The organism is Companilactobacillus metriopterae, from assembly GCF_004117915.1.
GTDB lineage: Bacteria > Bacillota > Bacilli > Lactobacillales > Lactobacillaceae > Companilactobacillus > Companilactobacillus metriopterae.
On the sequence record NZ_RSTD01000001.1, the window covers coordinates 862,118 to 919,788 of the forward strand.

The following is a 57,671-nucleotide window of genomic DNA, read 5'->3' on the forward strand; positions in this document are numbered from 1 at the left end:
GATCTATATGCAAATATGGTTTCAGATATTATTGCCATAATTGTTTGGATCGGAACACTTTCATTAAGAATTAGACGACTTCACGATACTGATAGATCAGGATGGTGGGTACTACTCAATCTAGTTCCTGTAATTGGAGTTATTTGGTTCATTATTCTAATGCTACTTCCTTCAAAGGATAGTCGCTGGAATTAATAATATTTTATAAATAAGCCACCCTAGGCTTATTTATTTTTACCCAAATTATTACATAAATGTAAGTATTATTGTATTAAACAATATGATAATTTATTTTTAATACTAAATTTAGGAGTGGTTTAATGAATAATATATTGAAGAAGGGTTTATCAACATTTGATATAAAAGTATTGGGTATTACACTAATGTTTATAGACCATATACATCAAATGTTTGCACCTATGGGAGCTCCTGGATGGTTAGATTGGTTTGGTAGACCAGTAGCCACCATATTCTTCTTTGTAAGTGTTATAGGTTTTTCACATACACATGATAAAAAGAAATATATGCTTCGATTATATATATCAATGTTTCTTATGGGATTATTTACATATTTTATTGGAAAATTAGTTGAATTTCCTCAAGTTGTTTTAATTAATAATATATTTAGAGATCTATTCATTGGAACAGTTATGATGTATGCAATAGACGTTATTGTTTCCGGAAAAAACACAAAAAACATTTTAAAAATTATAGCTGGTATTATACTTTTTTTACTGCCAACAATCCTTTCACTTCTTATTCCTTTAATTTTCAGTCCTTCACTATCATCAAATCACATATTATTTTTACTTATTACTTCTGCCTTACCTGCTATTCTGTTAGCAGAAAATACTATAACGGTATTTTTAATACCTGCACTTTATTTGGCAAGAGATAATAGAATAGTACAATGTGCTTTAATAATTATTGTTTCTTCTATTTTCATGATAGTTGGAGACTCACAATGGATTATGATTTTTTCAATAATTCCTATTCTTCTTTATAATGGTAAAAAAGGACGTGGAATGAAATATTTTTTCTACATTTTCTACCCGGCACATATTGCCATTTTATATTTAATATCTGCGTATATTTACAATCATTAATAATATTTAATCTAAATAAGTCTAATTTATGGCTTATTTATTTTTACCTAAATTAGGAGGTTGGACCATGGCAAGTATATATAAACGTGGCAAAACATGGACTTATGAAGTTTCATATTATGAAAATGGAAAGAAACACAAGACCACTAAGGGTGGTTTTAAACGTCAGACAGATGCTAAAAATGCTGCTATTGAAATAGAATCCAAGAAAAATAAAATCGGTCTATCTACTGATGATAATATAAGCTTCTCTGACTACTTTCTGGACTGGGTAAAAACTTATAAGCTGGGAAAAGTAAGTATTGGTGTAGAGAAAAGATATTTAAAGCTAGCTAGTGATATTAAAAAGTTCTTTGGTAATAAACCTATTAAAGAAATTAAACGCCAAGACTACCAAAAATTCATAGATAGTGTTGGAAAAAATCATGTAAGACATACAGTAATAAGGACTAATGGTTCTATTAGGAAAGCAGTTATTGATGCAATAGATGATGGAATTATATACAAAAATTTTACAAATCGTGTTGTGTTAACTGTTTCGACAGAAAAGCAAAACGAGCACAATTATTTGGATGAAGAAGATATTATTAAATTAAAAAATTATTGTGTTGAAAATCAGTCAATGATGTATATAACTTTATCCGAAATCTTATTTGCTCTATTAACTTGCTGTAGATATGGAGAAGTAGGTGGACTCACATGGGATTGTATTGATTTCAAAAATAAGACAGTTGATATAAACAAGACTTATGACTATATAAACAGAACTGGTTTCAAACCAACAAAAACAAAATCTTCTGTAAAACAGATAAGTATAAATGATGATTTAATTCATATGTTTAAAAAGATTAAAATTCAGCAAAATGAGCACTTTTTAAAAAATGGGTTTAAGAATACAGAGAAACTAGTATTTCTAAGTAATAGGAATCAAGTGCCTACAAGTAATGGTGTTAATAAAACTCTTTCTAAAGTTTTAAAAGAATTGGAAATCGATAATCAAATTACTTTTCATGGTTTAAGACATACGCACGCTTCATATTTAATTTCAAAAGATGTAAGTATAGATTATATCTCTGAACGTCTAGGTCATGCTGATACTTCTATAACTTCCAAAATTTATATTCATCTATTAAAAGATAAAAGAGAAGAAGAGAATAATAAGACAATTCAACTTCTAAATAACATATAAATTTGTGGGACATTTTTAAAATGTGGGACAAATTTTCTATATGTTTGCCCTAACTTCGGAAAACAAAAAAAACCCTAATCCCTTGATATTTAAAGGATTAAGGCTTTTTATATTTATTTGTGCTTTAGGTTTGCTAAAGCTTTTAATGTCACGAGTGAGATTCGAACTCACGACCTACGGTTTAGAAGACCGTTGCTCTATCCAACTGAGCCACCGTGACATGACATTACTCGATATATTATAGAGAATGTACCCTAGTCATGTCAACGGTTTTCTGCAGTTTATTTCATAAATTATTTTGTAAAGAAAATCTCATTACATGCATTACAAATTGCAATTTTCACATGTTCAAATGTTAATCCACCTTGTATATACATTGTGTACGGTGGACGCATTGGTCCGTCAACGGAAAGTTCAATACTAGCGCCAGATACAAAGGTTCCTGCCGCCATTACAACTTCGTCTTCGTAACCTGCCATAGCGCTTGCCACTGGTACTACATTAGAATCAATTGGTGAAAATTTTTGGATATTTTTAGCGAATGTCAACATTTTATCTGGATCATTAAAAATAATAGTTTGGATTAAATCTGTTCTATCATCATTCCACTTAGGAGCAACATTCAATCCCAATTTTTCGAAGATAGCTGCCTCAAAGATTGCCCCCTTAATAGCATTACCTGTAACTCTAGGAGCCATAAAGAAACCTTGGAACATTTCTGCTAGTCGATCGATTGTTGCTCCCTCAGAAGCGCCTATACCGGGTGCTGTTAGGCGGTAACTGGCCAATTCAACCAATTCTGACTTACCTACGATATAGCCACCCACTTTAGCAAGACCGCCACCAGCATTCTTTATTAATGAACCTGCCATAATATCTACTCCAACTTCATTAGGTTCTATTGTTTCTGAAAATTCACCGTAACAATTATCTGCAAAAATTATGACATCTTTGTCAATTTCTCGTATTTTTTCGACAATTTCAGATATTTCAGAAACTGTGAGTGACTTACGATCTGAATATCCTTTTGATCTTTGAATAGCCACTACTTTAGGATTTTGTTCAGCAATTTTACTCTGCATTGTTTCAAAATCAACATGATCGCCGTTCATTTCAACATAATCAAATTTAATATCATAATCTATTAATGAACCTTTTTTATTACCTGCGATACCAACAACTTCTTGCATAGTATCATAAGGTTTACCTGTCACATATAATAGACCATCATTGGGGCGCAACATTCCGAAAAGTGCTGTAGCCAATGTGTGTGTTCCGGATACAAATTGTGGACGCACCAGTGCTGCTTCTGTTTTAAAAACTTCTGCATAGACTTCTTCTAACTGATCTCTACCTCGGTCGTCATCGCCATACCCGGTTGTTCCCAACAAACTACTTTCATCTACACTAGCATTTCTAAAGGCAGTTAGAACCTTATTTTGATTGTCTAATACTCGCTCATCTATTTCTAAAAGTTTCTCAGAAATTTGTTTGTCAGTTTCCTCGATGAGATTATTTAATTCCTTTGGAAAGTTCTCATTCCATTTAGCCATGATTTCCTCCTAAAAATTCTCTAATTTTCTCTTCTATTTCTTCTTTAAAGTCGGGATTTCCCCTTACATTAAACCAAATTATTTCTTCCATCTGATTTCTAAAATATGTAAATTGTCTCTTAGCAAATCTTCGTGAATTCTTCTTTACTTCTTCTACACAATTTTCTAAACTATTAGTTTTATCAAAGTATGGGAAAAACTCTTTATAGCCTATTCCATTTTTTGCTTGCGGAATAGATTCTTTGTTTTTATAAACATACTCTGCCTCTGATAATAAGCCCAAATCCATCATTTTATCTACTCGAGAATTTATACTTTCGTATAATTCTTGGCGATCATCAGTAAGTCCTATTATCAAAAATTCATAGTCATTCTTGTGTTCTTCTTGATCTAAAATAGATTTACCAGTAATTCTTTTTACTTCAATTGCTCTGATAATTCTTCTAGGATTTTGGATATCTAATTGATCATAAGCTTCAGGATCTTCTTCTCTTAAGATGTCTTTTAAAGCAGATATTCCCTTCTCTTCTAAAATCAAATTAAGTTGATTACGTTGCTCCTTAGATGATTTGGATTCTCCTCCAAAATTCATTCCTTCAACTAGTGAATTCAGATAAAATCCTGTCCCTCCGACAAGAATAGGTAGTATATTTCTAGAATACAACTCATCAATACATTGGCTAGCTTGATCCTGAAATTGTTTTACTGAATATTCCTCAGTGACGTCCAAAATATCCACTAAATGGTGAGGGACTTTAGCTAATTCTTCTTTAGAATCTTTGGCTGTTCCTATATCTAATTTTCTGTAAACCTGCATAGAATCACCTGAAATAATTTCAGCATTAAATTTTTCTGCTAATTCTAATCCTAATGCACTTTTACCAACCGCTGTAGGTCCTACTATTGCAACTACCTTTTTCAAAAATATACTCCTAACATATATTATTCTAGAATTTTTTTATTAAATGCGTCATAATGTAGTTAAAGAATTGGAGGATGATAACATTATGGCTAAGAAACAAAAACGTATGCGATTTACTAAGGGATTCATTGTAGGTGCTGTTACTACTGCTTCTGCAGTATATGGTGCAGTGCACGCATTCAAGAAAACAGTTATTGAACCAGAAAACAAAGAAATCGAACGTGTAGAAGAAAATCGCCGTCGTGCTAATAGAAAAAGTCTACAAGCACACCAAGGTTAATTATAACAAAAAAAGACTGAAGCTATTAATTAGCTTCAGTCTTTTTTATTTGATTTTGTCTTACCTTCCCAATTTGAGAAGCGATCTTCTAGCCATTTTACATCTGTAAAACCTTGTTTTTGCAACTTTATTGCTGCTCGAACACAGACATTTTTTCTTTCATCGTACAGATATACTGGAAGATCTGGACGTAGCTCTCCACTTACATATTTAAATTGAGAATATGGCAAGTTTCTAGCTCCTAATATGTGTTTGGTGTCAAATTGGCCTTTCTCTCTTAAATCGACAATTTGAGCTTTTCTCATGGTTGATTCAAAATTCTCTTGGCTGATTGAACCATTCATTCTTCTACCGATAATGGCATAGTATGACCATGATCCTACAAAATAAAGAATAATTGCTATCACAATAACATATAAAACAATATTTAAAATTTGCATAATAAACCCCTGTATATTAATTACTTATTATTGATAAGTGAAGCAGCACCAATAACACCAGCACCATTTCCAAGACTAGCAAGACGAACTTCTGTCGAGTTCTTAACAGTAGCAAATTCATTTTTCAACATTGATTTTTCTACTTTTTCTAGCAAGAAGTCTCCGGCAGCTGAAACTCCACCACCAATGATTACATACTTGGGATTCAGCGCATTTGATAAGTTTGCTAGTGCAAATCCTAATGAATCACAGACATGATTAGCAACTAAAAGTGCCAAATCATCATCTTTTTTAGCAAGATCAAAAACATCTTTAGCTGAAATATCTTGTCCATCATCAAGCATTGCCTTTAGTTCTGAAGGGCCAGCATATTCTGCAGCCATTTCACGAGCTACTTGAACGATACCAGTAGCTGAAGCAATAGTTTCCAAACAACCACGTTTACCACATGTACACATGAAACCATTAGGTTCTACTGTAATGTGTCCAATTTCACCACCAGCACCTGCTGTACCATGAATTAATTTTCCATTGGCAATAATTCCACCACCAACACCAGTTCCTAGGGTAACAAAAATAACATCATCAGCATTGTTTCCGGCACCCATCCATTTTTCACCAAGTGCAGCAACATTAGCATCATTTTCAACTACTACAGGAATTCCTGTACCTTCTGATATATCACGAACTGGGAAAACAGGTTTAGTTGCCCAATTTAAGTTGTATGCTCCAACAACACTGCCCTCTTCAAAATTAATTGTTCCAGGTGAACCCATACCAATTCCTTCAAACTGATCTGCAGTCATATCATACATTTTTAAATGATGGTTAATTGAATCAATGATACTTGGAATGATCATTTGACCTTCATTCAAAACGTTTGTTTCAATACTCCATTTTTGTTGGATTTCACCATCTTTAGTAAGAATAGCAAATTTAATAGTTGTTCCACCTAGATCAACACCAATTAATTTTTTATCTGCCATTTGTTTCACCTTTTTCCTTTTCTTCTTCTTTTCTATGTTCGCTTTTTAAAATTAACTGAGCGTTTATAAAAACTTCCTTCTCTATCATATTGTTATCATAGAGATTTCTTAATTCTAAGGACATAAGCTCAATGTCCCACTCTCTTTTACCTAAATGTACATAAGTTCCGTATCGTTTTAAAAGTTGTTGTACATCATATAGTGTTCTAAATTCCTGTATTGCCATAAGCACCCATTCCTTTTGAATACATATAGTATGATACGGCAACTAATGCTATAACTGCAAGAATTCTGACGTAAATATTTGTTTTTCTAGCTCCAGTAATTCCAACTACAAAAGTAATCAAAAATCCACCGATAGCTCCACCAATATGTCCCCAAATATCAATACCAGCAGCAAATAGATCAAAAGCCAAGTTTAAGATGATCAATCCTAAAAAGCTCTTACCCATTTCTCTAATGTAATTATTGCTGCTGTACATAATACCTAAAGCAATAAATGATGCGAATAATCCAAAAATTGACGTACTGGCACCTGCAGAAAGTGCATAGGATGAACCAAATGCATAACTAGCTAAATTTCCAACAACACCACTTATTAAAAATACGATTATAAATCTTATTTTTCCTAATATTGGTTCCAAATACTGACCAACAATATATAAAGAAAAACAATTCATAAATAAATGCATAAACCCTATATGCAAAAACATAGGTGTAATAAGTCTCCACCACTGTCCACTAGTAACGAGATTATTTGTTTTAGCACCCATAGTCAGTAAAACTTGTGGATTTGTTGATCCGCCTATTAGTGTTTCAATGACAAAAACAGCAACTAATAAAATGATCAAACCATATGTGGCTGGTAAACTTTGATTTCTATAAGAAAACATCGTATTATTTCTCCTTTGATACAGATATAATCTCATCGATTGGCTGATCTAATGAATAAACAGGCCAAGGAGTATTTATATAAAATTGACGTGACAATGCTAGTGAAATTGTTTTAGTAGGATATTTTGAAAGATAGCGATCGAAGTACCCTGCTCCAAATCCTAATCTTGCATGTTCATTATCAGAAAAGGCCAGCCCAGGAACAATAATCAAATCTGGTGGATTCAATACATTTTCACCGGCAGCAATTGGTTCTTTTACTCCAAATGAACTAGTTTCAAGAATAGTAGACTTTGTATATTTGACAAAATCCATTGAGTAATCTTGATATGTCTTAGGAATATATACTTCCTTACCCATATTCCAACAAGTCTCAACAATTGGAAGAGTTGGCAATTCACCTGACATACTTAGAGTAATTCCTATAGTCTCACTCTTTATAAATGTAGGATTATCAAATAATTTTGAATAAATTTGATTGATTTCTTTTTGAGATTCATTTGAACTCAAAAAATCATCTAGTAGATCCATCTGTTTTTTTCGAAAACTTACCTTATCCAAAAGCGTTTCCTCCTGTAAAAAAAAACAACAGGTTAATTATCCTGTTGTTTATTTTGTTTCACGATGTAATGTAACAACTCTTTCGCGTGGGCAATATTTTTGTAATTCCAAACGGTCTGGGTTGTTTCTTTTACTTTTATTTGTAAGATATGTACGTTCTTTACATGAAGTACATTCCATTGTGATATTTACTCTCATCTTGGAAACTTCCTTTCAACAAATTTAACAAAATTCAACCTATAAAATATACCACTTTTTACATGATATTAAAAGTATTAATTTAGTTTTACTTAGCCATTGTAGCAAAATAATCTTCATAAATTTGATGAGCTACAATTTGTGGATAACTTCCTTTTTCATCAGTTAGATTAGGAAATACAATTGCAAGTGCAATGTTTGCATCATTCGATGGTCCGTATGTTACTAAACTAGTTGTAACAGTTGCCGGTGGATTAGGATCATTAGGTTTCTTTGGATCAAAGTAGAAGGATTGAGCTGTACCTGTTTTAGCTGAAACAGATTCTGATAAATCAGCTAATCTGGTAGCTGTTGTCCAATATTTTGTTCCGTGAACAGCATTGTACATACCTTTTTTAACAACAGCCAATTCTTCATTTGTAAATCCGACTTTGTTCAATACTTTAGGTGAAGTAACTGATTCCAGTTGTCCTTTTTTACCATCATTTTGAGTTTGTTGGATAGATTGAACAATATATGGTTGCATTCGATAACCACCATTCGCAATTGTTGAAATGTATTGTGCCATTTCAATCAATGTATATGCATCATAGTTACCAAATGATAAATCAAGCGCAGAACCAGTCTTCAATGAACCGTTTGAATTCATTGTTGCACCTTCAATACCTTCTGTTTCTCCAGATATATCAATTCCTGTCTTAACTCCTAGACCGAATTGGTTGAAGTAACCTCTAAGTTTATTAAAGATATCGGAATCCATTGATATATATGAATTGGGAACGTATTTAGCATTAGCTTCTTTCATTGCAAGTGCCATCATATATTCATTTGATGATACTTCTAGAGCACTTGCAGCATCCAATGAACTATATGTTCCAATAGGATAAACAGATTTCTTAACTGGTGTACCGGGTAAGTAGATAGGATTATCAGCCAGTGTGTTATTAGTTGGCGTGATAACTCCATCCATCATAGCACCTAGCACAGTAGCACCCTTAACAGCTGATCCCATTACAAAGGTTCTATTGATAACTCCAAGTGCATCTTCTGTAGTTTTACCAGTAGTAGGATCATTTCTAATTCCTGCCATTGCCAGAACTTGTCCTGTTTTAGGATTCATAGCTACTGCATAAGCACCATCTGAATACGATGTTTTTCCTGCAGCTTTAGCAGACGCATATGTTGAAGAAAGTGCAGCTTGAACTTTAGTTTGAAAATCAGAATCAATTGTTAAATTAAGATTTCCACCCTTTTGTCCTTTGTAAACAACTTTACTTTTCTTAACTTGATTGTCTGATCCAATCTGAACTTCTTTTTCACTCTTTGTACCGGAAAGAATTGATTCATAGCTCTTTTCTAGATAACTAGTACCAACTCTATCATTTCTAGAATATCCATTTGCAAGCATAGTATTTAGTTCATCATCAGGAATACCTTGCTTCTCTGTAGACACTCCACCAATAATACTTTTAATTGAAGTACCTTCAGGATATGAGCGGGTCCAGTTGCTTCCTACATCTATACCAGGTAGTTCTGTTAAGTTTTCACTAACTCTGGCAATTTCAGAACTAGAAAGTTTTTTATCTTTCAAGTAGACAGTTGAATATGTGTAAGCAGCATTCATCTTTTTAAAGGTTGTTGCTTTAGACAATTGTTTTGAAGTCAAATTAATTCCTTGACTCTCAACATATTCAACCTCATTTTTATACAACTCAGCTGTTTTCAAATTATTACCGCTAGAATCTTGTTTTTTAGATTTTGGCAGTGCTTTGATCACTGACTCTGATTTACCTGGAGCCGCTAAAATATAATCTGCCTTATCACGGCTAGACAATTTTTCTTTGGGAATATTAACATAATTAGATAGACGATTGGCTACTTCATAAATGTCAGTACTCTTGACCCCAGAACTCTTAGTATAGGTAATAGCACTTTGAGTAGTATTACCTACTAGTAAGCGACCTTTTGAGTCATAAATCATACCACGAGGGACATCCCCCTTCATAGAAGTCTTGTCAGTACGTTCTACTTCGGCTTGAAATTTATTTCCGTATATAATTTGTAAATAAGCTAGTTGTCCTACTAATAAGGCAAATAATATAAATACAATTAATAATAATAAGTTCAGTCTAAAAGGAATAGCAGATCCTGATTTTTTATCTGCTCGACCTCTTATGACGTCTAGTATTCTTTTCATTAATCTTCCTTAATCTTCATTGGACTCAAAAATATACACTGGTCCATCTGTTTTTGAATCATAATCTACTTTTAAATCATAACGAGCAAAAAACCACTCGTCTGCGGCGGTAATATAATATGTAATTCCATTAACTTCAGTACTAGCAACGGGGTTCACAGGTTTTTCAATCTTAAAGGCAATTGAAAAGCCATCATGAACCATTGTTTTTCCATAAACTTTTCCATAAAAATGGACACCTGATCCCGGTTCAAGTTCTACTTCATCTTCGAACCATTTCTCTGCTTCTTTAGTTAATTCAATCTTCATATCTTCATACCTCAACTTTATAAAAAGTAATTTAGTAGATATTAATTAGGCAATTTCAACAGATTTAATTGTCAGTTCATAACTACCTGCAGGAGTATCAACTAAAACAGAATCTCCAACTTTCTTACCGATAAGTGCTTTAGCAATTGGTGAATCATTAGAAATTTTACCCTCATCTGGGTTAGACTCTGCCGAACCAACAATAAAGAATACTTCTGGTTCGTCGTCATCTTCTTGAACAGTTACCTTTTTACCAATAGAAACTTCATCCTCGTCAACTTGATCTGTATCAACAATTTGAGCATATTGAAGCATCACTTGAATTTGAGAGATTCTTGATTCCAGAACACTTTGTTCATCTTTTGCTGATGAGTATTCAGAATTTTCTGATAGATCTCCAAAACTTCTTGCAATTTTAATTCTATCAATTACTTCCGGTCGTTTAACCTGTTTTAAATTTTCTAGCTCTTCTTCAAGAAGACGTTTACCCTCTTCTGTCATTGGATAGCTTTGTTCAGCCATGATATTACCTCTTTGAATTTATAATTATTAATTTAAAATTTCAAAATGTCACCCAACCATATGGCAGGATGACATTATTTTTTATTGACCTGTTTTTGCGTATCTTGATTCATGTTCATCAAGAGTATTTGAGTATGTAACTTTTCCTGTCTTCAAGTCAGCGAAGAAGTATAGATAATTTGCACTTCTATCTGATGGGTTCAATGTTGCTTCAACAGATTGCAAACTTGGAGAGTTAAATGGTCCAGGTCCATAACCTGTATTCTTGTACAAGTTATATGGAGATTTAACTGAAGTATCTTTATTTGTAAGACTTTCTTTATGTGTATTCAAAGCATACATAACAGAGATATCTGATTGAATAGGCATATTAATATCTAAACGGTTAAAGAATACACCGGCAATCTTCTTACGATCAGCGTCTGTTACACCTTCTCGTTCAACAAGAGAAGCCAATGTTAGAGTTTGTTGAACAGTTAACCCCTTTTGTTTCATAGTTGAATAGTAAGGTTTTAGTTCCTGATCTTCTTTTTCAACCATTTGGTTAACAAGTTCTTTCAATGTCATACCTGAGTATACTCCGTATGTAGCTGGGAACAAGTATCCTTCCAAATGATATCTAACGTCTTTGGATTGCATTGATGAATTTAACAACTCAGGATATTTCTTCTGTAGCTCCTTAAGATAACTCTCATCCTTCATTAACTTCAAGAAATCTTTCTTCTTAAATGAAGTACTCTTTTGGATTTGAGTTCCGATGTCATCAATTGTTACACCTTCACGAACTAATACAGAGTTGGATGCATCACCTGATGGTTGTGCTGTTCCACCTTTTTGCAGTTGCTTAACTACGTCACTTAGTGACATTGATTGTTTAAACGTGTAGTATCCTGCTTGGAAATCAGTGTAATTTTGAGTCTTAATATAGATGTTAAAAACTGATGAACTCTTGATAACCTTATCTTTTTCAAGTGTCTTTGAGATATCTTTACTTGAAGATCCAACTGGTATCTTAACGACAATGCTTTCTTTGCTATCTGCATTGTATGGCTTCAAAGAACCATTAACATAGTTAAAACCAATTAGTATCACGATTACGGCTAATATTGCAATAACTCCCATAACCCAATAGGCAATGTGGTTAGCTACTGAACTCTCTTTAGCACGAGTCTCAATCTTTTTTTCAGATTCTTGCTGTAAGCTATTTCTCTTATTATCTTGGCTCAAAATGCAGCCTCCCATAGTAATTTAAATAAAATTATACCATTACTCTTTACAAATTAGCGTATTTCTACTGCAAATTTTGTAACTAAACTATCTTTAATTTGGTCAAATGACTGCTCTACTTCTTCATCTGTTAGTGTATCAGACCTATTTAGAAATACTAAATGATATCCTAATGATTTATATCCACGTTCAATATTATCGCCTTGATAGACATCAAATATTTCTACATCTTCAAGATACTTACCACCATTGTTGAAAATATCTTTAATAATGTCTCCACTTAAAATATCCTTCTTAACTAATAATGCTAAATCTCTAGAAATACTTGGGTACTTAGGTGCAGGTTGTGATTGAATAACTTTTGATCCAAATGCGAATAATTGATCCACATTCAATTCAAAAACATAGGTATCGTTAACATTCATCTCATCTTGATATTGAGGATGTAACTTACCTACAAATCCTATCATTTTACCATTTGCTGTTATCTTAGCAGTTTGACCTGGGTGTAAGTTTTCAATATCTGATGTTGCCTCAAATTCAATGTTAGCATCCAGATTAGCGTAAGAAATCATTTCTTCAACAATTCCTTTAACATAATAAAAATCGACTTTTTGTTCTTTTTGATTCCAAGACTTATCGACAATATTTCCACTAATAGCACCTGAAATATATTCTATTTCATTTGGACGATCTGAATGACCCTTTTCAAATATACGTTCTTGATCAAATAATCTTACATTGAATTCTTTACGTGCTTGATTATACGCCACATTTTTTACTAGAGATGGTATCAAACTAGTTCTTAAGTACTCATGATCTTCAGTCATTGGATGTAATAGATGAACTAATTTAGTTTCATTTACATTAAAATCTTCAACTTCTTTCTTGCTTAATAATGAGAAGTTAACTGCCTCATCCATACCTTGTGAAAGTAGTGAATATCTTAATCGATTACTAAACTCACGCTTGTCAGTATATCCACCCTTAGTTTGTTTACCTGTTGGTAAAGTTCCAACTAAGTTCTCATAACCATAGATACGAATTACTTCTTCAACTAAATCAGCTTCAATGGACATATCATTGCGTCTAGCAGGAACTGTAACTTTAAGATTTTCACCATCTACAATTGTTGCAAATCCTAATCGGTCAAAAATATTAATAATCTCATCAGTTGTAAGTTCAATCCCTATTAGGCTGTTAATTCGAGTAACAGTAGCAGAAATTGTTGTTGGTGAGTAATTGTATTCTTTTCCAACAATATGTTGTGAGTAATCAGAAGGATTCAATATATCTTCAGATAATTCAACAATTCTATCAAGTGCCAATCCATTTAAACTGGTATCAATACCTTTTTCAAATCGGTTTGATGAATTATTTCTCAAATCATGTCTCTGTGCTTCTTTACGAACAGTAGCTCCATCGAAAACTGCACTTTCAAATAAAACATTTTTTGTATCTTCTGTAACTTTGGCAAAATCTGTATCCAGAACCCCAGCAATTGAAAGTACATCTTCACCAGACATAACCACGATATCTTCTGAACTTAATTTTACTTCTGTACCATCAGACATAATAACTTCTTGGGTTTCAGCGTTTTGCAACTTCAATCCTGCAATTTTATCGTAATCATATGCCTGTATTGGTTGGCCATATTCAATCATTACATAATTTGCAATATCTAAAACTGCATTAGTAGGTTGAATATCCTGATTCCAAAGTCTTCTTTGCATCCAAAGCGGGCTCTTGCCAACTTTTACATCTTCTAAAACTACTGCTTGATATCCGTTGACTTTGTCACTTTGAACATCAATATCTAAATCTATGTTCTTAGGACTTCCCGACAATTTAGGATCTACAAAATTAGGCTTTTCATCATAGGTAGCTCCTATTTCCCAAGCTGCACCTCTCATACCTAATGTATCTCCACGATTTGGTGTGATATCTAAATCAACCATCTCATCGCTTAATCCTAGTAAATCAAGAACAGATTCTCCTGGCTTTTGTGCTTCATCAAATACATAAATTCCATTATGAAATTCTTCGGGTACATTTTTTACTTTCACACCCAATTCGTCTAATCCACAAATCATGCCATTAGATTCTTCACCACGAAGTTTACCTTTTTTTATCTTTACTCCATCTGGAAGAGTTGCACCATCAAGAGCTACGATAACATATTGATCCAAGGCCACATTGGGCGCACCACAAACAATTTGAATTTCTTTTTCACCAACATCAACTTGGCAAATATGCATGTGATCAGAATCAGGATGATCTTCTATTTTTGTTATATGACCAACCACAAGATTTGATAAATCTTTTCCAATATATACTGGCATAGATTCAATACCAGTTAATGAAATTTTATTAGCAATATCTGCTGTAGATTGGTTCAACTGAATATATTCATTCAACCAATTTCTAGAAATTTTCATCGAATAGCTCCTTTAAATTGTTCTAAGAATCTAACGTCATTTGTGTAGAAGTCTCGTATATCAGTAATTCCATATTTAAGCATTGCAAATCTCTCAGGTCCTAATCCAAATGCAAATCCACTATAAATATTTGTATCAATTCCTGACATTTCTAATACCTTAGGATGACTTAGCCCAGCACCCAATACTTCAATCCAGCCAGTATATTTACAAATACGGCAACCTTCTCCACCACAGTTGAAACAAGAAACATCAACTTCTACTGATGGTTCAGTAAATGGGAAATAACTTGGTCTGAAGCGTATTTCTCTTTCTTTACCGAATACATGCTGACATAGTGCTTCTAAAGTTCCTTTTAAATCAGCCATACTGATATTTTTATCAACTACTAATCCTTCAAGTTGATGAAATTGATGTGAATGTGTAGCATCGTCATCATCACGACGGTAAACCACACCTGGTGAAATAACTTTCAAAGGTCCCTTTGAAAAATCATGGTTTTCCAAATCTCGACCTTCTTGAGCAGAAGTTTGAGTTCTCATCAATAGTTTATCTGATAGATAAAAAGTATCTTGCATATCACGTGCAGGATGATCTTGAGGGATGTTCAAACGTTCGAAATTGTAATAATCTTCTTCTACTTCAAATCCTGAATCAACTTTATAACCTAGACTTATGAAAAATTCTTCAATATCAGAAATTGTTTGAGTAAGAATATGTTCCGTTCCAACTTTTTGTGGCTGAGATGGTAGGGTAACATCTATTGTTTCTTTTTCCAATTTTTGTTTAATCAGCGCATCATTGAGTTCTTTTGAACGTAGCTCAATAGCTGACTGTATTTCATCACGAACTGCATTTGCTAATGTACCAATCTTTGGTCGTTCTTCAGCTGATAAGTCTTTCATACCTCTAAGAGCCTCAGTAATAGGACCTTTTTTACCTAGCAAATTAACACGAACTTCATTCAGATCTTTTGAGTGATTTTGCTCACGAATGCTCTTGATACCTTCATCTCTGAGCATTTTTAATCTTTCTTCTAATGTTGTCATATTTTTCCTCCAAATAAAAAAGTCCTCATCCCATAAAAAGGGACGAAGACCGCGTTACCACCCTAGTTCACATACAAAATATGTGCACTCAGCAGTTTTATAACGTAAACCAATCGTGATACTCCGAAAGTGAATTCATCAATATAGCTATAAGATCTTCTCAGCAAACGATCCTTCTCTAAAATAACTATTTGAACATGATTACTATTTTTTCGTCACAGTATCTCTATATCTTGTTTAAATTATACAAGATTTATAGGTTTTAACAAGTATTAAATACCTTTTAATCCGTACATTAAAATACCTGCAGCAATTGCTACGTTTAATGATTCAGCTTTTCCAAGTATTGGAATATAAACATTGTCATCGGTTTGATCTAAAAGATCTTGACTCATTCCATTAGCTTCATTACCCATTATCAAAGCAAAATTATCACTTTTTTGTATTTCATTGTAAGGTACTGCTTCACTATTTACTTCTGAACCATATACATGTAATCCTGAATCTTTTGCTAAATCAATTGCCTCATCAAGATTCATTTTATAAATTGGAAGATGAAATTGACTACCTTGCATAGCACGTTGAACTTTAGATTGGAAAAAGTCGGCAGAATTAGGACTGGAAATAACTCCTGCAAATCCTGCTGCATCTGCAGTTCTTACAATTGTTCCCACATTACCTGGATCTTGAACATTATCTAAAAATACCCATTGTCCAGACAAGGAACTGATTTCTTCTGGTTGATTAATTTTAATTACTGCAAAGATTCCTTGATTATTCTTAGTTTCTGAAATGGCAGTTGCAACTTCTGTTGAAATTTCAGTAGCAATTTCATGATATTTTTTTACAAGGCGATCTCCCACGTTTGGCGTTGTTACGTATAAACTTACAAATTCTTCATTGTTTAAATCAGCTTCACGAACTAAATGAAATCCTTCAACAACATAAGTACCTGTTTTTTTTATATTTTTAGTAGCTGAAAGTTTGATTACATTTTTTATTTCATCATTCTTTTTAGATTCTATATATTTCATATTTTCCATCCCTTTTGTTCTATAATACTCATAGTATCATAATGAGGAGGAACAATTATGAAACATCTACATATTCATGTTGTAGGTCGAGTACAAGGAGTTGGTTTTCGATACGCTACCCAATTACTAGCTCAAAATTTAGGCATCCATGGTACTGTTCAAAATCAAACAGATGGCTCTGTAGTTATTGAGGCAGAGGGAAGCACTGAAAATTTAAACGAATTTTTAGAAGAAGTTCGTAAGTCCCCTACTCCATATGGGAAAGTCACAAAAATTGATTATAATTTTGAAGATAATGTTATAGGTTTCAATAAATTTCGCGTAATCTAGTTGAAACCACATTATAGTTATCGTAATATATCCCTTATATCGTATAAAAGGACGGAAAAAATTGAAAAATAAATATATAAAATATCTTTCTGTTTTTGCCATCATAGCTATGTTTTCATTAGTAGCTACTGGCTGTGTGCAAACAGGATCAAATCTACACGCACCAACAAGCGGTCCTTATGGATTTATATTTACTTGGATTGGTTCACCATTCCAAAAACTAATTACATGGACTGCTAACACTATTGGAGGCTCAAACGGATACGCTTGGGGAATTGTTATCATTTCATTCGTTGTTCGTTTAGTATTACTTCCTCTATCTCTAAATCAACAATCTAAATCAACTATTCAACAAGAAAAAATGCGTGCCATTCAACCACAGCTAAAATTACTTCAAGAAAAACAAAAAGAAGTTAAAGATCCAGCTGTTCAACAAAGACTTAGTGCGATGATGATGGATATTTATAAGCAAAATAATATCAGCTTAACTGGTGGCATTGGCTGCTTACCTCTTCTAATTCAAATGCCTGTTCTTATCGGTATTTATCAAGCTGTTCAATATTCTCCTGAAATTGGTAAAGCTACATTCTTATCTATCCCACTTGGTAAACCAAGTATAGTTATTGCTATTATTGCTACTATTTTCTATATTATTCAATCATGGTTATCACTTAGAGTTGTGCCTGAAGAACAAAAAGGTCAAATGCAAGCAGTAATGTTCATGAATCCATTAATTACATTCTTCATCTCAATGGTATCTTCCGCTGCACTTGCTCTTTACTTCTTGGTTGGTGGTATTGTTATACTTATCCAACAAGTAATTACCAACTACGTAATCGTTCCTCGTATTAGAAAAAACGAAGATGATCGATTAAAAGATAATCCTGTTAAGGTAGTCGTTTCAGAAAAAATATTAAATGATATAATTTCTGGCAACAATACAACCACAGATTCTGAAGATAATTCCGAAGAAAGTTCAACTCCTAAAGACGAAGATGATCTTCACTCAGAATTACGTAAGAGAAATGAAAATAAACAACAAAATAGAGACAAATAAAAAAGCCACTATTAAGTGGCTTTTTTATTTGTCTGTTTCTACAATTTTTAGAGGTAATTCTAACTTGAAAACTGTCCCCGATCCTTCAACACTTTCCACGGTTAAAGTACCCTTATAGACTTCAACTAACCGTTTAGCAATGGATAACCCTAAGCCATTACCACCTTGTTGACGTGATCTAGCTTTATCAACTCGATAAAAACGGTTAAAGATCTGTTTCAAATCTTTCTTGGGAATACCCTGTCCAAAATCCTGAATAGCAACTTCAAGTTCATTTGAATTAGTTGATGTAGAAAAATTGATTTCCTTTCGGTCTTTAGAATACTTAAAGGCATTATCTAACAAGATAATTACAATTTGTTCTAAGTGGTTTCGGTAAATTTTGACAAAGCTACCATCACGCACATCATTATCAAAATTTATATGAAAATCTGGATGTAATAAAACAAAATCATTATATATCTGATCAAATAGAGGCTTTGCCTCAGTTACTTGATTCAAATAGTCTTCATCAATCTGTTCTATTCTTGTCAAATCAAGCATTTCTTGAATCAGTGACTCCATACGTTTCAACTCTTGAAGAGAGGAATTAATAGAGTCCTCTAAAATCTTAGGATCATCTTTCCCCCATCTTTGAAGCATACTCAAATGTCCATTCAAAACTGCTACTGGTGTCCGCAATTCATGCGAAACATTACCAACAAATTCTTTTTGCTGGTTTGTATAATTCTGCATTCTATCTAACATTTTATTGATGTTGACAGTTAAATCATAAATTTCATCTTTATCTCTTTTTAGTTTAATACGAGCATCTGAATCAGGCTTTTTATTTATTCTATCAACAGTATCGTTTATAGAGTAAATACTTCTTAAAACTGTGCTAACAGAAACATAGCTAACTACTATACCCGCTATTAAGACTACTACACCTATGATTATTATCTTGAAAATGAAATTATAAGTTACATGCTCTGATGCTACACTACGTAATGTATCTATAGATACGTAGGAAACTACCACATATGCAAATAAGATTATAAATGAAATAAATACAGTCCACTTTATTTTAATTGATAATCTCATTGTCTCATTTCATACCCTTTTCCGCGAACAGTAGCAATATAACTTGGAGAACCATTTCTATCGATCTTGTTACGTAAGTATTTGATATAAACATCTACAACGTTAGTTTCTGTACTACTACCAGATCCCCAGACATGTTCTAGTAAGTCATCACGACTAAGAACACTTCCGACATTCTCCATTAATGTAGTTAATAAATCGTACTCACGTTTAGTAAGGTCTATTACTTCACCATTTCTTTTCAATGTTTGAGTTGTCTTATCAACAACCAGATTCTTAAATTTCAAAATTTGGTCATTATTTCTTGTAATATCGATATCCAAGTCAATTCTTCTTAGAAGAGAACGGATACGTGCTAGTAACTCCTCAATAGCAAATGGCTTTACAATATAATCATCTGCACCATGATCAAGGCCTGATACACGGTCAATAACTGAATCACGTGCTGTCATCATAATGATAGGAGTATTCTTTTCTTGACGAATACGACGACAGACTTCCATTCCGTTTAATTCTGGTAACATAAGATCCAACAAAATTAGATCCCAGTCATCATTTAAGGCAGCTTCTAATCCTAATCTACCATCATGTTCAACTTGTATTTCATAACCTTCATGTTCAAGTTCTAATTGAACAAATTTGGCCATATTCTCTTCATCTTCGATTATAAGTATCTTAGACATTATTAAGCTCCAATCTAATAAATAATTCTGTCATACTTCTTAAAATGTTAATTTTTACGTATTATTATGAGTTTAACATATTAAAATTATTAAAAAAAGACGATAGAAAATTAAATGACAACAAATAAAAAAGACTGAGATTACATTCTCAGTCTTTTTTTATTATTGTTCTTTATACCATGAATAGTGGAATATTCCTGGTTTGTCAGTTCTTTCATATGTGTGAGCACCAAAGTAATCTCTTTGAGCTTGGATAAGATTTGCAGGTAGTACTTCACTTCTATATTGATCAAAGTATGAAATAGCAGCCATAAATCCTGAAACAGGAATACCTGCTTGAACTGCATAACTAACAACATCACGTACAGCAGATTGATATTCTTCAACGATATTCTTGAAATAATCATCAAGTAATAGGTTGTTCAAATTTTCATCTTTGTTGTAGGCATCAGTAATCTTTTGTAAGAATTGTGCACGAATAATGCAACCTTCTCTCCAGATTTGTGCGATTGAACCGTATTGTAAGTTCCAATCGTATTTTTCTGATGCAGATTTCATTTGTGCAAATCCTTGTGCATAACTCATGATTTTACTAAAGTACAAAGCTTTTCTAATTTTTTCAACTAGTTCTGTTTTATCAACATCTGGAACGTTAATTGCTGGTTTTAATTCTTTACTTGCAACAACACGTTCATCTTTATAAGTTGAAACATAACGTGAATAAACTGCTTCTGTGATAAGAGATTGAGGAACACCGAGTTCTAGTGCGCTTTGTGAACTCCACTTACCAGTTCCCTTATTTCCAGCTTTATCAAGGATCTTATTGACAATATAGTCATCTGAACCTTCGTCATCTTTACGAGTAAGAATTTCAGAAGTGATTTCGATTAAGTAACTTGAAAGTTCACCTTCATTCCATTCTTTAAATATTGATGCAATTTTATCCATATCATTATCAAATAGGTGTGTTAATAGATTGTAACTTTCAGAAATTAGTTCCATATCACCGTATTCAATACCGTTGTGAACCATCTTAACAAAGTGTCCAGCGCCATTAGGTCCGATATAAGTTACACAAGGTTTTCCATCTTCTGCTTTTGCAGACATTTGTTCTAGAATTGGTGCAACAAGGTCATATGCCTCTTTTTGACCACCTGGCATCATTGATGGTCCTTGTAATGCACCTAGTTCACCACCAGATACACCCATACCAATGAAATTAATACCTGATTGATCTAATCGAGCATTACGTTCCATAGTGTCTTCAAAATATGTATTACCACCATCGATTAAGACATCACCCTTATCAAGTAAAGGTAATAGTTCATTAATAACAGCATCTGTACCAGCACCGGCTTTAACCATCATCATAATACGACGAGGTTTTTCTAGTGAATTAACAAAATCCTCAATTGTATAACTTGGAGTTAGTTGTTTGTCAGGGTGCTCAGCAACTACTTCCTCTGTTTTTGAAGCTGTTCTATTGTAAATAGCAACATTGTATCCACGGCTTTCAATATTAAGGGCAAGATTCTTACCCATAACTGCCATACCAATTACACCAATTTGTGGTTTTGTCATTGTAGTACCTCCATTTATTTATGAAACTCATTATACTATTTTAATTAAAAAAAGGAGTAATAATTACTCCTTTTCATCGTTATTTTTAAATAAATCTTTTAATTTAGCTAGTTCAGGATTGATGACTTTTTCTTCAGTTTTACGTTTTTCGTACTCTTCTTCCGAAATAACTTCCCATGTATCTCCTGCTGGCATGATATCGTTACTTATCTCTTCTTCTGTCAAAACAGTTTGAGGGAGGTTGAGTAAAATGTTATCAATAATCGATGTGTAAATATCAATTGTAGGGTTTTCTTCATCAATTGGCATTACAACTGTGGAATCATCTATATCTTCGGTATCGATACCATCGATGTTATATACCTCGTGCACTCTAATATCAACGGGAACTTCTACTGGTTGCGAACTTCTAATTGATGGCATAACTAAATTGGCTTTAATTTTCAGATCAGTAACTACCAGACCGTTATCATTAAATAAATTTCCACTAACAGAAACTAAATCTAAATCTAAGATATCATCTGTTCTATCTAAAATATCTTTCTTTATATCAATATTTTCTTCAATAAGAAGCGGTTTATCTTTATATTTTCGTACATCTTGTACTTCAAAATTTAACACTATTTATCTCCTTTCATGTATGGTATTTTGCCATATATTTGAGGTCTATCATTAATTAATTCTATAATTCTGTCCACCTTTATATCAAGTGACATTATAGTTTGTTCTTTTTTCCCGATTTTAGAAATCAACGGTATCTCAACATCTTCACGTATCGAATTGAGATAATTTTTACCTGTTTCGTTCATTCCCAAAATATGGATATATGGATTATTATAAACATTCTCTATTTCTTCTGGATATACGTTGAGCAACATATAAATTGCCAGACGACGGATTCTCGCATAAGTATATCTTTTGGATTTTACATTTTCTAAAAATTCACTCCAAGAATTAGAATTCTGAATTTCTTTAACAAACTTATTATCAAGACCTTCCGATACTTGATAAACTTGTTTGTTTTCTTCTGCGGTATTAGTCACAATTCTGGATTTGAGATATAAAAAATACTTATCCCATGAAGAAAGTGGATCATTTAATTGTTCACTAGATAGAATGGGTATTAATTCAGTCGAATCCTTACCAGTAATTAGATTATTACGGATTTTTGTAGCACTGTATTTATTATCATTACGATGGATAGTTTTAACTTCAATGTTAAAATTATTTTTCAAAATCTCCATCACGTAATTAATACCCAATAATTGATTAGGTTGATTCAAACTATTTATTCCATTTGAACTTAGATAACTATCCAAATTACTACCATAGGTCTCACTATAATTTGCTTCAAACTCACCATCTAGCTCTAAAATTTTTTTTGCCTGTTCTACAAAATCTAGTTCATTTTCTGTTCCGAAAACTAGATGATTTATTTTCAAGTAATTTAGTAAGCTAATTGAACCATCAGCAAATAAATCTGCAGGTTGAACTGCACAAGCAAATGGCAATTCAACTACCAAGTCCACACCCATTTCAACGGCCAACTCAGCTTTTTGCCACTTATCAATAATGGAAAAATCTCCACGCTGAACATAATTACCTGAGACGATGGCAATTAAAACATCAGGATCATATTTTCTTTTCACTTCATCTATAAATTTTTTATGTCCATTGTGAAATGGATTAAACTCTGCAACAAATCCATAAATTTTCAATACTTAAACCTCTACTTATGAGCAACAAAAAACCATCTTGTAGAATTTTCTAAATCATTTGATTTACCAAAATCAGATGAAATTGATATATTTTTAAATCCAACATCTTTTAAAATTTGTAAAAATACTTCATAAGGATATGTACGTTCCTTATGAACTTCAGTGTTTACTGAGTATCCACCAATCTCTTCATTCCAGTTAAAAAAAGTTAACTCATGTTCTATGCTATGCTCAAAGTCACCTTCAAAGCTACTCCACATAAATGCAGAATCCTCTGTTTTGTGATTGAACATATAGTCAAGAAAAACTTCATCCATTTGATAAAGAGAATGTGCATCAAACATATACACACCATTTTCATTCAAGTGTTCAAAAGACTGTTTAAATGCCATATATAGCTCATCTTCATCTTTTAAATAGCATATTGAATCATCAAAACAAGTAATAATATCGTATTTGCCAAAGTTATATAAATCCAACATATTGCCTTGTTCAAATTTGATATTTTTATTTGCTTTTTTAGCCTTATCTTCAGCAATTTCTAGCATTGATGTTGAAAGATCAGTTCCTTCCACATCAAATTCATTATCCAATATAATAGATAGATCTCCAGTGCCACAAGCAACATCTAAAAGAGTTTTTTGTTCTGGACTGGTATTGGAGCTGACAAACTCTGCCCATCTTTCATATAGTGAATCATCCATCAATTCGCTATATACAGATGCAAATGAATCATAAATCATTATTCGACAACCAAATCAGAAATATCTACATTAGGTGCCTCTGACCAAAGTTTTTCAATATTGAAGAACTCACGTTGCTCTGTATTAAATACGTGAATAACAACGTCATGCAGGTCAATAAGAATCCATTCTGAATCTCTCTTGCCTTCAACATGTCCTACTTCAACACCATTTTTACCAATTTGGTCTAATATTTCTTCAACTATAGAGTTAACTTGTCTTTGACTTCCTGCATCCATAATTACAAAATAATCAGCCATAATACTGATTTCGCTAATATTTAATACTTCAATATCATTAGCATGTTTACTATCTGCAGCTCTAACTGCCAATTCCATTATTTCTTTTGATTCCATTTTAAGCTCCCTTTTTTATCCAATAATTGTATGTTTCAAACGTTTGCGGATGAATTACTTGTTTACGATCAACTAAGTGATTAATCGTATTAGTTAATTCTGCAATCATCCCTGCATATAGAGATATATCAGCCTGCTCTCTTGCTTCTTCAACACCAGGGAAATCTCTTCCTGGCTCTATATAATCAGCAATGAACACACATTTATCGATATCGTTCATACGCATTGATCCTACTGTATGTCTTCGGATTGCATTCAAAACGTCTTCGTCTTGAATTTTTAACTCATCTTTTATGATCTCTGCCCCAACTTCTCCGTGCCAGATTGCATTACCATAATTTAACAAATCAGGATCTAAATTTTTTTCTTTAATTACATTAATAAATTCTTGGTCAGATCTTTCTTTAGCAAAGTCATGTAGTAACCCTGCTAAGCCTACCCTAGCAGGGTCTACATCATATTTTTCTGCTAAAGCAATCGCCTGTTTCTCTACACGTAAACAGTGATTAAATCTAAAATCACTCAATGTGTTTTTCATTAATTCTATAACTTGATCACGATCAAAACCTGCGACAATTTTGTCATAATTATAATTACTCAATGAACAAACCTCGATCCTTGATATAATTTTCTACCTCTTTGGGAACTAGGTATTTAATCGATTGATTTTTAGAAGCTCGTTCTCTTATCATGCTGGAACTAATTTCCAATTCTGGAGTATTAACCCACATTATCGGATATTTTGACTTCAGCTCATAGCCTTTACGACAAACTCCAACAAACTGAACTAGTTGAACTAGCTCATCAATTTTATACCAGTTAGGTAAATTTTCTACCATATCTCCACCGATTATAAAGTAATACTTGGTATCAGGATTGTACTGCTTCAATTGTTTAATCGTATCAATGGTATAACTAACCCCACCTCGATCAATATCAGTCAAATTCAAATCAAAATGTATGTTGTCTTTGATAGCTAACTTAATCATTTCAACCCGGTCACTGCTACTAATTGGTAATTCTTTTTCAACACCTTTATGAGGAGGTATTTCATCTGGCAAAAACATAATTTTATCTAAACACAACTGATCATAAACTTGCTCAGCAATAACTAGGTGTCCTAAATGTATTGGATTAAAAGTTCCACCCAAAATACCTACATGTTTGATACCTTCGCTTTTTATTTCTTTAATTTGAGGTTTAGTTAAAATTTTATTATCCAAATTCATAATTAGTTATTACATTTTCTCCAATTCAATTGAATAGTTTCTATTTTTTACTTTTGAAGATTTTTTATATAAAACTACTTTAGAACCAATTGTTTGAACATGTGCAATCTGATCGTCTTCTTTTTGAAGTGCCTCAACTAGTTCATCTGAATCAACCATAGTATTTTGAAGTAAGGATACCTTAATAAGTTCATTTTTCTCCAAAATTTGTTTTATTTGATCAATTAAGTTTTGGCTAATACCATCTTTACCTATTTGAACTTGTGGCTTCATTGTTTGTGCTTTACTTCTTAAGTAACTATTTTTCTTACCCTTAATTATCATTAAATTTCTCCTTAAATAATTGCTTCTCTCATCGATACATTGACTCCATCAGGAACTGATACTCTTACATGACAATTAGCAGGAATTGTTACCCAACCTAATCCATAAATAACAATATCTGATTTTACTTTTGAGGTAAATTCTTCAATTTTTAATTTTGGAAATTCTGTTATTTCACTTGGTGGTGACAAAATTTCACCTAAATGTTTTTCATAGAAAGCATCTGCATTAACTGTTTTTGTACGATGTAATAAAAGATTCTTATTGACGTAAAATGTGACATTTGACTTTTCATCCAAGAAATCAAATCTAGCTAAACCAGCTACAAATATTGTTTGTCCATCTCTTAGTTGAAATGTTGAAGGATTCAATGGTTTTCTAGGATTAACAATTTTTAAATCATTGTCATTTAAATAGTGTGCTAGTTGGTAATGATGAATAATACCTGGTGTATCTACTAAACTACTACCATCATCCAATGGAATATCTATTCTATCTAAAGTTGTTCCAGGAAATCTGGATGTTGTTATTAAATTTTTAATATCAGAATTGGCGCTGATAATTCTATTGATAAGTGTAGATTTACCTGTATTGGTTGTTCCAACAACATAAACATCTCTACCTTTGCGGTACTTATCAATCATTTTCATTAATTCATCAACGTTAAGTCCCTTTTCTGCAGAAACTAAAATTTGATCAACTGATTTAATTCCATTTTCTTTACTCATTTTTTGAAGCCAGTTGAGTAATTTGTTTTTATTTGTAGATTTAGGTAATAGGTCTACTTTATTACCTACAACTATAATATCCTTGTCACCTACAAAACGATGTAATCCAGGAATCACACTACCTTCATAATCAAAAATATCAATAACGTTGACTATCAATCCATCTTCTTCAGATATTGAATCTAATAGTCTTAAAAAATCGTCATCGCTAATATTAACATCTGTAATTTCGTTATAATTTCTAAGTCTAAAGCATCTCTTGCATAGGAGCTCTTCTGCATCATCATCCAAGTATTTCTTTAATGTTGACGGTTGAACGTAACCAGGTAGCTCTGGGTTATCAGTTTGTATCTCTGCACCGCAACCGATACAGAAAATTGTTTCATCAATGTTTGTCATGTAGTGAATCCTTCCAGTTTAATTTCTTATCCAATATTCTATGCATTTTTAAAATAGGTCTTTCCATCTGGCGATTAATTCTTGTTTTGAATTCATCAGTATCAACTAATGGTTTTACTAAAATTGTCTTCAACCCAGCGATATTTCCTACAAAAACATCGGTCATAACCTGATCACCCACAAATAATATACTATCTTTAGACAAATTATGACTTTGGATATACTTATTTATTTCAAATGGTAAAGGTTTCTTTGCTCGTGCAACTATTTCAATATCTAATCCAGAAACAGCTTTTTCGACTCTTTCGTAGCTATTGTTTGAAACAACAAGTACTTTGATACCATTTCTATCCATCTCTAATAGCCATTTACGCAAAGTTAGAGTATATTCATCGCTATTCCAGGGAATCAATGTATTATCAAGATCTGTCATAATTGTCGTAATATTCAATTCTTTTAAATCTTTGATAGTCAAATCAGTTATGCTATTTAACATTGAAAAAGGCTTAAACATATAATTGTTTTCTCCATCTATGATTGGTCTACTTATTATAATATCAATAGTAATATTTTAACATTTGAATAACTTAATTACCTGTTTAGAATCTAATTTGTCTGGTTATTTTGAAGTAAATAAAAAACTCTGCCCTAAGGACAGAGTTTTTTATTAAGCTAGCGCTTTTTTAGCTGTATCTACAAGACTTGTAAATGCAGCAGGATCTTCAATTGCTAGTTGAGCTAACATCTTACGGTTAATGTCAACATTTGCAAGTTTTAGACCATGCATCAATTTGCTGTAGCTGATATCATTCATTCTTGCTGCAGCGTTGATTCTTGCAATCCATAATTTACGGAAATCACGCTTTCTTTGACGACGATCACGGAATGCATAACGGTATGAAACCATGATTTGTGTATGTGCAGCTTTGAAAGTGATATGTTTTGATCCACGATATCCTTTAGCTAGTTTTAAAACCTTCTTACGACGTTTGCGAGTTACTGTTCCACCTTTAACACGTGGCATAATGACTCCTCCTTTGAGTTATAAAAAATTAAATGTTAATTATTAGTATGTTGCAAGCATTTGCTTGATACGTTTCATATCACTTGAGCTAACCATTGCTGACTTAGCTAATTGACGACGTTGCTTCTTAGTCTTACCGTGGAAACGGTGACTTGTATAAGCGTGACTTCTTTTCCAACCGCCGTTAGCAGTCTTTTTAAATCTCTTTGCTGAAGCACGGTGTGTTTTTTGTTTAGGCATTTTCTAACCCCTCCACTAATTTTTCTTATTATCTTTTGCACTAATTGGATCTAGCATCAAGAACATACTACGACCGTCCATTTTTGGCTTAGTTGTTACAGTCGCAACATCTTTAGTTTCCTCAGCTAAACGATCAAGTACTCTTTTACCAATTTCTTTATGGGTTATAGCTCTACCCTTAAATCTGATTGATACTTTAACTTTGTCGCCTTTATCTAAGAATTTACGTGCATTCTTTAGCTTAGTATTAAAGTCGTTATCTTCAATTGTTGGGCTAAGACGCACTTCTTTGACAGTAAAGGTCTTTTGTTTTTTACGAGCTTCACGATCTTTCTTTTGAAGTTCAAATTTGTACTTTCCATAATCCATAACTTTTGCTACGGGTGGTTTAGCACCTGGAGACATAAGAACTAGATCCATGCTAGAATCATCAGCAAGTTTTTGTGCTTCTGCTAATGTCTTAACGCCTAGTTGTTCTCCACTATCTGAAATCAATCGAACTTCATTTGCTCGAATTTGATCATTAATTAATAGATCTTTTGCTATAGTAAGTCACCTCCGAAATTTCATCCCACAAAAAAAGTGGGCGCCTAAGCACCCACTCAACAAATTAGTATGTAAACATACATAACTGTAATAGACCTAGAGGCATATGCATAGGTGAGAAGCGGGCGCTTCTGCTTAATCTCAACAGTTACTAACTATACGGTATTAATACCCTATTGTCAATATTTTTAATGTTTTATTTTTAGCCATTTTGGCGACTGTAATTTGCTACATCTGCCACAACAGAATCAACGAATATATCTGCATTTTCAGAAACTGATTCTTCTTGTCCATATTTTCTTAAAGAAACTGTAGCATCTGCTGCTTCATCATCACCAATAACAACTGTATATGGTACTTTCATTGTTTGTGAATCACGAATCTTATAACCCATTTTTTCATCACGATCATCTATTTCAACACGGATATTTTTATCACGAAGCTTCTTCATAATATCTTCAGCATATTCCATGTGTAGTTTGTTGTTGACCGGAATAATTCTCACTTGCTGTGGAGCCAGCCATGTTGGGAATGCACCCTTGTACATTTCAATTAAGTAAGCAATAAATCTTTCCATTGTAGAAACAATACCACGGTGAATCATAACTGGTCTATGATCTTCACCATCAGAACCAACGTATGTTAATTCAAATCTCTCTGGTTGTAAGAAATCTAATTGAATTGTTGATAGTGTTTCTTCGTTACCTAAAGCTGTTTTTGTTTGAACATCTAGCTTAGGACCATAAAATGCTGCTTCTCCCTCGGCTTCATAATAACTTAAGCCAAGATCATCCATAGCTGACTTCAACATTGATTGTGATCGTGTCCACATATCGTCATCATCGTAATATTTATCAGTATTTTCAGGATCACGATAACTCAATCTAAATGAGTAATCAGTGATATTAAAGTCATTGTAAACTTCCATCATTAACTGCAATGTACGTTTAAATTCGTCCTCAATTTGATCTAGAGCAACAAAAGTATGTCCATCGTTAAGAGTCATTTCACGAACACGTTGTAGTCCTGTAAGTGCTCCAGATTTTTCATATCTGTGCATCATACCTAATTCAGCAATTCTAACTGGTAATTCACGATATGAACGTGTGTGGTGATTGTAGACTTGGATATGTGAAGGACAATTCATAGGACGTAATTCTAGCATTTCTCCATCACCCATGTCCATTGGTGGGAACATGTCTTCACGATAATGTTCCCAGTGACCTGATGTCTTATAGGCATTTAGGTTCATAAGAATTGGAGTATATACATGTTCATATCCCCAAGCAACTTCTTTATCTATGATATATCTTTCAATCTGACGTCTGATTGTTGCTCCATTTGGCATCCAATATGGTAATCCTGCACCCACTTCTGGATCAACGAAGAATAAGTCTAAATCGCGTCCAAGTGTTCTGTGGTCACGTTCTTTTATTTCTTGGCGACGTTTCAAATCTTCATCAAGTGAATCTTGACTGAAAAATGTTGTTCCATAAATTCTTTGAAGCATAGGATTACTTGACTTACCTTGCCAATAAGCTCCAGCAACAGAAAGAAGTTTTACATGCTTCAAATCTTTTAAGCTTGGCAAAATTGCACTATAACCAAAGTCTACAAAATCTCCCATTTTATAAACAGGAATTTGAACAGCATCGATTGCTTGAACTAATGATGTCTTGTAATCATCACCTTTGAACATTGTTTCAAGTTCTGATTTGTCCATCATTAAACGTTCAATCTTATCATTTTGTTTGATGATTTTTGACATCATTTTTTCAATGTCTTCCAATTCATCAACAGTGATCTGTCCTGATTTGCTATCTGTATCGACATAGAAACCATCATCTGATGATTGTTTTTCACCAAAACTTAAATCTGATTTGAATTCTTTAGCTGCTTTGCTAAATACAAAACTAGCTGAATTACGTAAAACTTCTAGAGCATCAGCCTCATCTTTAGCAGTAATAATTTCAATTGAACCATCTTGATTAATTGGTAGATTAACATCAATGATATGGTCATTTAATTTACCAGCAATGGCACTTTTACCTAAAGAAGTACTGATTGACTTAGCAACATCTAAAGTTGATACCCCTGCATCAAATTCTTTAACTGCTCCATCTGGAAATTTAAGATTGATTTTTGACATATTTGTTCTCCTTTATTTTTGAAAGACAAAAAAATGCGTCCCAGAATTATATACACATAAAAAATATGCACATAATTCTGGGACGCATCTGCGCGGTTCCACCCAAATTGAATAGACTATAGTCTATCCCTCTCTTGTTTAGATCTATAATTCTAAATGGAAACCGAAAGTGGTGTCTTTGGTAATGGGTAAGCTTCCAGTTTACGTACCCTCCCTGTATAGAACCAAAGCGTTGTCTTTCTACTAAGTAAATTTAATCACAAACTAATTAAATAAGCAAGGGGTTACCATGTCTTATTCCTACGGTTATTACCTGAAACAATAACCTCTCTTGAGAGATATCGAACTCTCTCCATTAATCTTTTGGCTTTAACTATATCGTAATTGCCATTTTTGCTATTGGCAAAGTGTTCTTCAAGTTCATTCATAGAGAAATTAGATGAAAAGAATACTGGCAAATTTTCTTGCATTCGATATTGCAAAATAACTCCCAAAACTTCGTCTCTAAACCATTCCGACATATTAGCAGCGCCAATATCATCAAGCATAAGTAATTGTGACTTCTTCAAGCGTTCAACTAATTTAGAAACTCTATTATCATTGATTGCTCCTTTTGCTTGAGACTGTAAACTTAAAAAATTAACTAAAGTTGATTTAACTCCACTTTTATATAATTCATTAGCAATAGCACCCAAAAGATAAGTCTTTCCGACACCATAATCACCCGCAAGATAAAGACCCGGCATATATTGTCCGCCACTCTGATAATTTTCAATGAATTGTAATGCTTTATCCAAAGCATCTTGTCTACCTTCTCCAGTGTAATCATCAAGACTGGCATCCTTAATATCGTCTGGCATATCCAGTAATCTAACACTTGATGAATAATCTTTAGAATTTTCTTCAGCAATTCTCTTGGCGTTTGGAGAATATGCTACTTCCACATTGTGATTATTAACAATCAGACTGGGAACAAATTGATCTGATAATTCACTAGAATTATGCTTTTGATTGTAGAATTCATAAATGCTACTTGCACTTTTAGCAATACTTTCATTACTTAATTCAGATTCATGTTCATTTAAAAAAGCGCGTACATCTGGGTCATTAAGTGCATCAGACATCAACTTTTTAAACTGCTCATTTCTATTAGCTGTATCCATAAGTTTCTTGATTGTGTCGCCAATTTTTTCCATTAGTTGTTTTCCTTATGCCTAATTCTATTTAAACGTTCCTGAATATCTTGATTTGATTGTTCGACAGGTCTTGCTTTTACTTGGGACCAATCTGTTCCTTTTTCAACTCTACCATTATTGGATTTTTGATTCTGATAGCGTCTTTTGGGATTTCTAGGTTTGCTTCTTGACTCTTGTATCCTCTTCAATGCATCTTCTGGAGTTTTGATGTTATTTTGTTGCCAATCATTAGCAATTGTTTCCATTAATGGCAAGCTTAACGTTGTATTCTGTTGTAAAGAATAATGCGTTAATATGTTGATGACACTGGGACTTAAACTTGTATTCATTGCAAGATTTCTTAGTGCTCTAGACTCAACTGTACCGGTGAATCCACCTGTTTGTTGCTTTTCTGAAGCTAAAAATTCTGCTGGTGCTAATTCTTTTGCCTGTTTAATGAGTAATTGATCATCACGATTAAAGTTACTATTTAACTGCGAAGTAGTCTCAGTTACTTCATTTGTTTGAATATTAACACGCTGTTCAAATCTTTGCTGAACCATATTTTTCAACTCGCTAGGATCAATCTTATTAGTAATGATATCCATGGTTCTACCTAACAAGTCAATTATAACAATTTCATCTAAATCATAAAATGTAGCTAAGTTCTCAATCAAATCCTTATTGAGGTTAATATCTTCTTTTTCAATTCGATATAACTGTGAAGCTCGATCGATTATCAAGTCAAAATCTAAATTCTTCTGACTATTCAGTTCAATGGATTTAGTTGGAGTTGATTGCATACTATTTTGAGCAATACTTACATCATTAGGTGTATCTATTAAATCTTCCGAATTCAATCTGAATACATCTAAAAATTTACTTGTCTGATCTTTTGCATCATTTAATATATCTCGGTTAACAGAATATTTTTTCACTAAGTTATTGAACAAACTCTGACCAATTTTTTCATATAAGAAGATGCTCAATAAATCATCCCTGAAAAAATCACTTGGGTTTAAAGGTAAGTATAAATCATATATGTAGTACTCACCCAATTCATCATATTTGCGGTAGTTTTTAATTAATCCTGTTGCTTCGAGTTTAATTCGCGCATTTTGAAAAGACTTTAAGTCGATATCAAGCAAACTCAATAATTCAGCGTGGTTAGATCTTTCTGTAACTATTCTTTTATCTGTAGTTTTTTGAAATAGTAAAAGATAAATAGCCAGAGCTTCTGCTCCGACTAAAGGAAGATATAAGTCAGTAAAGACTCTTTGATTGTAATCACTCAACTCTCCATTTTTTAAACACCAGTAGCCTGTCATAGGTGTCAATTTAGAAGAATTATTATTTGGTTCTATATCCACAAACTAACCCTCTTTACTTTTTTCATTTTTTATCATTTCTTGTACTTCTTGCATAAATCCATTCATATCTTTAAATTCGCGATAAACACTTGCAAAGCGAATATAGGCTACATCGTCTAATTGAGATAACAATTTCATAATAATCTCGCCTATATCTTGAGAAGCAATCTCTCTCTTCCCTGTCTTACTTAGCTCATTCTCGACCTGATCTACTAATTCATTTAGTTGATCGATACTTACTGGTCTTTTTTCAGATGAGCGAACGAGACCCTTTAATATTTTGTCACGATCAAATGCTTCTCGATCACCATTTTTCTTAACTACTAAAATTGGTGTTATTTCTATTCTTTCATAAGTAGTAATTCTATTACCGCATGATTCGCACAATCTTCTTCTACGAATTGACATGCCGTCCTCACAAGGTCTAGAATCCAAAACTTTCAAAGATGTACCATGACATTTAGGACAATTCATTATTTACATGACCTCTTAATTTTTTTATTAAATTATTAGTTTCTTTTGTTAGATCATCTATAGTTCCAGTATTTTCAATAACATAGTCTGCTAATGTCACTTTTTCTTCAATTGGCATCTGACTAGATATTTTTTGTAGTGCTAGTTTTTCTGATATCTTATCTCTACCCATTAGTCTTTTTGTCTGTAATTCTTTCGGCATACTGAGACAAATTGTCCCATCTAAATATTGTTGATAGTTAAATTCAAACAATAATGGAATTTCAAAGACATATATTTTATCATCTTTTTTCTTTTTGACATTATTAATGATATTTAAAATATCAGTTCTAATTAGTGGACCATTAATTTTGTTCAACTTATCTAGTTCAGTTTTATCTTTAAAAACTATCGAACCTAATTTTTTTCTATTCAGTGATTGATCTTCATTTAAAATCTCAGTTCCAAAAGTTTCAACAATTTGTTTTAATCCTAATGTTCCTGGTTTAACAACATCTCGTGCTACTTGATCGGCACTGTATACTTCTATATTATTTTCTTGCAAAATTTTAGCGACGGTACTTTTTCCGGTTGCAATGCCACCGGTCAAACCATAAATTAAACTCATAGTTACCTCGCAGACTTAATTTTTTACACATATCTCTCGTGTAATTATAAATCATATTAGATTTGCAAACAATATTCTTAAATAATACAAAAAACCTAACTCAATATGAGCTAGGTTTATTTTATATTCGTTTAAATTTTTCGACGGCTTCTTCGATTGTTATACCGTTCGCAAATACATTTTTATTGTACTTATCTACAACAGTAAACAATTGAGAATCCGTGTTTAGTTGAACACGATAATTCATTTGTTTACCTCCAATTGAAATAATTCGGTAGCGAATATCCAGTACAATACTCTGATTGCCAAACTAATGCAAGCTTTTATTTTTGGCAATTAGGACAAAAGTGAGTTCCACGGCCGTTTACTTTGATTTTTTCAATGTCTGTACCGCATCTAGGACATGGAGTTCCCTCTTTACCATATACTTGCAATAGATCTTGCATATTTCCTTTATGACCTGTTGAATCAACATATGATCTTATAGTTGATCCTCCAGATTTAATAGCAACTTCCATTTCTTCATTGGAAGTGTCCATAATCTTTTGAACGTCAGACTCTGATAATTCATTTGCTTTAGCCAATGGATTGATTTTTGATTTCCATAAAACCTCATCAACATAAATATTTCCTAACCCACTTATTACAGATTGATCCAAAAGAACTGTTTTTATATCTTTTCTATGTTTTATTACCCTAGGATACAAAATAGATAATTTAAAATCGTCACTTAGTGGTTCAGGTCCTAATTTTTTGATAGATGGATTATCTGAAAGATCTGATGTTTTCCAAAGCTGCATGCGTCCGAACTTACGGACATCATTATAAATTAACATCTCACCAGAATCTAAATAAAAAATAGCATGAGAATGCTTGTCAATTGCTGACTGATCTTTAGAAACTTTATATTTGCCTTCCATTCTCAAATGACTAATAATAGTCAAACCAGTGTCCAGATTTAATTCCAGAAATTTAGCTCGTCTATTGACTGAAATAAATGTGGCACCAGTGACTGTATCAACAAAATCTGCAGTATCTCCAGTTATCAAGTTTGGATATCTTATATCTACTTTTTCTATTTTTTTACCAACAATCTGTTGTTGTAATCCACGTCGAACAGTTTCGACTTCAGGCATTTCAGGCATAGTAAACTCCTTTTATTTAGATTCGTACCAGTTATTTCCATGTGCAGTACCTACCTTCAAAGGAACATCAAGTTTCACCGCTGAATCCATAACTTTAGGTACTAGTTTTTCTAATATTTCAATTTCTGATTTTGGCGCTTCAAAGATCATTTCATCATGTACTTGAAGAAGAAGATTGGCTTGTAACCCTTCATCTTTAATCATCTTTTGCATGTTAATCATTGCAACTTTGATAATATCTGCAGCACTACCTTGTATAGGCGTATTCATAGCAGTTCTTCTTGCAAAGTTACGAATATTAAAATTCTTAGAATGAATATCTGGTAAATAACGACGGCGATGCATAATAGTTTCCACATAACCGTTCTCTTCTGCAAATTTAACTATATCATCCATATACTTTTTAACACCTGGATATTGCTCAAAGTAATTATCAATGAATTCTGCTGCCTTATTACGGCTGATACCGATATTTTGTGACAATCCGTAATCACTGATTCCATAGACAATACCAAAGTTTGTAGCTTTAGCTTGTCTTCTCATATCACTTGTTACTTCTGAATCATCGTTTAAACCAAAAATTCGCATCGCTGTATGTGCGTGAATATCATAATCCTCATTAAATGCTTCTTGCATATTTTCGTCACCAGAAATATGTGCAAGCACACGTAGTTCAACTTGAGAATAATCTGCAGAGAAAATTTGCCAATCTTCTTTTTGAGGAACAAATGCTTTTCTTATTTGTCGACCTTCATCAATTCGGATAGGAATATTTTGTAAATTAGGTTCATTGGATGACAATCTTCCTGTCTGCGTCAACGTTTGTTGATAAATAGTATGAATCTTGTTATCTGCTTGAATGAATTTTTGCAGTCCAATAACATATGTTGATTGGATTTTTGAAATTTGGCGATATTGTAAAATCAAATCTACAACAGGAGATTCATTTCTTAGTTTTTCTAAGACATCCACTGCTGTTGAATAACCTGTTTTTGTTTTCTTAACAACAGGAAGTTTCAAATCTTCAAATAAAACGACACCTAGTTGTTTAGGTGAATTGATATTGAAAGTCTGACCTGCTTCATGATAAATCTGTTGTTCAATATCTGATAAACGAAGTGCAAATGTGTTTTCCATTTCTTTTAATTTGCTGGTCTGAACAGTAATTCCTTCAATTTCCATCTCAGCCAAAACAATTGAAAGTGGTAACTCTATCTCATCATAAAGAGCATCTTGATCGTTTTTAGCCAACTCTGCCATAGTTTTATCATGAAGTTCATTTACTACAAAAGCTTTTTCAGATAAATAGTGTAGCAAATCATTCGCATCTTCTGGAAGTGATTTTTTGACACCTTTACCATAAAATTCTTCTACTGTCTGAATATTATATCCATAATTATTGGCAACAATACCAAGATCAGACTTACTATCATTAGTATCAAGAAGATATGATACTAGCAGCAAGTCAAATGTTACACCTGATATTTTACTTCCATAGCGGTTAAGTAGTGCAATTGTTTTTTTATAGTCAAAAACATACTTCTCTTTTGAGTCATCAGATAACCATGACAAAAATTTTTGATCATCTAATATACCTACATTATCAGTTGCAAAATATCTGTCTCCATCTGATAAAGCAATTCCAATAATTGGTTCAATATGGTAGTTCTCTCCAAAACTTTCTACAATAATTGTAATAGGCTTTTTACTCTCAATAATAAAATCAACAGCAGAAGAGTCTAATTCTTCAGACTTAACGTCGACTTTAGAACCAACTATGTCCTCACTGGCTTCACTCAGATCCATACGATTCAAGAAAGATTGGAAGTTAACTTTTTTATAAAAGGAAACTAACTGCTCAGTATCTTCACCTTTATATTTTGTATCGCTCAAAGAAATATCTACAGGAGCATCTCTTCTTATAGTAGCTAGATCTTTACTCATAAATGCATTTTCACGGTCATTTATAAGATTTTCCTTCATCTTGCTCTTCTTTAATTCATCAATATGATCATATAAATTTTCTATAGTTCCATACTCATTTAACAATTTTTCTGCAGTTACAGGACCAATCTTTGTTACACCAGGGTAGTTATCAGAGTTATCACCCATCAACCCCTTTTTATCAATAATTTGGTCAACTCTTACACCCCATTTTTCTTCTGCAAACTCCGGTGTGTATGATTCTATTTTGGTAACTCCACTAACATTAACTTTTACTGTAGTTTTATCTGTCGTTAATTGAGTTAAGTCTCGATCACCTGTGAGAATTGTAACAGTCATTCCATCAGCTTCTGCTTCTTTTGCCAAAGTTCCGATTATGTCATCAGCTTCAAAATTAGGCAACTCATAATGCTTTATTCCTTTGGCATCAAGTAACTCATTAATCAATGGTAATTGTTCCATTAATTCAGATGGTGTACTAGATCTTGTACCTTTATAATCATCAAACTTTTCTGTTCTAAAGGTTGTCTTGCCTGCATCAAAGGCAACCAAAACATGTGTTGGTTTTTCGTTTTTCAGAATCAAATCCAACATATTTGTGAATGCATACAATGCATTAGTGTGTATTCCTTCGGGTGTAGTAAATTTATCAAGATCATTTAAAGCATAAAATGCTCTAAACGCCTCACTATTTCCATCAATAAGTAATAATTTATCAGCCATAATATCTCCTCTGGAATCTGTTTACATTATTAATATTTTAACAGTCTTTTCACAACAAAAAAAGCCAAGTGAACATGCACCTGACTCTTAATTATTATTGTTGATTTGGATTTAAAGTACTTAAAATTTGTTCATATGCTAATTCATATTTTTGAACATCTCCAGCACCCATAAATATCATAACTGCATTATGAAAATCCAATAATGGCGACATGTCTTCTAATGTGAGAACACGACCACCCTTACTAATCTTGTCTCCAAGGTCTTTACTTGTAATGTCACCTTGTTTTTCACGAATTGATCCAAAGATATCTGTTAAGAAAACCTCATCAGCTAGATCCAAAGCTTCAGCAAAATCATCCATCAACGCAAGAGTCCTTGTATATGTGTGAGGTTGGAAAATTGCTACAACTTCGCGATCTGGATATTTTTGTCTAGCAGCATCAATAGTAGCTTTAATTTCTTGTGGATGATGTGCATAATCATCGATAATGACCATGTCTGCCACATTTTTTTCACTAAAACGTCTTTTGACACCACCAAATGTTTGAAGTTCTTTGTTAATTAGGTCATGATCCAATTTTTCCATGTGACCAATACCGATAACTGCCAGAGAATTAAGTATATTGTGTTCTCCAAATAATGGAACTTCAAAATTACCAATATTCTCATTATCAATATAAACATCAAAAGATGAACCCTTAACAGTTCTCTTGATATTTTTTGCTTGAATATAATCACTGTCATCTAGGCCATATGAATATATTGGAACATCAGCTGAAATTTTACCAGCATGTTTGTCCTCACCCCAGATGAAAATACCCTTTTTGACTTTGCGTGCTTCAGATTCAAAAGCATCTATTACATCATCAATTCCAGAATAATAATCTGGATGATCATAATCAATGTTTGTAATTACTAAATAATCTGGAGAATATGCAAGGAAGTGACGGCGATATTCATCGGCTTCGAAAACAAAGAATTTTGCATCTTTATCACCTTTACCTGTCCCATCACCGATAAGATATGAAGTTTTAGCAATACCACTTAATGTATGTGCTAACAAACCAGTTGTACTAGTCTTACCGTGAGAACCAGCAACTCCGATAGATGTATAGTCACTCATAACTTGTGCTAGAAGTTCAGGATATTTGATAACTTCTACTTTTTGATCAAGAGCAGATTTAATTTCAACATTGTCATCTTTAAAGGCATTACCAGCGACAACTGTCATACCTGGTTTAATATTATCCGCATCAAATGGTAGAATTTTGATTCCTACTTTTTCAAGTTCTCTTTGAGTAAATGTATATTTATCAATATCTGATCCTTGAACTTCATAACCAAAATCCTTCATGATAAGTGCTAAAGCACTCATACCAGTTCCTTTTATCCCAACAAAATGATAAATTTTATTTTCCATAATTACTCCTAATTAAACATCTTTTCTGCTTTTTCAAAATCAAAGGCGTCGCCAGCTGATCCTTCTTCAAGTACTAAAATACCTTTTTTCTTAGGAGCATTAGGAATTCCCAGTTCACCTGCTGAACAAATCATTCCAAAACTATCTACTCCACGAAGTTGCCCTGGCCAAATTTCAAAACCGGTTGGCATAACTGCACCTGGAAGTGCTACAACAACCAATTGACCTTGTTCAATATTTGATGCACCACAAACGATTTGAACAGGAGAATCAAGTCCAACATTTGTTTTAGTAATATGCAAGTGATCAGAATCAGGATGTTCTGTCATTTCTTCTACATATCCTACGACAAATTTGGGAGAAACATCTGCTTCAAGAGTATCATTGAATGAAGCTTTTTTAAGTTCTTCATTTAAAATGTCAACTTGAGATTCATTAAGGAAAACTTGTCCATTTTCGTTTATTCCTAATTTGTCATGAATGTTAAAAAAATTAAAACCAATAGCTTTGTCATTCTCATCAGATATACGAACAACATTACCGTTTTGTGTTGTCTTTTGTTTTACATTAGTATCATCAGCGCATTCTACTATTAAAACATCGCCTAATTCTTCTTTATTATAAAAACTTAGTAACAAAATGAATTCCTCGCTTATTCATAAGGATAAAAAATCATAATTCTAATATAACATTTAGTTAATAAAAAAAGCAGTTACTTTAATATTTAGTAACTACTTTTTTATTATAATGAGCTTGCTTCGACAGTAGAACTTATAAAGTTTTCAACTTCTTCTTTTGTCTTACGATCCTTATTGACAAGTCTACCAATTTCTTTAGCATCTTCTACTACAATAAAACTTGGTATGCCCATAATTCCTAATTCAATAGCCATATCCATGTTTTCATCTCTATCAATGCTTATAAAGGTGAAATCAGAAAAATCTTGTTCAATTTCTGGCATTTTTGGTTCAATAAATTTACAATCTGGACACCAATCTGCATGGAAAAATAAAACATATTTCCCTTGTTTTGTGGCTTCTTTCCAGTCTTTTGTATTAAAATCTTCAAGCGTTTTCATAGATTTAACCACCTTTCGAGATATTTAAGATACTTCTTTTCTAAAATTTAGTCAAACAATCTACATTCCTTGCTACTTTAATCATACAATATTCATATAAAAGTGTTAACATATGGTTATCAAAATTGTTAAGGAGTGTTATTTATGAGTAAAAAAGGTATTGGATCATTAATTTTAGCAAGTACTGCACTAGTTGCTGGTGCAGCTGCAACTGTAGCAATTAAGCATCATGTGGACAGTAACCGTATTATTGAAAAAGTAAAAAACGTTCTTGGCGATGATCAAAAAGTTATCGGTACTTGGGTAGAACCACTTTATCAACGTGTAAATGTTGACGGAGAATCTACATGGGGTATCGTTGGTGGTGTTACAACACTTGACGAAGATGATGTTTCTCAATATCATTTCATTGCTGACGCAATGAGCGGTGAACTACTAAACATCAAGAAAATATAATATTAGTTTTTAAAATGGGCTTTCAGATAATTAATTCTGAAGCCTTTTTTTGAGAACTTTTCTTCATATTCTGTCTCAATGTTTGCAGCATTTTTCTCTTCGTCATTGTGAAGATCAAGAGAAATGTCATCAAAGACCATTCCATAATTATTCATACTTAACAATGAGTACTCAAATAATCCTTGATTGTCAGTTTTAAACTGTAGTATTCCATCTTTTTTCAAAACAGTTTCATATTGTGATAAGAAGCTCTTGTAAGTTAGACGTCTTTTCTCATGACGCGTTTTAGGCCATGGATCAGAGAAATTTAAGTAAACTCCACTAACCTCATCTTCAGCAAACATCTCATCTAAATTAGCTCCATTAGCTAATAAGAGTTGTAAATTCGGAATTTTATTTTCAACTTGTTTCTTTAGAAGAAGCGCAATTGCACCTTCTTGAACCTCAATTGCAATGTAATTATTTTGAGGATTTCTTTTTGCAAGCTCTGTTATAAATCTACCTTTACCCGAACCTACTTCAATAAATAAAGGTTGTTCTTTATCAAATTTAGATTGCCATTTCCCCGCCATTTTTTCTGGATGAACCGAAATCAAATCCAAATTATCATTAATCATGTCCTTAGCCCAAGGCTTGTTTCTTAAGCGCATTTAATTACTCCATTACGTTATATTTTTTTTAATTGTCTTGGCATGTAGAAATAGTTAACAAAAATTAACACTACTAAACCTGCTAGTGATATTACAATGCTGTTCATTGTAAATGAAAATTGTACAAAAATCGCTATAGCACTAATCAACCACTGAATTGATAAAATAATAGTTGATAATTTAATAAAATCTCGTATTTTTTGATCTTTTGAAATTGGATAAAGTCTTTGAAGCATATTTTGCATAATTTCTTTGAAATAAGGTTTTAACTGGAATCCTAACAAATAGATAAATAGTATTTCGACTATTAATGAAATATAAAAATTATCGATAAATGCTAATAGAATACCTTGAATGATAGTCAATCTTATGAATAATCCAATATACTCGTTATTACGGACAAATCCTCTGACGAATATATAGAAGTATGTATTACTTTGTTTTAATTTCATTGATGAATACAAGAAATCCAACCATTTGCGGCGTTTAATTTTACTGCTTACACCTGGAACATCTGTAAATAAATTGTAGAATCTTTTTAGTTTGAAGATTCTTTGATTTTCTAAACTAATTGCTTTTTGCCACTGTAGTCTCTTACTTGTGATATTAGGTCTGGTAATCATTACAGAAATAACTAGTAATACAATGCTTACTACTAAGTATATTAGCGAACTAGAATATGTAGCAATGACAATTGATGCAAGTAATATTAATTCAAACAGGAGTTTTGTAGTGTTTTCTTCATTGTATAAGTTAAATAATTCTACATTAAGTAAGCTCATCTTACTTATTACAGCTGATACGGCAAATATCACGATACCTGTGACATTGATATCTGCCATTCTAAATGCAAATGGTGATAGTAAAAATGATATCAACGCTATTGCTAAAATCGGTAAAAATATACTATATGAAAGAGCCCTCTTGAAATATTCATAGAAGTCATTTTCTTTTGCTAGTAAGAAAGTACTATCTGGATCTTCTAACAAAGTAGCAATTCGACCTGCTTGAAATGACAAAAAAGTAATTATAATAAATACTGGCTTACCCCACCATTGTTGGTTGGTAAATGATCCTAAGAAATTGGAATACCCAAATCCTACGGCTCCCATTAAAACAATAAATGCCAACATGAAGTTATCATTGAAAACTAATCTTAAGTACTTAAACTGTTCCTGCTGATGTCTTCTTAATCTTTCTGAATAAAGTTTTCTCATTTATTTGCCCTCTTTGGACATCTTGATGTAAATATCATCTAGATTGGCATCTTTCATATCAAACATTTCTTTCAATTGATCAAGAGTTCCATCCGCGCGAACTTGTCCATTATTAATAAGAACAAATTTATCAGCGTGATCTTGGACAGTTGCTAAAACGTGAGTAGACATTAGCACAGAACAACCTATTTTTTTCTTTTCATCAATTACATTCAGCAAATCGTTCACAGATAGTGGATCCAATCCTGTGAATGGTTCATCAATAATAAACAATCTGGCATCAGTCATGAAAGCAGAAACAATCATAACTTTTTGTTTCATACCTTTTGAAAAGTTTTGTGGGAACCAATCTAGTTTATTTGATAATCTGAATGTTTCTAACAATTTGTTAGCATTTTCCCATGTTTTATCATGGTCAAGATCGTATGCCATTATAGTTAGGTCAATATGTTCCTTTAATGTTAACTCTGGATAGAGAATTGGCAATTCTGGTACATATGCAATTTTTTTGCGGTACTCTTCTACATTGTCTTCAAGAGAAATACCATCAATCAAAATTTGACCGCTTTTTTGTTTCAATAATCCAATAATATGTTTTATAGTTGTTGACTTACCTGCACCATTCAGTCCGATCATTCCAACAACTTGACCGTCTTCAACAGTAAATGTTTCCTTATTTAATACATTAACGTGACCATAGCCACCTGTAAGATCTTTAATTTCTAAAGTCATGGATAAAACCACCTATATCTGTTTTTGTTAATATAACAATGATATCATGAAATAAACAATATACTTATTTGAGAGGAAAAATTCAATATGGATAACTGTATTTTTTGTAAAATTATAAATAATGAGATTCCAAGTTATACTATCTATGAAGATGATGACGTGAAGGTTTTTCTTGATATTTCTCAAGTAACTCCAGGTCATACACTTATGGTACCAAAGAAGCATGTGGAGAATATTTTTGAATATGATTCAGAACTTTCTGAGAAAGTTCTTACTAAGATTCCAATGATTGCCAAAGCAATTAAAAAATCTGATAAAAATATTGAAGGTATGAACATTGCAATGAATAACGGTGAAGTTGCTTATCAAACTGTTATGCACTCACATATTCATTTCGTCCCTAAATTTACTCTTCATGATGATTTTGCTATTAGTTTCAAAGACAACACTGAAAAATATACATCTGATCAACTAGAACAGATCTTAAACAACATTAAAGAAAATCTATAGGAGAATAAAGATGAAATTACGTACAACTATTACTTTAATTTCAGCAGCAAGTGCTGGTATATATTTTTTTTCTAAAGGTAGAAAATTTAGTTCCACCGGAAGTACAAATGTTTTTAGCAATGCCAATGATTTTGTATCCGATCTAAAATCTCTAAAAAATAACATCAAAGTAGTACCTGAAGTAGTTACCGGTATCAAAAATGATGTAAGCAACTATATTGAAGAAATCTCTCCAATCGTAGATGATATTAATCTAACAATAGAAGATCTTAAAGAAAATCTGCCTAGCTAGATTGATATAATTCTATATTATCTTAGTCTTTCAGTAGATAAAATGTGATTTTTTTTTGAATTTTTATCTAATTTGATGCAAAATATGATTTTTTTGTGGTACTCTTTTCATGTTATAGACTTTAATTAAGGATGTGTAAAAATGAACAAACGTATTACAAAATGGGCTGTTGCCCTTGCTGGTTTGTTGATGATGGTTACAGTTGCTGGTTGTGCTGGTAACAAAACTGTCGCTACAATGAACGGCGGAAGAATTTCAGAAAATGATTACTACAAGGAAATGAAGGATTCTACAAGTGGTAAGCAAACCCTTCAAACAATGATCATTTCTAAAGCTCTTGAAAATCAATATGGTGACAAAGTTTCAAAAGATGATGTTAACAAGAAATTTAACTCATACAAGAAGCAATACGGTTCACAATTCAAGACATTGCTAGAACAAAATGGACTTACAGAAAGTAAGTTCAAGGACAATGTTCGTACTAACCTTCTAACAGAAGAAGCTCTTAAAGCTAACAAGAAGATTTCAGACAAGAAACTTAACTCTGAATGGAAGAAATATCAACCAAAAATCACTGTTTCTCAAATCGTAGTTGCTGATGAAAATACAGCTAAAGAAGTAATTACAAAACTTGATAATGGTGAAAAATTCTCAGCACTTGCTAAAGAATATTCAACAGATACATCTACAAAAGATAAAGGTGGTAAGTTAGCTGCCTTTGATAACACTTCAACACAAGTTGACTCATCAATCGTTACTGCAGCTTACAAACTTAAAAAAGTTGGCGACTACTCATCAACACCTGTTACAACAACAACTGGTAGTTATGTAGTTCTTCAATTAAACAACAAACCTGCTAAGGGTAAACTTGCAGATCACAAATCTGAACTTAAAGAACGTATCTACACTGGATGGATGCAAGACTCAACTGTAATGCAATCAGTTATTGGTAAAGTTCTTAAAAAAGCTGATGTGCATATAAAGGATGATGATCTTAAGAATATCCTAGCCGGATATACTGGTAATGGTTCATCTTCAAATAGTAATTCTTCTACATCAAACACAACAAAATAAAAAATCGCCGAATGGCGGTTTTTTTATTTACTTTAAATTAATGTATAAAAAGACACACACCTTAATTATAGGAGTGTGTCTTTTCGTTTAGGAATTTGTATTTCTTTTATAGAACGTACGATTATCTAAACCAAATATTCGTTCAGAGAAACTACCCTCTTCTGTTCTGTCTAAAGCCTTAGTAATCATATTAATTGAAGCATCTATCATATCGATTTCATGTAATAATTCTGCTTCTAACAACTGTGGTCTTTCAGGTGACCCATATTCTAGCAACCCATGATGAGATATAACCATATGTCTCAACAAGATCATATCTTCTGATTCTAAAGATATATCCAACTCATTAGCTGCAGAAACAATTTCTTCATCAACTATTGTGATATGTCCTAACATCTTACCTTCAAAAGTATACTCAACATCCACACTGCCACCGAGTTCAATCACTTTTCCTAAATCATGCACGCAAGCTCCAGCTAAAAGTAATGCTCGATCAACTTGAGGATATTGATCACATATTTTCTCTGCTAATTTTGCCATTGAAAGTGTGTGATAGGCTAAACCACCACGAAAATCATGATGGTTAATTTTGGCAGCTGGACTAATATAGAATTGATCATGATATTTTTTATATAGATATCTTACTATTCTATTCCAATGTCCATTGGTAATTTGGAGAAATAGCCCCTCCATTTGATCTTCCATATCTTCTGCTGAGATAGGAGCTGTCTGTATAAATTGTGACATATCAATAGAATTGGGATCTAAAACTTTAAGACTACTAATATTAACTTGAGGATTACCCTGATAGTTATCTCTCTTACCTACAAGATGAGTAACTGTTCCAATTTTAAAATTGGTAGCATCCCCTTCACTGGCATCCCAGTATTTACCTGGAATTTGACCAGATTTATCTTCAAAAACTAGAGACAAATAGTTCTTACCATTTTTGGCAACTCGTAAATCTGAACGCTTGATAATTACATCAAGATCCATCTCTTCACCATTTTTATAATCATTTATCTTATTCATAATCTATTTCCTTTATAGCTTAATAATATTGTCATATTCACCATCAATAGGTTGATTGGCAGTAACATAAATCACTTGATTATCTTTTGAAATTTCCTTAATAAGACTGGAAATAACTTCTTTACGGCCTAAATCAAAATCTACAAAAGCATCATCAATTAATATTGGTAATTTTACTATATCAGATATTTCTAAAATAAATGCTAATCGTAGTGAAAGATACAATTGTATTGTTGTCGCTCTTGATAATTCGTGTGCGTTAAAAATTGTTTTGTCTTTTCTAGTTACTTTAATATTTTTATTGTCTAACTTTATATCTGTGTAATTACCATTAGTTAGTATATTAAAATATTGTCTAGATTTTCCTAACATTTTAGGGAAGCGATTCTCACTAGCTTCGTTGAGAGTTCCATGAATCCATTCGCTTGCTAAAATCATCGATAACCATTCATCATAATTAGAAATAATATCTTCTTCGATTTGCTTTAACTGATTTTCAACAAGCTGGTACTCACGATCATCAAAGATATTATCAATCTGATTTTTGAGACCACCTATTTCTTGATTTAACATATTAACGCTACTAGATAATTCTTCATAATCATCTTTTAAACTATTGTATTTCTGACTGAGTTCTTCAATACTAGAATATTTTTGCAATTTTTCTAAGTCTGAACCTATAAATTCTGACAATGATTTATATCTGGCAATATCTTTAGTTAATTCTAATTGCTTTTGATGTTTTAAAGTAAATTCATCGCTATCTTTGCAGTCATAATCATTTAAAATTGCAGTTAATTTATTGTTTAAATCAGTTAACTTTTGTTCTAATTCAATCCTGTTGCTCTCTGAATTTTTCTTAATTAATTCTGCTCGATCTATTAGTGGAATAATTTCGTCTAAATAGCTTCCTATTTGATTCGCAATACTTTGGTTAGAATCATAGTTAGGAACTGTCCTACCTACTAAATTACGCCATTCAGATAGATTTGTTTCTATAACCTTGTATTGCGCAATTAGTTCACTGTTTTTAGCGTTCAATTGGCTTAATTGATTAAGATATCCTTGCATAGAAATTATTTCTTGATTGGATAGTCCTGTATAAGACTGGTCTACATGTGAACTATTTGTTTGTTGTTTCTTATAAAAATCATATCCAAAATATCCTGCAGATACTAAAAATGCAAGTCCAAATATAATACGTAACATAGACCCTGTGAATATTGTTAGCAAAAGAGCAATTGCTGCAACAGCTAAAATGATCCATTGATTATTTTGGTTATCTGTTTTTAACAAATCATCCATTTCAGATTTACTTAATGGTTTCATGGATTCAATTAGCTTAGGATTACTGTCTAAAATACTTTGTTTTTGCTTTTTGTTATCTTCTAGCTGATTGCTAATATTTTGTAAATTGTATTCTTGCTGTCTAATAGAGTCCAAATTTTCAGACAGTAAATCAATATTTTCTTTCTGAGAGTTGTAGTAACTAATTTTTTCATTATCTACATCAGACAATTTAAGAGATTCATTTTGATTTAAATTATCTAGCGATTTTTGTTCTTGTGTTATCTGTATGAAATTTTCCCAAGTATCATCAGGAATAATTTTTATATTATCTTGGTTTTGAATTTTTAAATTAGAATACTCTTCAAATTGTGGCCATTTTTTTACTAGCTGTTCTTCTTGATTGAGATTTTTTTCTAAATTTTCTAGTTCTTTTTTTTGTTGATTATAATTAGCTTGTTGTTTAACTAAATCATTATTTAATCTTTGATATTCTGACTGTTGATTTTCAAATTGAGACTTTTGTTGTTGCAACTCTTCTCTTTGAACTAATAGATTGGCTAATACTTGTTTTTTACCTCGAGGTTTGTAAATTTCTCCAGCATCATCTTCTAGGTTTTTAGATGTTTCTAACCACTCTTTACTACCAACTGTTCCTATCGACATTATCTCTATTTCCAGCTGTTCTTCTGACAAATTGTACAATTTGATTATATTATTATCATCAAATACATATGAGCTTTCAAAATCTGATTTATCGAATCCACCAGTAATATGATCAATCATTGATTCTGGTTGTTCCTGATCATTCTTAAATATAGTTAGATCTCCATCAGCTTTTCCTGCAACTCTTTTTACAGTCCAAACATTATTATCATCATCTAAAAACTGTAATTCCCCACCATATTCACTACTATTTTTTGGCAAATATTGTTCATATTTGCTTAAACCACGTGAACTAGCAAATCCAAAAAGAACACTTTTTATAAAATTTAGAAAAGTTGTTTTACCTGATTCATTGGGTCCAAAAATAACTTGATAATCATGATTGATATCAAATTCTTTGTCTGACCACTTTCCAAACCCATAGATTTTTACTTTATCTAATCTCAATTCTATTCTCCAGCCGATTTCTTATTTATTATGTTCTGAGTTTTTTCCTTAATTTCATCAAGAAAATCACTTTCATTAATATGATCTCTGATAAGATCAACATTAAATAATTTGTTATCCAAATCTTTAATATCATTAAGATCAAATACATTCTCTGAACTTATATTCCAATACTTTTCATCAATAGTGCTTAATGCAATTCCCGGATTATAGTTCAAATAAATTTTGTAAAGTAAGCTATCAGAATTATTTTTAAATTGATCCTGTAGCTCACCACGATCAATCATTCTAATTACGTCCTCATCAAGGTTTTCTGCATGATTTATATTCAATGTAACTAAAGTGTTGTCATCTACAAGAAGTGCGCTTATATCATCTATTATTGCTTTCAGAGACTCATCCTTAGAAATAGCTATATTTTTTACCTCAAATATATATTCAGATGATTCCTTGAAATCAATATTTACTTGATTGGAATTTATATCAACAAGATAGAATCCCTTAACACCAGTTTCATTTTGATTTCTTCCTTGAGTATCTCCAGGATAAATAATATAAGGATTTTGATTAAGTATCTCTCTTTTATGTATATGGCCTAATGCCCAATAATCATATCCCTTAGATACTAATTCACTTATTTGAAAAGGAGCATAATTATCGTCCCCTATTCCTCCGTGCAAGATCCCTATTTGATAATCAGCAGTTCCTCTAATAGGAAATTTTTCAATCATCTTTTCATCAATATGTTGTTGATAATAGCTAAATCCTGTTAAATCAACTATTTTATTATCTTTAGAAACATATCTAATTGTCTCAACATCTTGACCATATACGTGAACATTCGATGGATATTCTAATATACCCAAGTCGTTACGGAAATAGTCGTGATTACCATAAATAATAAATACATCAATATTATTTTCTTGTAATCTAATAAATTGCTCATTTAAAAAAGTCTGTGCACTAAGACTTCTTTCAGTATTATCAAATACATCCCCAGCTAAAATAATGAAATCTACATTTTCTTCTAAAGCAGTTTCAAATATTTTTTTTGCTGCACTGTATGTAGATTTTTTTAATTTGTTTTGTACTTCTAAACTATATTTACTAATTCCGGTAAATGGAGTATCTAAATGTAAGTCAGCTGCATGAATAAATTTCATTAAAATTCCCCTTTAAAATAAAAAAGCTTAGCATCAGCTAAGATTTTTTTATTTGCTTTGATAAATATCTGCGATTGGTTTAGTAATAATCTTATTTAGCTCTTCCATCATCGCATTCATCTTTTGTTCTTTTTCCATTAAAGTTTTAAACTCATCAAAATTTTGAAGTTGATCAGTTAGTTGTTTCATAGATTCGATATCTTCGTCTGAAACATCTTGACCCATCATTTGTTTTTGTTGAAGTTCGAATTGTTTGTTTTGAACTTTATCAAATAGCTTAAATGCTACTTCATTATTCTTAACAGCTTCGAAAGCTTCTTTCAATTCTACAACTTCTGTTGCTTTTCTTAAATCTTGTTCTAGTGCGTTTGCACTATCATAAATGTTATTCATCATGTCCTCCTACTGACCAAAAAAACCTTTTATATTATTATACCATTCTGTTGCTTTATCTTTAACGTTATTTATTCCATCTTGAATAGAGTCCGACAGATCATTATTATTTTCTAATTTTGAATTATTATTCGCAATAGTTGAAGCATCTTTAACATTAAAATTAGTTTGATTTGTGTTAGGTAAAATATTTGTCATTTGATTCTTAAATAGTGAAGCTACACCTGTCTCACTGTAGCTTTGTAAGAAATGACTTGGGTCTGTGTTATCAAAGCCAATCCACGTTGTTACAAGAACATCAGGAGTATAACCAATCATCCACTGATCTTTGGTACCAGCATAACCATATGATTTTGGAACTTCTGTACTACCTGTTTTACCAGCTATAGTATAACCTGATGGTTTAGCCGTTTTCCCTGTTCCGTTATTGTAAACTCCAATCATCATACTTGTCATATCATCAGCGACATTTTTACTAATAATTTGCTTTTGAGTTGTACCAGTATTATCTACTAGAACCGTTCCAGTAGAATCTACCACCTTAGTTATAAAGTGAGTATCTGTAAGTTTACCTTCATTAGCAAAAGCCGTATATGCTCTTGTCATTTGTAGAGGCGATACACCTGTTTCCAAACCACCAAGTGCCATTGCCAAGTTTTGATCACTCTTCTTAATATCTATTCCAAAGTTAGCTAGGGAATCAACACCCTTTTGAACGCCTATTTTATCAAGTAAGGCTACTGCAGGAATATTTTCACTCTGAGCTAATGCTTGATACATTGGCATAGATTCTTGATATTGATTATCAGCATTTGTTGGAGTGTAACCATTCTTACCAAAACTAGTAATTTCATCTGGTAATTCTGAATCATATTTATATCCACTAGCTAATGCTGGTGCATAAACAGCTAATGGTTTAATAGCCGATCCCGGTTGACGTTTCATTTGTGTGGCTCTGTTAAATCCTCTAAAGGTATGTTCTCCTCTTCCACCAACTACACCTAAGACACCACCAGTTTTTGGATCAACAGCAACTGATGCACCTTGAACCATTTTTCCATCAGTAGCATTAGCCGGAAATAGCGAACTATTATTGAATGAGTTCTCTAAGTTAGACTGAATATTTTGATCTAAAGTTGTATAAATTTTATACCCCTTATTCAAAATATCATCTTCTTTGAGTCCGTATTTGTTGACAGCTTCATCAATTACAGCATCAAAGTAATATGGATACTTGTAAGAATTACCTTCTTGAAAATTATCGTTCAAAATTATAGCAGAATTCTTATAGTAACTTGTTTGACCGCTTGTTAGCTTGTTGTTGTCTTCCATCAGCCCTAACACTACGTTACGTCTTAATTTTGCTTTATCCATAGAGTCAATCGGATTATATTCATTAGGACTTTTTAGAATACCCGCGATAATTGCTGCTTCACCAGCATTCAGCTCACTAGCATTTTTTCCAAAGTACTTTTCAGAAGCGTCCTGAACACCCCAAACACCATTTCCAAAATAAGCATTGTTCAAGTACATGGTCAAAATTTCTTTTTTAGAATAGGTTTTATTAATCTCGATAGCTAAGAAGAGTTCTTTACCTTTTCTTGAATATGTTTGCTTTTGAGTAAGCAATGAATTCTTAGCTAATTGTTGAGTTAGAGTACTTCCACCTGATCTGCTTCGATGTAACAATATTCCTAAGAAAGCTCTAGCATATCCTTTGATACTAAATCCTGGATTAGTCCAAAACGTTCTATCCTCAGTTGCAATAACAGCGTTTTGAATATTGGGTGAAATTTTATCTAAATTGACGTAGGTACCCTTAGACGAATACAGGTCACCTGCCGTCTCTCCGCTTTTGTCATAAATTGTTGTCTTATTTTGTAGCGAAGATTGTAAATCTTCAACATTGGCAGTTTTGGCTTGATATGTCCACGTTGCACTTAATAATAGGATTGCTGAAAAAACTATCAGAATAATCCATCTGGTAATTTGAAATCTATGCCAAAAAGCACGTAAATTTATCCATATTACATGCAGAACGGACTTTATCCATTCCCATACACTTCTATTATTATTCATTAATAATTACCTCTATATAATAGATAAAATTTTATCACATATAATGTTAGTGAAACAATCTAGATAAATTACTATACAAAAAAAGCACACTTAAAAAGTATGCTTAACGAAATACAGGTTTACTATTTCGATATTCAATATCTGCAACTTGTTCCAATTTATTAGCATAACGTGCAGCGCTAAAGAAATAATCTGATAGACGATTTATAAATTTCAATACTTCCCCATTGATTTCTTCGGTTTGCATCAGATCTACTATCTCACGTTCAGCTCTTCTTGTAACTGTTCTCAGAACATGCAATTGAGAAGCAGTAACAGATCCACCAGGTAAAATAAATTTTTGGATTTTATCAGTTTTTTCAGAATAAAAATCAATCTTTTTTTCTAGCCATTGTACTGCTCCAACTTCAGGCTTAAAAATAAATTCATGCTTCTCATCATTAACTAACATTGCAAGATCAGTACCACAATCAAATAATAATTGTTGAATTTCTTCTAATTCATCAAAAAATACTTTTGTCTTATCATTTAACATTGCAATAGTAAGCCCTACTTGCGAATTAAGTTCATCAACTGTACCATAAGCAACTATTCTTTTATCAGACTTATATAAAACATCATTACCAATAATTCTAGTTTGACCCTTATCTCCGGTTTTTGTATATATTTTCATATCTTAACCTCGCATCTGCAACTTTCTGATGTCTTTATATGCTAATTCATTGGCAACAATAATATTGTTAGATTTTTTCAGGTTTATTTTATTACCTCTAACGTTTGTTATCTTGTAACCTAAAGACTCTACCAAAATCTTTCCAGCTACTATATCCCATGGCATCAATGTGGCAATATAGGCAATATGTTTACCTGTAATGATTTCGATAAATTCAAGTCCAGCGCTACCCATTACACGAGCTCCTGCGCTATGTTTGGCAATATTGATTTCACTGAAAGAATTTTTTAGAAATTGACGCCATGATACTCCCACTAAACCGTTTTTTAAGGGACTATCTTGAGCTGCATTTAGTTTTATATCATTACAATAAACGCCTGTAGCAATACCGCCCCAATAAAGCTTATCATTCATAACATCAATAATTGCACTGCATAATGATTCGCCATTATAAAGGACTCCCACCATAACTGCAAAACAGTCATGTTTTTTGACTAAATTCAAAGTTCCATCAATAGGATCTACAAAAAATGTAAGTCCCTTATCAATATCAGAATAGTTTTTATCAAAATTTTCTTCACCAATTATTGTGGCATCAGGATATTTTTCTTGAATATGTTGATTAAATATTTTTTGAATATTTTTATCTAGTGAAGTAACTAAATCGTACTCTCCTGATTTTTCTTCAATATCTGAAATTTGGTTTAAATGATTTTTGGCATATTGGGCCGCCTCAACTGTCCATTCAGTAATATTAGACAGAACATCTATTTCTAATTTTGTCATTTTTTCACCTCATCATCATTTAAAAATGCTGCTAGTTGCTTAATCTGATTATCTTTTGAATCAGTATCTGTACTGGAAATTAAATAAATATCCCTTGCACCAGCCAAACGTAATTGATCCTTAGAATATTCAATATCGTCTGCAGTTGCCAAATCTATTTTAGAGATTACACCAATTATCGGTTTTGTGAACAAATGTGAGAACCCAGGAGAAAAAACAGGTCGATGATCACTAGCACTTTGAATCATAATGATAACATCTGATTCATTGGCAGTAACACTTAAAGCTGAATATAAGCGTCTATGTTCAGTGAATTCCCCAGGAGTATCAATGAAATTCCCAAAAAATTCTACTGATTGAGTTTTATCATATTTTATTTGTTCTTGCTGCATATATTGTTTTAAAGTTGTTTTTCCGCAACCAACAGCACCAACTAAAAAGGCTTTTTTCATTTTTATATCCTACTCATTCATAAACAATTGATATTTCTTCTTGTAGTAATTAAACTTTTCACTCCATGGTTTACCAAATATAAACAATAATATTGCAGTAAACAAAGCATGCGCTAAATCAAAATAGAAACTACCTACAAAAGCAAGACCGATACTTTGTAAATTAATAGAACTCACAAATCCTAATATATAATAAACATCCATTATCCAACCCATTAAGAAACCTGCTAAGAAGCCCCATAATGTAAGCATGTATCTGTTAATTTTATGATTAGAAATTAAACCAGATATCAATCCAATCAATCCCATGGAAAACATTTGCCACGGAGTCCAAGCCCCTTGGCCAAAATACATGTTCGATGTTAACGCTATGATAGTCCCCATCAAAAAACCAGTTTCAGAACCTGCTACCATAGATCCTAATATCAAAATGAACAACTCTGGTTTAACTGAAGGAAGTTCCGCAAATGCAATTCTTCCGCCAACAGCCAATGCACAAATTATAGCTATAAAAACTAATTCTCTAGTCGAGACAGCTTTCTTTTCAAATTTCACAAAATATAGAATTAGTACAAACGAAAGAAATAATATCGATATTAGTAGATAATTTTGCCTTTCAAAAAAACTAACAGCTGCCAATGATACAAAAGCAACTATAAACATAATTATTATTCTAATGTTCATCTACTTCTACATCCTTCCATAGTAATGCACGTGGCCAAAAATCACCTATTGATTTGTTAATTTCAGTAGTATAGAAATAATTTTCCTCAAAGAAATCTTTTGGCGTTTGAAATTCTGTCAATTTTCCGTCAAACATCATTGATACTTGATCACAGTACTGCGCCGTAAATTGTAAATCGTGAGTATTCATCAGTACTGTTCCACCGTTTTGGATATAATTTTTCAAATAACCCGACAGTATAACTTTGCTATTAGGATCCAACCCGTTTGTAGGTTCATCTAATATCATCAATTCAGGGTTTTTTATGAATCCCAAAATTAACGCCAATAATTCTTGTTGTCCACCACTTAAATCATATGGATTCTTATCCAGTAATTCGTCAAATCTAAAACTTTTTATTAACTCATCAAGCACAACCTTTGATGAACTATAGCTATTTAACTGATCATCTAGCTCTTTTTTAACAGTATCAAATCTAAATAATAATGACGCACTTTGAGGTAAGTAAAAGACGTTTTTATAGAAATTTGAATAATCATTTTTTATTTTAATATTATTTAATCTGATGCTGCCTGTTACTTTATCCAATTGATTTATCAGAACCTTTATCAAGGTTGATTTGCCAACACCATTTGGTCCAAGTATTGAATATATTTTACCTTTATCTAAAGAAAAACTGAGATGATCAACAATATTTTTGTTATTAAATTCATAACTAAAAGTTAGATTTTTAACTTCCAATATTTTTTCACTTGTTGACTCTGAGCTAATAAAATTATTAACGTAATGAAAATTTTGATTATAATTTTCCATTAATTGATGCAATTGATAATTTGTTACCGGAAATGATTTAAATTCTGATACTTTATTTAAATTATTAGCAATTACAAAACGATCGTTTTGAGTTAGATAATTTTGAAAACTATCCAATTTTGAAAATTCTTTAATGGCCTCGTTTGTTGATAGATCTAAAATAATTTGACCATCATTCATAATAATCAACCGATTGGCTAAATATATTGATCGATCAAGCATATGATCAATGAACAATATTGTTATATGCATGTCTATATTTATTTTTTTGAGAATATTCAAAAATTTTTCAGAAGAGACAGGATCCAACTGTGACGTGGGCTCGTCCAATAAAATTGTCTCTGGATTTAATATAAGACCTGCAGCCAAATTAACTAGTTGTTTTTGTCCACCTGACAATTGTGATTCTTTATAATCGAGGATTTTAACAATGTCCAAGTAACTACTGATTTCAGCAATTTTTTTCGTTTTCTGCTGATCATCAAATCCATAGTTTTCGAGAACAAATTCTAACTCTTCTCTAGGTGTTTCTGTAACCATCTGATTATCTACAAACTGAGAAATATAGATAATATTATTTACATCCCTTTTGGATTTGTACTCAAAATTTCCTTGCTCAATTACGCCTTGGTTCAATTCGGGAATAAATTGTCTCAACAATGTACTCTTACCGCTACCAGTTTCACCAATTATTACGGCAAAATCTCCACTATTAATTTGTAAATTGATATTCTTCAGCGATATAGACTGGTTATTTGGGTATCTGAACGAATAGTCTCTGAATGATGCAATTTCCACCATAATAAGTGAACTCCTCCCATAATAATTGGTATTAGAACAATTAAAATATTGAGTATCAAAATAACTAGTATGTATGAATTAAATGTAATTTTGATATTTGCCGAACCAAAATCAACTTTACCGTACTTTTTTACTACAAAAAAAATACTTAATAACATTTCAAAACCGATTAAACTTCTCAAAATGATATCATCTAAATTCTTTTTTGATTTTTGAGATTTGCTAATATTATTTGAAGTATATCCTCTAATAATCAGAGTATCAGACATGTTCATAAAACTGGGAATCACTTTGTCAAAAACAGTCCCAATTAATTCAATATTTTTCTTAAAAATATTGAATTTACTTTCGCTATCTTTTTTCTGTTCATTGAATTTCAACATAAATCGACTATTGTTAATAACATTGACTATTCTTGGAATAAATTTT

General features: G+C 32.2%; 65 protein-coding genes, 1 tRNA gene and 2 other annotated features (2 of these 68 running past the window's edge). Of the genes, 10 read left to right on the forward strand and 56 right to left on the reverse strand.

The annotated features are described in order from the left end of the window. The 3 genes from EKN01_RS04455 to EKN01_RS04465 all read left to right on the forward strand — a co-directional run. Positions 1-195 carry the 3' portion of a DUF805 domain-containing protein gene (locus EKN01_RS04455; RefSeq protein WP_129045151.1) on the forward strand. It extends 171 nt beyond the left edge of the window, so the window shows 195 of its 366 coding nt (coding positions 172-366); its start codon lies off the left edge, out of view; its stop codon occupies positions 193-195. A gap of 125 nt (positions 196-320) precedes the next feature. Further along, positions 321-1,106, forward strand: a complete 786-nt coding sequence (locus EKN01_RS04460; protein ID WP_129045152.1) for a TraX family protein — start codon at positions 321-323, stop codon at positions 1,104-1,106. Positions 1,107-1,173: 67 nt separating this feature from the next. Beyond that, complete coding sequence (locus EKN01_RS04465; protein WP_164966365.1) at positions 1,174-2,295, forward strand: tyrosine-type recombinase/integrase; 1,122 nt, start codon at positions 1,174-1,176, stop codon at positions 2,293-2,295. A 146-nt stretch (positions 2,296-2,441) separates the two neighbouring features. Here the strand turns inward: EKN01_RS04465 and EKN01_RS04470 are convergent. The 3 genes from EKN01_RS04470 to miaA all read right to left on the reverse strand — a co-directional run bounded on the left by EKN01_RS04470 (position 2,442) and on the right by miaA (position 4,770). After that, a tRNA-Arg gene (locus tag EKN01_RS04470) sits at positions 2,442-2,515 on the reverse strand. Between the two features lie 73 nt (positions 2,516-2,588). After that, positions 2,589-3,848 (reverse strand): methionine gamma-lyase family protein, encoded by a 1,260-nt coding sequence (locus EKN01_RS04475; protein ID WP_129045154.1) that lies wholly within the window; start codon positions 3,846-3,848, stop codon positions 2,589-2,591. Next, positions 3,841-4,770, reverse strand: coding sequence for a tRNA (adenosine(37)-N6)-dimethylallyltransferase MiaA (gene miaA / locus EKN01_RS04480; protein WP_129045155.1), 930 nt, complete (start codon positions 4,768-4,770; stop codon positions 3,841-3,843). The genes EKN01_RS04475 and miaA overlap by 8 nt, the downstream gene beginning before the upstream one ends. Positions 4,771-4,855: 85 nt before the next feature. Here miaA and EKN01_RS04485 point away from each other — a divergent pair, with 85 nt between their 5' ends. After that, positions 4,856-5,050: a DUF3042 family protein gene (locus EKN01_RS04485; RefSeq protein ID WP_099974966.1), complete on the forward strand. Its 195-nt coding sequence runs from the start codon at positions 4,856-4,858 to the stop codon at positions 5,048-5,050. A 35-nt stretch (positions 5,051-5,085) separates the two neighbouring features. Here the strand turns inward: EKN01_RS04485 and EKN01_RS04490 are convergent, their stop codons facing one another. The 13 genes from EKN01_RS04490 to EKN01_RS04550 form a co-directional block, all read right to left on the reverse strand. Then, complete coding sequence (locus EKN01_RS04490; protein ID WP_129045156.1) at positions 5,086-5,490, reverse strand: rhodanese-like domain-containing protein; 405 nt, start codon at positions 5,488-5,490, stop codon at positions 5,086-5,088. A 20-nt stretch (positions 5,491-5,510) separates the two neighbouring features. Then, the gene (locus EKN01_RS04495; protein WP_129045157.1) at positions 5,511-6,476 is read right to left on the reverse strand and encodes an ROK family glucokinase; all 966 of its coding nucleotides are present in this window, start codon (positions 6,474-6,476) and stop codon (positions 5,511-5,513) included. Continuing rightward, on the reverse strand, positions 6,466-6,702 hold the full coding sequence (locus EKN01_RS04500) for a YqgQ family protein (protein ID WP_179946631.1): 237 nt from the start codon (positions 6,700-6,702) through the stop codon (positions 6,466-6,468). Before EKN01_RS04500 ends, EKN01_RS04495 begins: the two co-directional genes overlap by 11 nt. Next, complete coding sequence (locus tag EKN01_RS04505; RefSeq protein ID WP_129045158.1) at positions 6,683-7,369, reverse strand: rhomboid family intramembrane serine protease; 687 nt, start codon at positions 7,367-7,369, stop codon at positions 6,683-6,685. Before EKN01_RS04505 ends, EKN01_RS04500 begins: the two co-directional genes overlap by 20 nt. Positions 7,370-7,373: 4 nt before the next feature. Next, positions 7,374-7,931 (reverse strand): 5-formyltetrahydrofolate cyclo-ligase, encoded by a 558-nt coding sequence (locus EKN01_RS04510; RefSeq protein ID WP_129045159.1) that lies wholly within the window; start codon positions 7,929-7,931, stop codon positions 7,374-7,376. 48 nt (positions 7,932-7,979) lie between these two features. Beyond that, entirely contained in the window at positions 7,980-8,129 is a 150-nt protein-coding gene (rpmG, locus tag EKN01_RS04515) for a 50S ribosomal protein L33 (RefSeq protein ID WP_099974971.1), read from the reverse strand. Between the two features lie 88 nt (positions 8,130-8,217). Continuing rightward, a complete protein-coding gene (locus tag EKN01_RS04520; protein ID WP_129045160.1) occupies positions 8,218-10,326 on the reverse strand; it encodes a peptidoglycan D,D-transpeptidase FtsI family protein in 2,109 nt (702 codons plus the stop codon). Positions 10,327-10,335: 9 nt separating this feature from the next. Beyond that, entirely contained in the window at positions 10,336-10,635 is a 300-nt protein-coding gene (locus EKN01_RS04525) for a HesB/YadR/YfhF family protein (RefSeq protein ID WP_099974973.1), read from the reverse strand. A gap of 45 nt (positions 10,636-10,680) precedes the next feature. Then, positions 10,681-11,157, reverse strand: coding sequence for a transcription elongation factor GreA (greA, locus tag EKN01_RS04530; RefSeq protein ID WP_129045161.1), 477 nt, complete (start codon positions 11,155-11,157; stop codon positions 10,681-10,683). A gap of 81 nt (positions 11,158-11,238) precedes the next feature. Next, positions 11,239-12,399, reverse strand: coding sequence for an endolytic transglycosylase MltG (gene mltG / locus EKN01_RS04535; protein WP_129045162.1), 1,161 nt, complete (start codon positions 12,397-12,399; stop codon positions 11,239-11,241). Between the two features lie 38 nt (positions 12,400-12,437). Next, complete coding sequence (pheT, locus tag EKN01_RS04540) at positions 12,438-14,822, reverse strand: phenylalanine--tRNA ligase subunit beta (RefSeq protein WP_129045163.1); 2,385 nt, start codon at positions 14,820-14,822, stop codon at positions 12,438-12,440. Beyond that, positions 14,819-15,871 (reverse strand): phenylalanine--tRNA ligase subunit alpha, encoded by a 1,053-nt coding sequence (pheS, locus tag EKN01_RS04545; protein WP_129045164.1) that lies wholly within the window; start codon positions 15,869-15,871, stop codon positions 14,819-14,821. The genes pheT and pheS overlap by 4 nt, the downstream gene beginning before the upstream one ends. Before the next feature lie 35 nt (positions 15,872-15,906). Beyond that, positions 15,907-16,099, reverse strand: a binding site (T-box leader). 44 nt (positions 16,100-16,143) lie between these two features. Beyond that, a complete protein-coding gene (locus EKN01_RS04550; protein WP_129045165.1) occupies positions 16,144-16,905 on the reverse strand; it encodes a TrmH family RNA methyltransferase in 762 nt (253 codons plus the stop codon). Positions 16,906-16,962: 57 nt separating this feature from the next. Between EKN01_RS04550 and EKN01_RS04555 the strand changes: the two genes are divergently transcribed. Both EKN01_RS04555 and yidC read left to right on the forward strand, forming a co-directional pair. Beyond that, positions 16,963-17,235: an acylphosphatase gene (locus tag EKN01_RS04555; protein ID WP_129045166.1), complete on the forward strand. Its 273-nt coding sequence runs from the start codon at positions 16,963-16,965 to the stop codon at positions 17,233-17,235. Between the two features lie 61 nt (positions 17,236-17,296). Beyond that, positions 17,297-18,292 carry a membrane protein insertase YidC gene (yidC, locus tag EKN01_RS04560; protein WP_206731618.1) on the forward strand — a complete coding sequence of 332 codons (996 nt, stop codon included), beginning with the start codon at positions 17,297-17,299 and terminating at the stop codon, positions 18,290-18,292. A gap of 24 nt (positions 18,293-18,316) precedes the next feature. Here yidC and EKN01_RS04565 read toward each other — a convergent pair whose 3' ends face one another. From EKN01_RS04565 to EKN01_RS04685, 26 genes are all read right to left on the reverse strand, one after another. Continuing rightward, positions 18,317-19,375 carry a sensor histidine kinase gene (locus EKN01_RS04565; protein ID WP_129045167.1) on the reverse strand — a complete coding sequence of 353 codons (1,059 nt, stop codon included), beginning with the start codon at positions 19,373-19,375 and terminating at the stop codon, positions 18,317-18,319. Continuing rightward, complete coding sequence (locus tag EKN01_RS04570) at positions 19,372-20,058, reverse strand: response regulator transcription factor (protein ID WP_099974981.1); 687 nt, start codon at positions 20,056-20,058, stop codon at positions 19,372-19,374. Before EKN01_RS04570 ends, EKN01_RS04565 begins: the two co-directional genes overlap by 4 nt. A gap of 162 nt (positions 20,059-20,220) precedes the next feature. Beyond that, positions 20,221-21,639, reverse strand: coding sequence for an NADP-dependent phosphogluconate dehydrogenase (gene gndA, locus EKN01_RS04575; protein WP_129045168.1), 1,419 nt, complete (start codon positions 21,637-21,639; stop codon positions 20,221-20,223). 63 nt (positions 21,640-21,702) lie between these two features. Beyond that, positions 21,703-22,260, reverse strand: a complete 558-nt coding sequence (locus EKN01_RS04580; protein WP_129045169.1) for a YceD family protein — start codon at positions 22,258-22,260, stop codon at positions 21,703-21,705. Then, positions 22,260-23,357, reverse strand: coding sequence for a nucleotidyltransferase family protein (locus EKN01_RS04585; RefSeq protein WP_129045170.1), 1,098 nt, complete (start codon positions 23,355-23,357; stop codon positions 22,260-22,262). The genes EKN01_RS04580 and EKN01_RS04585 overlap by 1 nt, the downstream gene beginning before the upstream one ends. An 11-nt stretch (positions 23,358-23,368) precedes the next feature. Continuing rightward, entirely contained in the window at positions 23,369-24,100 is a 732-nt protein-coding gene (locus tag EKN01_RS04590) for a class I SAM-dependent DNA methyltransferase (RefSeq protein WP_129045171.1), read from the reverse strand. After that, a complete protein-coding gene (gene rsfS / locus EKN01_RS04595; protein ID WP_129045172.1) occupies positions 24,100-24,456 on the reverse strand; it encodes a ribosome silencing factor in 357 nt (118 codons plus the stop codon). The genes EKN01_RS04590 and rsfS overlap by 1 nt, the downstream gene beginning before the upstream one ends. A gap of 1 nt (position 24,457) precedes the next feature. Beyond that, on the reverse strand, positions 24,458-25,057 hold the full coding sequence (gene yqeK, locus EKN01_RS04600; RefSeq protein WP_241685246.1) for a bis(5'-nucleosyl)-tetraphosphatase (symmetrical) YqeK: 600 nt from the start codon (positions 25,055-25,057) through the stop codon (positions 24,458-24,460). After that, the gene (locus EKN01_RS04605) at positions 25,050-25,685 is read right to left on the reverse strand and encodes a nicotinate-nucleotide adenylyltransferase (protein ID WP_099974987.1); all 636 of its coding nucleotides are present in this window, start codon (positions 25,683-25,685) and stop codon (positions 25,050-25,052) included. The genes yqeK and EKN01_RS04605 overlap by 8 nt, the downstream gene beginning before the upstream one ends. Before the next feature lie 9 nt (positions 25,686-25,694). Next, positions 25,695-26,009 (reverse strand): YhbY family RNA-binding protein, encoded by a 315-nt coding sequence (locus tag EKN01_RS04610; RefSeq protein ID WP_206731619.1) that lies wholly within the window; start codon positions 26,007-26,009, stop codon positions 25,695-25,697. Positions 26,010-26,020: 11 nt separating this feature from the next. Then, positions 26,021-27,136 (reverse strand): ribosome biogenesis GTPase YqeH, encoded by a 1,116-nt coding sequence (gene yqeH / locus EKN01_RS04615; protein WP_129045173.1) that lies wholly within the window; start codon positions 27,134-27,136, stop codon positions 26,021-26,023. Next, a complete protein-coding gene (locus EKN01_RS04620) occupies positions 27,123-27,650 on the reverse strand; it encodes a YqeG family HAD IIIA-type phosphatase (protein ID WP_099974990.1) in 528 nt (175 codons plus the stop codon). The genes yqeH and EKN01_RS04620 overlap by 14 nt, the downstream gene beginning before the upstream one ends. 153 nt (positions 27,651-27,803) lie before the next feature. Continuing rightward, a complete protein-coding gene (rplT, locus tag EKN01_RS04625; RefSeq protein ID WP_099974991.1) occupies positions 27,804-28,160 on the reverse strand; it encodes a 50S ribosomal protein L20 in 357 nt (118 codons plus the stop codon). Between the two features lie 42 nt (positions 28,161-28,202). Beyond that, positions 28,203-28,400, reverse strand: coding sequence for a 50S ribosomal protein L35 (gene rpmI, locus EKN01_RS04630; protein ID WP_099974992.1), 198 nt, complete (start codon positions 28,398-28,400; stop codon positions 28,203-28,205). Positions 28,401-28,415: 15 nt separating this feature from the next. After that, the gene (gene infC / locus EKN01_RS04635) at positions 28,416-28,946 is read right to left on the reverse strand and encodes a translation initiation factor IF-3 (protein WP_099974993.1); all 531 of its coding nucleotides are present in this window, start codon (positions 28,944-28,946) and stop codon (positions 28,416-28,418) included. 22 nt (positions 28,947-28,968) lie between these two features. Then, positions 28,969-29,089 (reverse strand) — a sequence feature (ribosomal protein L20 leader region). A 59-nt stretch (positions 29,090-29,148) separates the two neighbouring features. Next, complete coding sequence (gene thrS, locus EKN01_RS04640; RefSeq protein WP_129045174.1) at positions 29,149-31,095, reverse strand: threonine--tRNA ligase; 1,947 nt, start codon at positions 31,093-31,095, stop codon at positions 29,149-29,151. A 284-nt stretch (positions 31,096-31,379) separates the two neighbouring features. Next, a complete protein-coding gene (dnaI, locus tag EKN01_RS04645; RefSeq protein ID WP_129045175.1) occupies positions 31,380-32,291 on the reverse strand; it encodes a primosomal protein DnaI in 912 nt (303 codons plus the stop codon). Then, the gene (locus EKN01_RS04650; RefSeq protein ID WP_129045176.1) at positions 32,291-33,640 is read right to left on the reverse strand and encodes a DnaD domain protein; all 1,350 of its coding nucleotides are present in this window, start codon (positions 33,638-33,640) and stop codon (positions 32,291-32,293) included. Before EKN01_RS04650 ends, dnaI begins: the two co-directional genes overlap by 1 nt. A 3-nt stretch (positions 33,641-33,643) precedes the next feature. Beyond that, on the reverse strand, positions 33,644-34,114 hold the full coding sequence (gene nrdR / locus EKN01_RS04655; RefSeq protein ID WP_129045177.1) for a transcriptional regulator NrdR: 471 nt from the start codon (positions 34,112-34,114) through the stop codon (positions 33,644-33,646). Beyond that, entirely contained in the window at positions 34,101-34,721 is a 621-nt protein-coding gene (coaE, locus tag EKN01_RS04660) for a dephospho-CoA kinase (RefSeq protein ID WP_129045178.1), read from the reverse strand. The genes nrdR and coaE overlap by 14 nt, the downstream gene beginning before the upstream one ends. A 121-nt stretch (positions 34,722-34,842) precedes the next feature. Further along, entirely contained in the window at positions 34,843-34,968 is a 126-nt protein-coding gene (locus tag EKN01_RS07970; protein ID WP_277750444.1) for a hypothetical protein, read from the reverse strand. 76 nt (positions 34,969-35,044) lie between these two features. After that, complete coding sequence (mutM, locus tag EKN01_RS04665) at positions 35,045-35,866, reverse strand: DNA-formamidopyrimidine glycosylase (protein ID WP_129045179.1); 822 nt, start codon at positions 35,864-35,866, stop codon at positions 35,045-35,047. Between the two features lie 12 nt (positions 35,867-35,878). Next, a complete protein-coding gene (gene polA, locus EKN01_RS04670) occupies positions 35,879-38,533 on the reverse strand; it encodes a DNA polymerase I (RefSeq protein ID WP_129045180.1) in 2,655 nt (884 codons plus the stop codon). 94 nt (positions 38,534-38,627) lie between these two features. Further along, complete coding sequence (gene murC / locus EKN01_RS04675) at positions 38,628-39,956, reverse strand: UDP-N-acetylmuramate--L-alanine ligase (RefSeq protein WP_129045181.1); 1,329 nt, start codon at positions 39,954-39,956, stop codon at positions 38,628-38,630. A gap of 8 nt (positions 39,957-39,964) precedes the next feature. Beyond that, the gene (ytpR, locus tag EKN01_RS04680; RefSeq protein WP_129045182.1) at positions 39,965-40,594 is read right to left on the reverse strand and encodes a YtpR family tRNA-binding protein; all 630 of its coding nucleotides are present in this window, start codon (positions 40,592-40,594) and stop codon (positions 39,965-39,967) included. Between the two features lie 104 nt (positions 40,595-40,698). Next, positions 40,699-41,034, reverse strand: coding sequence for a thioredoxin family protein (locus EKN01_RS04685; RefSeq protein WP_129045183.1), 336 nt, complete (start codon positions 41,032-41,034; stop codon positions 40,699-40,701). A gap of 144 nt (positions 41,035-41,178) precedes the next feature. On the opposite strand from EKN01_RS04685, the gene EKN01_RS04690 reads away from it, so the two are divergent. Then, a complete protein-coding gene (locus EKN01_RS04690) occupies positions 41,179-41,490 on the forward strand; it encodes a hypothetical protein (RefSeq protein ID WP_129045184.1) in 312 nt (103 codons plus the stop codon). Positions 41,491-41,492: 2 nt separating this feature from the next. Here EKN01_RS04690 and trmB read toward each other — a convergent pair whose 3' ends face one another. From trmB to EKN01_RS04705, 3 genes are read right to left on the reverse strand one after another with little or no spacing between them, the layout of a single operon-like run. Further along, positions 41,493-42,140 carry a tRNA (guanosine(46)-N7)-methyltransferase TrmB gene (gene trmB, locus EKN01_RS04695; RefSeq protein WP_129045185.1) on the reverse strand — a complete coding sequence of 216 codons (648 nt, stop codon included), beginning with the start codon at positions 42,138-42,140 and terminating at the stop codon, positions 41,493-41,495. Between the two features lie 17 nt (positions 42,141-42,157). After that, positions 42,158-43,357: an ABC transporter permease gene (locus EKN01_RS04700; RefSeq protein WP_129045186.1), complete on the reverse strand. Its 1,200-nt coding sequence runs from the start codon at positions 43,355-43,357 to the stop codon at positions 42,158-42,160. Beyond that, positions 43,358-44,089: an ABC transporter ATP-binding protein gene (locus EKN01_RS04705; RefSeq protein ID WP_129045187.1), complete on the reverse strand. Its 732-nt coding sequence runs from the start codon at positions 44,087-44,089 to the stop codon at positions 43,358-43,360. Positions 44,090-44,176: 87 nt separating this feature from the next. Between EKN01_RS04705 and EKN01_RS04710 the strand changes: the two genes are divergently transcribed. From EKN01_RS04710 to EKN01_RS04720, 3 genes are all read left to right on the forward strand, one after another. Beyond that, the gene (locus EKN01_RS04710) at positions 44,177-44,599 is read left to right on the forward strand and encodes an HIT family protein (protein ID WP_099975008.1); all 423 of its coding nucleotides are present in this window, start codon (positions 44,177-44,179) and stop codon (positions 44,597-44,599) included. Between the two features lie 10 nt (positions 44,600-44,609). Next, complete coding sequence (locus EKN01_RS04715; RefSeq protein ID WP_129045188.1) at positions 44,610-44,891, forward strand: hypothetical protein; 282 nt, start codon at positions 44,610-44,612, stop codon at positions 44,889-44,891. A 153-nt stretch (positions 44,892-45,044) separates the two neighbouring features. Continuing rightward, the gene (locus EKN01_RS04720; protein ID WP_432264337.1) at positions 45,045-45,965 is read left to right on the forward strand and encodes a peptidylprolyl isomerase; all 921 of its coding nucleotides are present in this window, start codon (positions 45,045-45,047) and stop codon (positions 45,963-45,965) included. An 87-nt stretch (positions 45,966-46,052) separates the two neighbouring features. Here EKN01_RS04720 and EKN01_RS04725 read toward each other — a convergent pair whose 3' ends face one another. From EKN01_RS04725 to EKN01_RS04775, 11 genes are all read right to left on the reverse strand, one after another. Continuing rightward, positions 46,053-46,997: a 3'-5' exoribonuclease YhaM family protein gene (locus EKN01_RS04725; protein WP_129045190.1), complete on the reverse strand. Its 945-nt coding sequence runs from the start codon at positions 46,995-46,997 to the stop codon at positions 46,053-46,055. Positions 46,998-47,009: 12 nt separating this feature from the next. Beyond that, complete coding sequence (locus EKN01_RS04730) at positions 47,010-49,397, reverse strand: ATP-binding protein (protein WP_164966366.1); 2,388 nt, start codon at positions 49,395-49,397, stop codon at positions 47,010-47,012. A gap of 2 nt (positions 49,398-49,399) precedes the next feature. Beyond that, positions 49,400-50,560 carry a metallophosphoesterase family protein gene (locus EKN01_RS04735; protein WP_129045192.1) on the reverse strand — a complete coding sequence of 387 codons (1,161 nt, stop codon included), beginning with the start codon at positions 50,558-50,560 and terminating at the stop codon, positions 49,400-49,402. 48 nt (positions 50,561-50,608) lie between these two features. Beyond that, a complete protein-coding gene (locus tag EKN01_RS04740; protein ID WP_129045193.1) occupies positions 50,609-50,953 on the reverse strand; it encodes a YlbF family regulator in 345 nt (114 codons plus the stop codon). A 9-nt stretch (positions 50,954-50,962) separates the two neighbouring features. After that, the gene (locus EKN01_RS04745) at positions 50,963-53,032 is read right to left on the reverse strand and encodes a PBP1A family penicillin-binding protein (protein ID WP_129045194.1); all 2,070 of its coding nucleotides are present in this window, start codon (positions 53,030-53,032) and stop codon (positions 50,963-50,965) included. A gap of 103 nt (positions 53,033-53,135) precedes the next feature. Continuing rightward, entirely contained in the window at positions 53,136-53,705 is a 570-nt protein-coding gene (locus tag EKN01_RS04750; protein WP_129045195.1) for a cob(I)yrinic acid a,c-diamide adenosyltransferase, read from the reverse strand. 3 nt (positions 53,706-53,708) lie between these two features. After that, the gene (locus tag EKN01_RS04755) at positions 53,709-54,491 is read right to left on the reverse strand and encodes an inositol monophosphatase family protein (RefSeq protein ID WP_129045196.1); all 783 of its coding nucleotides are present in this window, start codon (positions 54,489-54,491) and stop codon (positions 53,709-53,711) included. Next, on the reverse strand, positions 54,488-54,943 hold the full coding sequence (locus EKN01_RS04760) for a EutP/PduV family microcompartment system protein (RefSeq protein ID WP_129045197.1): 456 nt from the start codon (positions 54,941-54,943) through the stop codon (positions 54,488-54,490). The genes EKN01_RS04755 and EKN01_RS04760 overlap by 4 nt, the downstream gene beginning before the upstream one ends. 9 nt (positions 54,944-54,952) lie before the next feature. Continuing rightward, a complete protein-coding gene (locus tag EKN01_RS04765; protein WP_099975019.1) occupies positions 54,953-55,627 on the reverse strand; it encodes an ECF transporter S component in 675 nt (224 codons plus the stop codon). After that, positions 55,617-57,242: an ABC transporter ATP-binding protein gene (locus EKN01_RS04770; RefSeq protein WP_129045198.1), complete on the reverse strand. Its 1,626-nt coding sequence runs from the start codon at positions 57,240-57,242 to the stop codon at positions 55,617-55,619. Before EKN01_RS04770 ends, EKN01_RS04765 begins: the two co-directional genes overlap by 11 nt. Then, positions 57,176-57,671 carry the 3' portion of a hypothetical protein gene (locus EKN01_RS04775; protein WP_129045199.1) on the reverse strand. Its footprint extends 233 nt past the window's final position, so the window shows 496 of its 729 coding nt (coding positions 234-729); its start codon lies beyond the right edge, outside the window; the stop codon is at positions 57,176-57,178. Before EKN01_RS04775 ends, EKN01_RS04770 begins: the two co-directional genes overlap by 67 nt.

What these genes read in the sequence shown, in the direction of transcription:
- EKN01_RS04475 (WP_129045154.1), bottom strand. Translation starts at nt 3,848, where the DNA reads ATGGCTAAATGGAATGAGAACTTTCCAAAGGAATTAAATAATCTCATC.
- EKN01_RS04490 (WP_129045156.1), bottom strand. Translation starts at nt 5,490, where the DNA reads ATGCAAATTTTAAATATTGTTTTATATGTTATTGTGATAGCAATTATT.
- EKN01_RS04745 (WP_129045194.1), bottom strand. Translation starts at nt 53,032, where the DNA reads ATGAATAATAATAGAAGTGTATGGGAATGGATAAAGTCCGTTCTGCAT.
- EKN01_RS04750 (WP_129045195.1), bottom strand. Translation starts at nt 53,705, where the DNA reads ATGAAAATATATACAAAAACCGGAGATAAGGGTCAAACTAGAATTATT.
- EKN01_RS04485 (WP_099974966.1), top strand. Translation starts at nt 4,856, where the DNA reads ATGGCTAAGAAACAAAAACGTATGCGATTTACTAAGGGATTCATTGTA.
- EKN01_RS04495 (WP_129045157.1), bottom strand. Translation starts at nt 6,476, where the DNA reads ATGGCAGATAAAAAATTAATTGGTGTTGATCTAGGTGGAACAACTATT.
- EKN01_RS07970 (WP_277750444.1), bottom strand. Translation starts at nt 34,968, where the DNA reads ATGAATTATCGTGTTCAACTAAACACGGATTCTCAATTGTTTACTGTT.
- EKN01_RS04550 (WP_129045165.1), bottom strand. Translation starts at nt 16,905, where the DNA reads ATGAAATATATAGAATCTAAAAAGAATGATGAAATAAAAAATGTAATC.
- EKN01_RS04765 (WP_099975019.1), bottom strand. Translation starts at nt 55,627, where the DNA reads ATGAACATTAGAATAATAATTATGTTTATAGTTGCTTTTGTATCATTG.
- EKN01_RS04555 (WP_129045166.1), top strand. Translation starts at nt 16,963, where the DNA reads ATGAAACATCTACATATTCATGTTGTAGGTCGAGTACAAGGAGTTGGT.
- EKN01_RS04610 (WP_206731619.1), bottom strand. Translation starts at nt 26,009, where the DNA reads ATGATAATTAAGGGTAAGAAAAATAGTTACTTAAGAAGTAAAGCACAA.
- mutM (WP_129045179.1), bottom strand. Translation starts at nt 35,866, where the DNA reads ATGCCTGAAATGCCTGAAGTCGAAACTGTTCGACGTGGATTACAACAA.
- EKN01_RS04760 (WP_129045197.1), bottom strand. Translation starts at nt 54,943, where the DNA reads ATGAAAAAAGCCTTTTTAGTTGGTGCTGTTGGTTGCGGAAAAACAACT.
- EKN01_RS04755 (WP_129045196.1), bottom strand. Translation starts at nt 54,491, where the DNA reads ATGACAAAATTAGAAATAGATGTTCTGTCTAATATTACTGAATGGACA.
- pheT (WP_129045163.1), bottom strand. Translation starts at nt 14,822, where the DNA reads ATGAAAATTTCTAGAAATTGGTTGAATGAATATATTCAGTTGAACCAA.
- EKN01_RS04685 (WP_129045183.1), bottom strand. Translation starts at nt 41,034, where the DNA reads ATGAAAACGCTTGAAGATTTTAATACAAAAGACTGGAAAGAAGCCACA.
- EKN01_RS04605 (WP_099974987.1), bottom strand. Translation starts at nt 25,685, where the DNA reads ATGAATTTGGATAATAAAATTTTAACTAAACCTCAAATTAAAGAAATA.
- EKN01_RS04710 (WP_099975008.1), top strand. Translation starts at nt 44,177, where the DNA reads ATGGATAACTGTATTTTTTGTAAAATTATAAATAATGAGATTCCAAGT.
- pheS (WP_129045164.1), bottom strand. Translation starts at nt 15,871, where the DNA reads ATGACAACATTAGAAGAAAGATTAAAAATGCTCAGAGATGAAGGTATC.
- polA (WP_129045180.1), bottom strand. Translation starts at nt 38,533, where the DNA reads ATGGCTGATAAATTATTACTTATTGATGGAAATAGTGAGGCGTTTAGA.
- EKN01_RS04725 (WP_129045190.1), bottom strand. Translation starts at nt 46,997, where the DNA reads ATGAATAAGATAAATGATTATAAAAATGGTGAAGAGATGGATCTTGAT.
- dnaI (WP_129045175.1), bottom strand. Translation starts at nt 32,291, where the DNA reads ATGGAAAAAATTGGCGACACAATCAAGAAACTTATGGATACAGCTAAT.
- coaE (WP_129045178.1), bottom strand. Translation starts at nt 34,721, where the DNA reads ATGAGTTTAATTTATGGTTTGACCGGTGGCATTGCAACCGGAAAAAGT.
- EKN01_RS04705 (WP_129045187.1), bottom strand. Translation starts at nt 44,089, where the DNA reads ATGACTTTAGAAATTAAAGATCTTACAGGTGGCTATGGTCACGTTAAT.
- yqeH (WP_129045173.1), bottom strand. Translation starts at nt 27,136, where the DNA reads ATGACAAACATTGATGAAACAATTTTCTGTATCGGTTGCGGTGCAGAG.
- rplT (WP_099974991.1), bottom strand. Translation starts at nt 28,160, where the DNA reads ATGCCACGTGTTAAAGGTGGAACAGTAACTCGCAAACGTCGTAAGAAG.
- rpmI (WP_099974992.1), bottom strand. Translation starts at nt 28,400, where the DNA reads ATGCCTAAACAAAAAACACACCGTGCTTCAGCAAAGAGATTTAAAAAG.
- EKN01_RS04505 (WP_129045158.1), bottom strand. Translation starts at nt 7,369, where the DNA reads ATGTTTTCTTATAGAAATCAAAGTTTACCAGCCACATATGGTTTGATC.
- EKN01_RS04570 (WP_099974981.1), bottom strand. Translation starts at nt 20,058, where the DNA reads ATGTCTAAGATACTTATAATCGAAGATGAAGAGAATATGGCCAAATTT.
- nrdR (WP_129045177.1), bottom strand. Translation starts at nt 34,114, where the DNA reads ATGAATTGTCCTAAATGTCATGGTACATCTTTGAAAGTTTTGGATTCT.
- murC (WP_129045181.1), bottom strand. Translation starts at nt 39,956, where the DNA reads ATGGAAAATAAAATTTATCATTTTGTTGGGATAAAAGGAACTGGTATG.
- EKN01_RS04525 (WP_099974973.1), bottom strand. Translation starts at nt 10,635, where the DNA reads ATGAAGATTGAATTAACTAAAGAAGCAGAGAAATGGTTCGAAGATGAA.
- EKN01_RS04465 (WP_164966365.1), top strand. Translation starts at nt 1,174, where the DNA reads ATGGCAAGTATATATAAACGTGGCAAAACATGGACTTATGAAGTTTCA.
- EKN01_RS04565 (WP_129045167.1), bottom strand. Translation starts at nt 19,375, where the DNA reads ATGAGATTATCAATTAAAATAAAGTGGACTGTATTTATTTCATTTATA.
- EKN01_RS04520 (WP_129045160.1), bottom strand. Translation starts at nt 10,326, where the DNA reads ATGAAAAGAATACTAGACGTCATAAGAGGTCGAGCAGATAAAAAATCA.
- rpmG (WP_099974971.1), bottom strand. Translation starts at nt 8,129, where the DNA reads ATGAGAGTAAATATCACAATGGAATGTACTTCATGTAAAGAACGTACA.
- EKN01_RS04735 (WP_129045192.1), bottom strand. Translation starts at nt 50,560, where the DNA reads ATGAAATTTATTCATGCAGCTGACTTACATTTAGATACTCCATTTACC.
- EKN01_RS04740 (WP_129045193.1), bottom strand. Translation starts at nt 50,953, where the DNA reads ATGAATAACATTTATGATAGTGCAAACGCACTAGAACAAGATTTAAGA.
- EKN01_RS04460 (WP_129045152.1), top strand. Translation starts at nt 321, where the DNA reads ATGAATAATATATTGAAGAAGGGTTTATCAACATTTGATATAAAAGTA.
- thrS (WP_129045174.1), bottom strand. Translation starts at nt 31,095, where the DNA reads ATGTCAAAAATCAATCTTAAATTTCCAGATGGAGCAGTTAAAGAATTT.
- gndA (WP_129045168.1), bottom strand. Translation starts at nt 21,639, where the DNA reads ATGACAAAACCACAAATTGGTGTAATTGGTATGGCAGTTATGGGTAAG.
- EKN01_RS04620 (WP_099974990.1), bottom strand. Translation starts at nt 27,650, where the DNA reads ATGTTTAAGCCTTTTTCAATGTTAAATAGCATAACTGATTTGACTATC.
- EKN01_RS04715 (WP_129045188.1), top strand. Translation starts at nt 44,610, where the DNA reads ATGAAATTACGTACAACTATTACTTTAATTTCAGCAGCAAGTGCTGGT.
- EKN01_RS04770 (WP_129045198.1), bottom strand. Translation starts at nt 57,242, where the DNA reads ATGGTGGAAATTGCATCATTCAGAGACTATTCGTTCAGATACCCAAAT.
- EKN01_RS04500 (WP_179946631.1), bottom strand. Translation starts at nt 6,702, where the DNA reads ATGGCAATACAGGAATTTAGAACACTATATGATGTACAACAACTTTTA.
- EKN01_RS04690 (WP_129045184.1), top strand. Translation starts at nt 41,179, where the DNA reads ATGAGTAAAAAAGGTATTGGATCATTAATTTTAGCAAGTACTGCACTA.
- mltG (WP_129045162.1), bottom strand. Translation starts at nt 12,399, where the DNA reads ATGGGAGGCTGCATTTTGAGCCAAGATAATAAGAGAAATAGCTTACAG.
- trmB (WP_129045185.1), bottom strand. Translation starts at nt 42,140, where the DNA reads ATGCGCTTAAGAAACAAGCCTTGGGCTAAGGACATGATTAATGATAAT.
- EKN01_RS04700 (WP_129045186.1), bottom strand. Translation starts at nt 43,357, where the DNA reads ATGAGAAAACTTTATTCAGAAAGATTAAGAAGACATCAGCAGGAACAG.
- greA (WP_129045161.1), bottom strand. Translation starts at nt 11,157, where the DNA reads ATGGCTGAACAAAGCTATCCAATGACAGAAGAGGGTAAACGTCTTCTT.
- rsfS (WP_129045172.1), bottom strand. Translation starts at nt 24,456, where the DNA reads ATGGAATCAAAAGAAATAATGGAATTGGCAGTTAGAGCTGCAGATAGT.
- EKN01_RS04590 (WP_129045171.1), bottom strand. Translation starts at nt 24,100, where the DNA reads ATGATTTATGATTCATTTGCATCTGTATATAGCGAATTGATGGATGAT.